General features: G+C 52.8%; 53 protein-coding genes, 1 tRNA gene, 2 pseudogenes and 1 other annotated feature (2 of these 57 only partly in view). Of the genes and pseudogenes, 18 read left to right on the forward strand and 38 right to left on the reverse strand.

Annotated elements, in window-relative coordinates; all coding sequences use genetic code 11:
* A protein-coding gene (locus tag IEX01_RS17875) for an FAD-binding oxidoreductase (protein WP_188724270.1) crosses the window boundary here: on the reverse strand, positions 1-1,301 show its 5' portion. Its footprint begins 85 nt before the window's first position; 1,301 of the gene's 1,386 nt are visible here — the first part of the coding sequence; it begins with the start codon at positions 1,299-1,301; the stop codon falls past the left edge of the window.
* A gap of 390 nt (positions 1,302-1,691) precedes the next feature.
* Between IEX01_RS17875 and yajD the strand changes: the two genes are divergently transcribed.
* Positions 1,692-2,039, forward strand: coding sequence for an HNH nuclease YajD (gene yajD, locus IEX01_RS17880; RefSeq protein ID WP_024558618.1), 348 nt, complete (start codon positions 1,692-1,694; stop codon positions 2,037-2,039).
* A 107-nt stretch (positions 2,040-2,146) separates the two neighbouring features.
* Here the strand turns inward: yajD and IEX01_RS17885 are convergent, their stop codons facing one another.
* The 3 genes from IEX01_RS17885 to IEX01_RS17895 form a co-directional block, all read right to left on the reverse strand.
* Complete coding sequence (locus IEX01_RS17885) at positions 2,147-3,172, reverse strand: LLM class flavin-dependent oxidoreductase (RefSeq protein ID WP_024558617.1); 1,026 nt, start codon at positions 3,170-3,172, stop codon at positions 2,147-2,149.
* A gap of 228 nt (positions 3,173-3,400) precedes the next feature.
* Positions 3,401-3,775, reverse strand: coding sequence for an NUDIX hydrolase (locus IEX01_RS17890; RefSeq protein WP_024558616.1), 375 nt, complete (start codon positions 3,773-3,775; stop codon positions 3,401-3,403).
* Positions 3,772-4,368: an NUDIX hydrolase gene (locus IEX01_RS17895; RefSeq protein ID WP_024558615.1), complete on the reverse strand. Its 597-nt coding sequence runs from the start codon at positions 4,366-4,368 to the stop codon at positions 3,772-3,774. The genes IEX01_RS17890 and IEX01_RS17895 overlap by 4 nt, the downstream gene beginning before the upstream one ends.
* Positions 4,369-4,448: 80 nt before the next feature.
* Here IEX01_RS17895 and IEX01_RS17900 point away from each other — a divergent pair, with 80 nt between their 5' ends.
* Together IEX01_RS17900 and IEX01_RS17905 are read left to right on the forward strand one after the other, a co-directional pair.
* Positions 4,449-5,198 carry a DeoR/GlpR family DNA-binding transcription regulator gene (locus IEX01_RS17900; protein ID WP_188724271.1) on the forward strand — a complete coding sequence of 250 codons (750 nt, stop codon included), beginning with the start codon at positions 4,449-4,451 and terminating at the stop codon, positions 5,196-5,198.
* Positions 5,199-5,801 (forward strand): LysE family translocator, encoded by a 603-nt coding sequence (locus IEX01_RS17905; RefSeq protein WP_048888080.1) that lies wholly within the window; start codon positions 5,199-5,201, stop codon positions 5,799-5,801.
* Here the strand turns inward: IEX01_RS17905 and IEX01_RS17910 are convergent.
* A complete protein-coding gene (locus IEX01_RS17910) occupies positions 5,785-7,248 on the reverse strand; it encodes an EmmdR/YeeO family multidrug/toxin efflux MATE transporter (protein WP_024558612.1) in 1,464 nt (487 codons plus the stop codon). The genes IEX01_RS17905 and IEX01_RS17910 overlap by 17 nt on opposite strands.
* A gap of 185 nt (positions 7,249-7,433) precedes the next feature.
* Between IEX01_RS17910 and IEX01_RS17915 the strand changes: the two genes are divergently transcribed.
* A tRNA-Asn gene (locus IEX01_RS17915) sits at positions 7,434-7,509 on the forward strand.
* A gap of 31 nt (positions 7,510-7,540) precedes the next feature.
* Here IEX01_RS17915 and ldtA read toward each other — a convergent pair.
* From ldtA to IEX01_RS17930, 3 genes are all read right to left on the reverse strand, one after another.
* A complete protein-coding gene (gene ldtA / locus IEX01_RS17920) occupies positions 7,541-8,479 on the reverse strand; it encodes a L,D-transpeptidase (RefSeq protein WP_188724272.1) in 939 nt (312 codons plus the stop codon).
* A gap of 254 nt (positions 8,480-8,733) precedes the next feature.
* Positions 8,734-9,069 (reverse strand): DUF496 family protein, encoded by a 336-nt coding sequence (locus IEX01_RS17925; RefSeq protein ID WP_024558610.1) that lies wholly within the window; start codon positions 9,067-9,069, stop codon positions 8,734-8,736.
* A gap of 179 nt (positions 9,070-9,248) precedes the next feature.
* Complete coding sequence (locus IEX01_RS17930; protein ID WP_188724273.1) at positions 9,249-10,307, reverse strand: FUSC family protein; 1,059 nt, start codon at positions 10,305-10,307, stop codon at positions 9,249-9,251.
* A 280-nt stretch (positions 10,308-10,587) separates the two neighbouring features.
* Between IEX01_RS17930 and IEX01_RS17935 the strand changes: the two genes are divergently transcribed.
* From IEX01_RS17935 to IEX01_RS17945, 3 genes are read left to right on the forward strand one after another with little or no spacing between them, the layout of a single operon-like run.
* Positions 10,588-11,340, forward strand: coding sequence for a gluconate 2-dehydrogenase subunit 3 family protein (locus IEX01_RS17935; protein WP_024558936.1), 753 nt, complete (start codon positions 10,588-10,590; stop codon positions 11,338-11,340).
* Positions 11,341-11,343: 3 nt separating this feature from the next.
* Positions 11,344-13,104, forward strand: a complete 1,761-nt coding sequence (locus IEX01_RS17940) for a GMC family oxidoreductase (protein WP_024558935.1) — start codon at positions 11,344-11,346, stop codon at positions 13,102-13,104.
* Positions 13,101-14,318, forward strand: a complete 1,218-nt coding sequence (locus IEX01_RS17945; protein WP_024558934.1) for a cytochrome c — start codon at positions 13,101-13,103, stop codon at positions 14,316-14,318. Before IEX01_RS17940 ends, IEX01_RS17945 begins: the two co-directional genes overlap by 4 nt.
* 64 nt (positions 14,319-14,382) lie before the next feature.
* Here the strand turns inward: IEX01_RS17945 and sbmC are convergent, their stop codons facing one another.
* Together sbmC and dacD are read right to left on the reverse strand one after the other, a co-directional pair.
* Complete coding sequence (sbmC, locus tag IEX01_RS17950; RefSeq protein WP_024558933.1) at positions 14,383-14,859, reverse strand: DNA gyrase inhibitor SbmC; 477 nt, start codon at positions 14,857-14,859, stop codon at positions 14,383-14,385.
* A gap of 77 nt (positions 14,860-14,936) precedes the next feature.
* Positions 14,937-16,109 (reverse strand): serine-type D-Ala-D-Ala carboxypeptidase DacD, encoded by a 1,173-nt coding sequence (dacD, locus tag IEX01_RS17955; protein WP_188724274.1) that lies wholly within the window; start codon positions 16,107-16,109, stop codon positions 14,937-14,939.
* A 215-nt stretch (positions 16,110-16,324) separates the two neighbouring features.
* Between dacD and IEX01_RS17960 the strand changes: the two genes are divergently transcribed.
* Both IEX01_RS17960 and sbcB read left to right on the forward strand, forming a co-directional pair.
* Entirely contained in the window at positions 16,325-17,476 is a 1,152-nt protein-coding gene (locus IEX01_RS17960) for an acyltransferase family protein (RefSeq protein ID WP_188724275.1), read from the forward strand.
* 90 nt (positions 17,477-17,566) lie between these two features.
* Positions 17,567-18,994: an exodeoxyribonuclease I gene (gene sbcB / locus IEX01_RS17965; protein WP_024561111.1), complete on the forward strand. Its 1,428-nt coding sequence runs from the start codon at positions 17,567-17,569 to the stop codon at positions 18,992-18,994.
* 172 nt (positions 18,995-19,166) lie between these two features.
* On the opposite strand, the gene IEX01_RS17970 is transcribed toward sbcB, so the two are convergent.
* From IEX01_RS17970 to IEX01_RS17985, 5 genes are all read right to left on the reverse strand, one after another.
* Positions 19,167-20,531 carry an APC family permease gene (locus IEX01_RS17970; RefSeq protein WP_024558929.1) on the reverse strand — a complete coding sequence of 455 codons (1,365 nt, stop codon included), beginning with the start codon at positions 20,529-20,531 and terminating at the stop codon, positions 19,167-19,169.
* Positions 20,521-20,583: a membrane protein YoeI gene (gene yoeI / locus IEX01_RS21960; protein WP_491008677.1), complete on the reverse strand. Its 63-nt coding sequence runs from the start codon at positions 20,581-20,583 to the stop codon at positions 20,521-20,523. Before yoeI ends, IEX01_RS17970 begins: the two co-directional genes overlap by 11 nt.
* A gap of 135 nt (positions 20,584-20,718) precedes the next feature.
* Positions 20,719-22,017 carry a 4-aminobutyrate--2-oxoglutarate transaminase gene (gene gabT / locus IEX01_RS17975; protein ID WP_188724276.1) on the reverse strand — a complete coding sequence of 433 codons (1,299 nt, stop codon included), beginning with the start codon at positions 22,015-22,017 and terminating at the stop codon, positions 20,719-20,721.
* A gap of 123 nt (positions 22,018-22,140) precedes the next feature.
* Positions 22,141-23,067, reverse strand: coding sequence for a LysR substrate-binding domain-containing protein (locus IEX01_RS17980; protein WP_024561113.1), 927 nt, complete (start codon positions 23,065-23,067; stop codon positions 22,141-22,143).
* Between the two features lie 49 nt (positions 23,068-23,116).
* A complete protein-coding gene (locus tag IEX01_RS17985) occupies positions 23,117-23,941 on the reverse strand; it encodes an SDR family oxidoreductase (protein ID WP_188724277.1) in 825 nt (274 codons plus the stop codon).
* A 188-nt stretch (positions 23,942-24,129) separates the two neighbouring features.
* Between IEX01_RS17985 and hisL the strand changes: the two genes are divergently transcribed.
* From hisL to hisIE, 9 genes and pseudogenes are all read left to right on the forward strand, one after another.
* Entirely contained in the window at positions 24,130-24,177 is a 48-nt protein-coding gene (gene hisL, locus IEX01_RS17990) for a his operon leader peptide (protein WP_110877335.1), read from the forward strand.
* Positions 24,153-24,250 (forward strand) — a sequence feature (His leader region). Its footprint overlaps the gene before it by 25 nt.
* 34 nt (positions 24,251-24,284) lie before the next feature.
* A pseudogene (gene hisG / locus IEX01_RS17995) lies at positions 24,285-25,070 on the forward strand (ATP phosphoribosyltransferase); the annotation flags it as partial.
* 5 nt (positions 25,071-25,075) lie between these two features.
* A pseudogene (locus IEX01_RS18000) lies at positions 25,076-25,899 on the forward strand (histidinol dehydrogenase).
* Complete coding sequence (hisC, locus tag IEX01_RS18005; RefSeq protein WP_188724278.1) at positions 25,896-26,978, forward strand: histidinol-phosphate transaminase; 1,083 nt, start codon at positions 25,896-25,898, stop codon at positions 26,976-26,978. Before IEX01_RS18000 ends, hisC begins: the two are co-directional and overlap by 4 nt.
* Positions 26,975-28,042 (forward strand): bifunctional histidinol-phosphatase/imidazoleglycerol-phosphate dehydratase HisB, encoded by a 1,068-nt coding sequence (gene hisB, locus IEX01_RS18010; protein WP_188724279.1) that lies wholly within the window; start codon positions 26,975-26,977, stop codon positions 28,040-28,042. Before hisC ends, hisB begins: the two co-directional genes overlap by 4 nt.
* Entirely contained in the window at positions 28,042-28,632 is a 591-nt protein-coding gene (gene hisH, locus IEX01_RS18015) for an imidazole glycerol phosphate synthase subunit HisH (RefSeq protein WP_007869104.1), read from the forward strand. Before hisB ends, hisH begins: the two co-directional genes overlap by 1 nt.
* On the forward strand, positions 28,633-29,370 hold the full coding sequence (hisA, locus tag IEX01_RS18020) for a 1-(5-phosphoribosyl)-5-[(5-phosphoribosylamino)methylideneamino]imidazole-4-carboxamide isomerase (protein WP_188724280.1): 738 nt from the start codon (positions 28,633-28,635) through the stop codon (positions 29,368-29,370).
* Positions 29,352-30,128, forward strand: a complete 777-nt coding sequence (gene hisF / locus IEX01_RS18025; RefSeq protein ID WP_007869109.1) for an imidazole glycerol phosphate synthase subunit HisF — start codon at positions 29,352-29,354, stop codon at positions 30,126-30,128. Before hisA ends, hisF begins: the two co-directional genes overlap by 19 nt.
* On the forward strand, positions 30,122-30,733 hold the full coding sequence (hisIE, locus tag IEX01_RS18030) for a bifunctional phosphoribosyl-AMP cyclohydrolase/phosphoribosyl-ATP diphosphatase HisIE (RefSeq protein WP_188724281.1): 612 nt from the start codon (positions 30,122-30,124) through the stop codon (positions 30,731-30,733). Before hisF ends, hisIE begins: the two co-directional genes overlap by 7 nt.
* Positions 30,734-30,786: 53 nt before the next feature.
* On the opposite strand, the gene wzzB is transcribed toward hisIE, so the two are convergent.
* From wzzB to wcaI, 23 genes are all read right to left on the reverse strand, one after another.
* Positions 30,787-31,776 carry an LPS O-antigen chain length determinant protein WzzB gene (gene wzzB, locus IEX01_RS18035; RefSeq protein ID WP_024561409.1) on the reverse strand — a complete coding sequence of 330 codons (990 nt, stop codon included), beginning with the start codon at positions 31,774-31,776 and terminating at the stop codon, positions 30,787-30,789.
* 235 nt (positions 31,777-32,011) lie between these two features.
* Positions 32,012-33,418 carry an NADP-dependent phosphogluconate dehydrogenase gene (gene gnd, locus IEX01_RS18040; RefSeq protein ID WP_024561408.1) on the reverse strand — a complete coding sequence of 469 codons (1,407 nt, stop codon included), beginning with the start codon at positions 33,416-33,418 and terminating at the stop codon, positions 32,012-32,014.
* Positions 33,419-33,560: 142 nt separating this feature from the next.
* The gene (gene galE / locus IEX01_RS18045) at positions 33,561-34,583 is read right to left on the reverse strand and encodes a UDP-glucose 4-epimerase GalE (protein WP_032988336.1); all 1,023 of its coding nucleotides are present in this window, start codon (positions 34,581-34,583) and stop codon (positions 33,561-33,563) included.
* Between the two features lie 51 nt (positions 34,584-34,634).
* Positions 34,635-35,756, reverse strand: a complete 1,122-nt coding sequence (locus tag IEX01_RS18050; RefSeq protein ID WP_024561406.1) for a glycosyltransferase family 4 protein — start codon at positions 35,754-35,756, stop codon at positions 34,635-34,637.
* A gap of 3 nt (positions 35,757-35,759) precedes the next feature.
* Complete coding sequence (locus tag IEX01_RS18055; RefSeq protein ID WP_188724282.1) at positions 35,760-36,857, reverse strand: glycosyltransferase; 1,098 nt, start codon at positions 36,855-36,857, stop codon at positions 35,760-35,762.
* Positions 36,854-38,008 (reverse strand): EpsG family protein, encoded by a 1,155-nt coding sequence (locus IEX01_RS18060; RefSeq protein ID WP_188724283.1) that lies wholly within the window; start codon positions 38,006-38,008, stop codon positions 36,854-36,856. Before IEX01_RS18060 ends, IEX01_RS18055 begins: the two co-directional genes overlap by 4 nt.
* Before the next feature lies 1 nt (position 38,009).
* The gene (locus IEX01_RS18065; protein WP_007869137.1) at positions 38,010-38,900 is read right to left on the reverse strand and encodes a glycosyltransferase family 2 protein; all 891 of its coding nucleotides are present in this window, start codon (positions 38,898-38,900) and stop codon (positions 38,010-38,012) included.
* Positions 38,897-39,889, reverse strand: a complete 993-nt coding sequence (locus IEX01_RS18070; RefSeq protein WP_188724284.1) for a glycosyltransferase family 2 protein — start codon at positions 39,887-39,889, stop codon at positions 38,897-38,899. Before IEX01_RS18070 ends, IEX01_RS18065 begins: the two co-directional genes overlap by 4 nt.
* Positions 39,873-41,159 carry an O-antigen translocase gene (locus tag IEX01_RS18075; protein ID WP_188724285.1) on the reverse strand — a complete coding sequence of 429 codons (1,287 nt, stop codon included), beginning with the start codon at positions 41,157-41,159 and terminating at the stop codon, positions 39,873-39,875. Before IEX01_RS18075 ends, IEX01_RS18070 begins: the two co-directional genes overlap by 17 nt.
* Positions 41,147-42,253: a DegT/DnrJ/EryC1/StrS family aminotransferase gene (locus IEX01_RS18080; RefSeq protein ID WP_032988331.1), complete on the reverse strand. Its 1,107-nt coding sequence runs from the start codon at positions 42,251-42,253 to the stop codon at positions 41,147-41,149. The genes IEX01_RS18075 and IEX01_RS18080 overlap by 13 nt, the downstream gene beginning before the upstream one ends.
* A 4-nt stretch (positions 42,254-42,257) precedes the next feature.
* Positions 42,258-42,791 (reverse strand): GNAT family N-acetyltransferase, encoded by a 534-nt coding sequence (locus tag IEX01_RS18085; protein WP_007869143.1) that lies wholly within the window; start codon positions 42,789-42,791, stop codon positions 42,258-42,260.
* Positions 42,784-43,185 carry a sugar 3,4-ketoisomerase gene (locus tag IEX01_RS18090; RefSeq protein WP_032988330.1) on the reverse strand — a complete coding sequence of 134 codons (402 nt, stop codon included), beginning with the start codon at positions 43,183-43,185 and terminating at the stop codon, positions 42,784-42,786. The genes IEX01_RS18085 and IEX01_RS18090 overlap by 8 nt, the downstream gene beginning before the upstream one ends.
* A 1-nt stretch (position 43,186) precedes the next feature.
* The gene (gene rfbA / locus IEX01_RS18095; protein ID WP_038880095.1) at positions 43,187-44,050 is read right to left on the reverse strand and encodes a glucose-1-phosphate thymidylyltransferase RfbA; all 864 of its coding nucleotides are present in this window, start codon (positions 44,048-44,050) and stop codon (positions 43,187-43,189) included.
* Position 44,051: 1 nt separating this feature from the next.
* Complete coding sequence (gene rfbB, locus IEX01_RS18100; RefSeq protein ID WP_007869148.1) at positions 44,052-45,125, reverse strand: dTDP-glucose 4,6-dehydratase; 1,074 nt, start codon at positions 45,123-45,125, stop codon at positions 44,052-44,054.
* 414 nt (positions 45,126-45,539) lie between these two features.
* Positions 45,540-46,430 (reverse strand): UTP--glucose-1-phosphate uridylyltransferase GalF, encoded by an 891-nt coding sequence (gene galF / locus IEX01_RS18105; protein ID WP_007869151.1) that lies wholly within the window; start codon positions 46,428-46,430, stop codon positions 45,540-45,542.
* A gap of 172 nt (positions 46,431-46,602) precedes the next feature.
* Positions 46,603-48,018, reverse strand: coding sequence for a colanic acid biosynthesis protein WcaM (wcaM, locus tag IEX01_RS18110; protein ID WP_024555786.1), 1,416 nt, complete (start codon positions 48,016-48,018; stop codon positions 46,603-46,605).
* 13 nt (positions 48,019-48,031) lie between these two features.
* Entirely contained in the window at positions 48,032-49,252 is a 1,221-nt protein-coding gene (gene wcaL / locus IEX01_RS18115) for a colanic acid biosynthesis glycosyltransferase WcaL (protein ID WP_024555785.1), read from the reverse strand.
* Complete coding sequence (gene wcaK, locus IEX01_RS18120) at positions 49,249-50,529, reverse strand: colanic acid biosynthesis pyruvyl transferase WcaK (RefSeq protein ID WP_188724286.1); 1,281 nt, start codon at positions 50,527-50,529, stop codon at positions 49,249-49,251. The genes wcaL and wcaK overlap by 4 nt, the downstream gene beginning before the upstream one ends.
* A gap of 39 nt (positions 50,530-50,568) precedes the next feature.
* Complete coding sequence (locus IEX01_RS18125; protein ID WP_188724287.1) at positions 50,569-52,047, reverse strand: MOP flippase family protein; 1,479 nt, start codon at positions 52,045-52,047, stop codon at positions 50,569-50,571.
* Positions 52,048-52,056: 9 nt separating this feature from the next.
* Positions 52,057-53,451 carry an undecaprenyl-phosphate glucose phosphotransferase gene (gene wcaJ, locus IEX01_RS18130; protein WP_188724288.1) on the reverse strand — a complete coding sequence of 465 codons (1,395 nt, stop codon included), beginning with the start codon at positions 53,449-53,451 and terminating at the stop codon, positions 52,057-52,059.
* Between the two features lie 185 nt (positions 53,452-53,636).
* Positions 53,637-55,007 carry a colanic acid biosynthesis phosphomannomutase CpsG gene (cpsG, locus tag IEX01_RS18135; RefSeq protein WP_188724289.1) on the reverse strand — a complete coding sequence of 457 codons (1,371 nt, stop codon included), beginning with the start codon at positions 55,005-55,007 and terminating at the stop codon, positions 53,637-53,639.
* Positions 55,008-55,179: 172 nt separating this feature from the next.
* Positions 55,180-56,622, reverse strand: a complete 1,443-nt coding sequence (gene cpsB, locus IEX01_RS18140) for a mannose-1-phosphate guanyltransferase (protein WP_024555780.1) — start codon at positions 56,620-56,622, stop codon at positions 55,180-55,182.
* Positions 56,623-56,625: 3 nt separating this feature from the next.
* Positions 56,626-57,310, reverse strand: the 3' portion of a protein-coding gene (wcaI, locus tag IEX01_RS18145) for a colanic acid biosynthesis fucosyltransferase WcaI (RefSeq protein WP_048888097.1). The gene runs 539 nt beyond the window's last position; 685 of the gene's 1,224 nt are visible here — the last part of the coding sequence; its start codon lies off the right edge, out of view — the gene reads right to left on this strand; the stop codon is at positions 56,626-56,628.

Below are 57,310 nucleotides of genomic sequence, written 5' to 3' on the forward strand. Positions count from 1 at the left end.
GTACCGTATGCGAAGACGATGCGGTCGGTCTCGTCGTGGGTGAGGAAGTTGATGTAGGCGCCGCCGCTGGCAAACGGCTGTGATTTAGCGAAGAATTCACGCGCCCAGGTGATGCAGCGCTCATCCTCGGCGGCGGTCTCCCAGCGCCCGTGCACATTCATCACATACCTGGCGTCCCGGCTTGAGTAAGCCATGGCCTCGGGCGCTACGCTGGTCGTCTTGCCGCCAATTGTGCCGATAAATATCTCACAATGCGGTGACGGCAATCTGGCCGCATATTCAATGATGGTATCGATAACGCCTTCGCTGATTTGTGAGAAGTTGTGCGACTTCCAGTAGTTGCGCGCCCCTTTTGTTAAGAGCGGATCGAACGCCTGCTGCCAGGCCGTATAGGGCTGCACGCCGATGTGTTCGCCGAGCACGGTGCCGAACCCGCGCAGTGGTGCGATGAGCTTCTCGCCTTCTTCCGGGTCGTCCGCATAGCATAGTGCGAGCGCAACCATCTCTTTCCCGTGAACCGCTTCCGGCAGGAAAGGCAGCGGAGGCGCCTTGCGCGTAACCATCCAGACATTGAGCGCTTCCGGCATCGTCTCGGTGAAACGGGCGAACTGCGAGATAACGGATTTTGCCTGCTCAAACGGAAAGACGATCAGCCCGCTCAGTACGTTCGGCCCGACGGGATGAAGCTGGAATTCGAAGCGAGTAATCACACCGAAGTTGCCGCCGCCGCCCCGCACCCCCCAAAAGAGATCGGCGTTTTCTGCTTCGCTGGCGTGCAGCTGCCTGCCATTTGCCGTAATAATCTCCACAGAGAGTAAGTTATCTATGGTCATGCCATACTTGCGGCTCAGCCAGCCGAATCCGCCGCCGAGCGTCAGGCCAGCCACGCCGGTGGTTGAATTGATGCCAAGGGGCGTGGCAAGGCCCCAGGCCTGCGCCGCCGCATCGAAGTCGCCAAGGGTGCAGCCTGGCTCAACGTTTGCCCTGCGGGTGGTTGGGTCCACTTCCACGCCCTTCATCAACGACAGGTCTATCATCAGACCATCGTCGCACACGGCATTGCCCGCGATGTTATGTCCACCCCCGCGGATAGAAATGAGGAGATTTTGCGTGCGCCCAAATTCGATGGCCTGGATGATATCTTCAGGCGTCGTGCAGCGGACGATCAGCGCAGGTTTACGGTCGATCATAGCGTTCCAGATCTGGCGCACCTCGTCATAGTTTGCATCTTCAGGAACAATCACCTCTCCCGTGAACTGCTTTTTGAACTCGCCGATATTTACCTCTGATAACCCGTTCATGATGCTTTCCTCTTTTGGCTTAACCCTACTAATTATGGTAGGTGGGTTAAGCCATGATAACTTTAAGGGTATTTTTGAGGCGTTTATCAACTTTGCCCGCCATCAGGCGCAACACGGGAGCACTCGTCTGCCTGAGGCTGCGCTTCGCTCAATGATTTTTAAGCGCGCATGCTGGCGACACGGCGTGAAGAAAACAGAGGCGCGAGCAGCGAGTGAGTAAAATAGACGTGTTCCAGCAACTGAGGAGCCCAGGAGAGCGCTAATCTTAAAAGTAGCCCTCGCTTTGCAGAGCGAGGAGCGGACGGTAAATGACGCTTGCGGTGGCCTGCCAGGCAGGCTAGCCTGCTCAAACCACATGTAAATTATCTCCTTGTAACAGGTAACACCGGCATGGCTCTGATCCCAAAAAACTACTCACGGCTGGAAAGCGGCTACCGTGAGAAAGCATTAAAACTCTACCCGTGGGTATGTGGGCGCTGCTCGCGTGAGTTTGTTTACTCTAACCTGCGCGAATTAACGGTCCACCATATCGATCATGACCATACCAATAACCCGGAAGATGGCAGTAACTGGGAGTTACTGTGTCTTTATTGCCATGACCACGAACACTCGAAGTACACGGAAGCGGACCAGTACGGCACAACCGTTGTAGCGGGCGAAGACGCGCAAAAAGATGTGGCTGCGGCAACCTATAACCCCTTTGCCGATTTAAAGTCGATGCTTAATAAGAAGAAATAAAGGCAGGCGTATTTACTTGCCGTAGCCGCTTCGTGACTCGCCCAAAATTAAAAGCCCCGCATCTTTTACAATGCGGGGCTTTTTTATTTCAGGCTGGCCTTATCAGGCTATTCACGCCAGCCCATCGCCGGAGCGACGTGCTTCAGAATGGACTCAATCACGTGTACGTTGTAATCCACGCCCAGCTGGTTCGGCACGGTCAGCAACAGCGTATCGGCTTCGGCTATCGCTTCGTCCTGCTTCAGCTGTTCGATTAATTTATCCGGCTCAGCCGCGTAGCTGCGCCCGAAGATAGCGCGGGTTTTCTCATCCAGGTAGCCAACTTTATCGCTTTCGTCACGGCTGGCGCCGAAATAAGCACGGTCACGGCCATCCATCAGGGCGAAAATGCTGCGGCTGACGGAGACGCGCGGCGTGCGGGTATGCCCCGCCTGCGCCCAGGCTTCGCGGTAAGCGCGGATCTGCTTCGCCTGCTGAATGTGGAACGGCTCGCCGGTTTCATCATCTTTCAGAGTGGAGCTTTGCAGGTTCATGCCGAGTTTTGCTGCCCAGACCGCCGTCGCATTCGAGCCCGCCCCCCACCAGATGCGCTCGCGCAGGCCTTCCGAGTAAGGTTCCGGGCGCAAAAGCCCCGGCGGGTTCGGGAACATTGGCTGCGGGTTGGGTTTCGCAAAGCCTTCGCCGCGCAGCACATCCAGCAGCACCTCCGTGTGGCGGCGCGCCATGTCAGACTCGTTTTCCCCTTCCGCGGGCTGATAGCCAAAGTAGCGCCAGCCGTCGATCACCTGCTCCGGCGAACCGCGGCTGATGCCAAGCTGCAACCGCCCGCCGGAGATTAAATCCGCAGCGCTTGCGCTCTCCGCCATATAGAGCGGGTTTTCATAGCGCATGTCGATAACGCCGGTGCCAATCTCGATAGTGCGGGTTTTCGCGCCAATCGCCGCCAGCAGCGGGAAAGGAGACGCGAGTTGACGAGCAAAATGGTGAACCCTGAAATAAGCGCCGTCCGCGCCCAGCTCTTCAGCCGCGACGGCCAGATCGATGGATTGCAACAGCGCGTCAGCGGCCGTACGCGTTCCGGACTGCGGCGAAGGCGTCCAGTGACCAAATGACAAAAATCCGATCTTTTTCATGACCTATTACCTTATCTTCAGGGAAATAATCGGCAGGCGGCGCGTTTCTCATCACACGTAATGAAATTCGCCTGAAGGACTGCCTTGCGTGGGGTCTACTTTACGCGTTCCCTGATACGAATAAATGCCATTTGTTTAACATAAAGCTTCAAATTAATTGACCGAGCAAGGCGTTCGCCCGATTCAAAAAGCCCGCCGGATGCAGGCTTCGCTTTGTGTATCAAACGTTTATTGCTGAACACCACTCTGCGGCAGTTGGTCGAGGCTTGTGTAGATCGTGAGCCCCAGCGACTGGCCGATGCGCACGTCGTTGTCGGCGCCGCGGGAAGCGCCATCCAGCCGCAAAATCGCGTCGCAGCGGCCAATGAGCCGGTGCGCCACCGGGTATAAATACGCTTCGCTGATTTCATCGCCAATGCGGGTTGAACCCGCGGCCTGCGCCAGCGGTAAGGCCAGCCACTCGCCGATAACCGGTACGTGGCCCTTCTGCCAGACCTCCAGCGCAGCCTGTTGCATCCGCTTCAGGTTGGCGTCGATAAGTTCGGGGCGATCGTCTGTGCCGCTTCTTACCGGGCCGGCAATCAGGATCTGCATGATTTTCATATCGTCTCCTCAAAGATGGCGCTTAAGGCAAGATGCTGGAGCAGCATGATCGTTTTCCCATCCTCAATTTCCCCGGTTCTGATAGCGTCCAGGGCGCGGGCGAAGGGCCATTCCAGCACTTCGATATCTTCCCCTTCTTCTTCCACCCCGCCGCCGTTGCTGCTGCGGTCCCGCTCCGAGTATTCGGCGATGAAAAAATAGAGTTTTTCTGTGACCGAACCCGGGCTCATATAAGCCTCAAAGACCTTTTCGACATGACTCACGCGAAAGCCAGTCTCTTCCTGCGCTTCCGCTTTGATGCGCTCTTGCGGCGAAAGGTTGTCGAGCAGGCCGGCAGCGGCCTCAATCAGCATGCCCTGGCGATCGTTAAGATAAACAGGGAAGCGAAACTGGCGCGTCAATACCACCGTTTTTTTGGCTTTGTTGTAAAGCAGGATCGCCGCGCCGTTGCCGCGGTCATAGGCTTCGCGCTCTTGCTGCTGCCAGTTGCCGTCACGGCGCAGCAGTTCGAAGCGATATTTCTTTAGCGTGTACCAGTTATCCGAGAGCAACGTCTCGTGAACATTGCGTACTTTTTGCGATTCCAGAAGCATTTTTTGCCCTCCCGTCGTGACAAAAACGACTCTGGCATGGATAATCGTGCACAGTCAAGCAAAAACAGGAAAAAAAACGCATGCTCGCCAGCCAGCGAAAAAAACGTATTCTGGATATTTTAGGCGCCGAGAAGCAGGTGCTTTCCGGGGAATTAAGCCAGCGCTTCGGCGTTTCGGAAGACTCCATCCGCCGGGATCTACGAGAGTTAGCGGCAGAAGGCTTATTGCAGCGGGTGCATGGCGGCGCGCTGCCGGTTTCCGCCGCCCTCGCCCCGTTCGAAACAAGAAAAAACGTGCAAACAGATTCAAAGCGTGCAGTTTCACGCAAAGCCGCCGCGCTGATTCAGCCAGGCCAGGTGGTGATTATCGACGGCGGCACCACAACCACAGAGATGATCAAACAGCTGCCCACCGATCTCCCTTTTACGGCAGTGACTCACAGTCCCGGCATCGCGGTCGGGCTGGTCGATTTTCCCCGGATCGACGTCATTCTTATCGGCGGCAGGCTTTACAAGCATTCCGTTGTTACCGTGGGCGCTTCGATGCTGGAATCCATTAACCGCATCAATGCCGATCTCTTTTTTATGGGGGTGACCGGCGTACACAAAAACGCGGGCTTTACGACGGGCGATTATGAAGAGGCCTCCGTTAAGCGGGCGCTGTCAGCGCGCGCGGCGGAAACAGTCGTGATGGCCTCGCAGGAAAAACTCAATTCCGCCTCCGCCTTCGCCATTGGCCCGCTCTCGCTTGCCAGCACGCTGGTAGTGGACGGGGAACTGGATGCCGAACTGAGCGCACTGCTGAAAAAACAGCGGGTTACGGTTATCTGAATGGATATCAACATCGTGGGTTTTATTCCGGCGCTGCTGCCGGTGGCGCTCTCGCCGGGGGCGAGCTTTACGCTTGCGATGAACAGCGCGCTGGCGCAGGGCCGAAAAGGTCTTCTGGTCACGCTAACGGGAACGGCGCTTGGCATTTACACCCATGCGCTGCTGATTGGCCTTGGCGTGACTTCGCTGCTGGTGGCCTCCCCCGCCCTGTTCGGCCTGCTGAAAATAGCAGGGATATTCTACCTGCTCTGGCTGGGCGCACAGCTTATCCGCAGCGGCCTGGGCGCACAGGAGCTGGCTTTCAGTAAAAACGAGAAGGTAATCACGCTAAAGGATGCCTGGCTTGCCAACGTGCTTAACCCGAAGGCGATACTCTTTTACCTGACTGTGGTGTCGCAGTTTGCTGGCCGTCAGGGCGAGGTGAGCCATTACTTAGCCCTCGCCTCGGTACATGTAGCGGTCATGGCCGTGTGGCTTATCGCGCTCAGCCTGCTGCTGATAACCTCCGCGCGCAAAATCAATACGCGAGCGCTTAAGCGAGCCATTAACATGGGCGGCGGCGCGCTGTTAATCCTGTTCGCGCTGCTTAACCTGCTTCACTAGCTTTACTTTCAGCGCTGAGGGCGGTTTCCGAGCGCACGCGCGGGTACTTCTGTAGCCATTTGCCGCTGGCCATGCGCCAGTAGAAGAGCGCGCCGCGCACCGCCCAGTCGAGGAACATACCCAGCCAGACGCCGACCACGCCCCAGCCGAGCATTATCCCCAGCACATAGCCCGCGATAACGCGACAGCCCCACATGCCGAGCATCGAAACCCACATGGCGAAACGGGCGTCGCGCGCGCCCTTGAGCCCGGCAGGCAGCACCCAGGAGGCCGCCCAGATGGGCATGAAGGCGGCGTTCAGCCAGATAAGCACCTTCACCACCTCTTTTACATCTTCCTCATGGGTGTAAAACGACGCGAGCAGCCCGGCGAACGGAGCGCTAAGCCAGGCGATGGCGGTCAGCATAATGGTGGAAAGCCAGAATACGTGGCGCAGTTGCCGCTCGGCCTGGCCTATCTGCCCTTTCCCCAGCCGCTTGCCAGTGATGATGGTGGAAGCAGAGCCAAGCGCGTTGCCCGGCAGGTTGATGAGCGACGCGATGGAGAACGCGATAAAGTTCCCTGCAATCACATCGGTGCCCATGCCGGCCACAAACATCTGCGTCAGCAGCTTGCCGCCGTTAAACAGCACCGATTCAATACTGGCGGGCAGACCAATGCCCAGCACTTCCCAGAGAATATTGAGCTTCAGCGGCGAAAAGTAGCTTTTCAGCGTGATGCGCAGCGCCGGGTTAAAGCCAATCATCAGCACATAAATAATACCGATGGCGCCGATATAGCGCGAAATGGTCAGCCCCAGCCCCGCGCCGACAAACCCCATCCCGTCCCAGGAGAAAAGCCCGTAGATGAGAAAGCTGCTGATGACGATATTGAGGATATTCATCCCGCCATTAATGAGCAGCGGAATTTTGGTATTGCCGGCGCCGCGCAGCGCGCCGCTGCCGATAAGGGCAATGGCGGCGGCAGGGTAGCTCCAGGCGGTAAGTTCAAGGTAGGTCAGCGCCAGCTCTTTCACCTGCTGCGTGGCCTCGCCCGCCACGAAATCGATGATGTATTTCCCGGAAAGATGAATCAGCGCCGCGAGCAGTATCGACACAATGGTCATTAGCACCAGCGACTGCCGGGCGGCGGCGCGGGCGCGTCGTCGGTCGCGCTTGCCGAGGCTAAAAGCGACCACTACCGTAGTGCCGAGGTCAACCGCAGCAAAGAACGAGAGCACGACCATGTTGAAGCTATCCGCCAGCCCCACGCCCGCCATCGCCTCTTTGCCAAGCCAGCTGACGAGGAAGGTGCTCAGCACGCCCATCAGCAGTACGCAGGTATTTTCCAGAAAAATAGGTACGGCGAGCGGCGTGATTTCGCGCCAGAACAGTACCCGATAACTTTTTCTTCTGACATACCAGGGGGTGCCTTTCACCGCCTGGTTCAACCTGGTCGCTAAGCTCAAGATAACCTTCACTTAAAGTTGAAACCCCATTTCAAATAATGGGTTAGTTCGTAAACAACTGCAAAGTTTTTCCGGTAAATTGCTAAAAAACAGGGGGCGCTGTGTGGTTTTAGAGCAACTGAACGCGAAGCGATGAAATCGTGTTTGACAAATTCCGCGGCGACGCTAAGATTAGCCTCCACAATTCCTCTGTAGTTCAGTCGGTAGAACGGCGGACTGTTAATCCGTATGTCACTGGTTCGAGTCCAGTCAGAGGAGCCAAATTCGAAAGCCCGCTAAACAGCGGGCTTTTTTATAGCCCGTTTGCCCCGGTAGAGGCAAAGCCAATCTGCACCGGCATTCCCGATCTTCGCTCCATCGCTTCGGTTACCGCCGCCGCGTTCACGCTTCCCTCCTGCATCGCTTTTCGCAATACCGGCTGCATCGACAGCGGTACCCGCTTGTTCGATTCAAACTCCACCCGGTTACGCGACAACGGTTCATGCACTTCCAGCCAGCGTGAGCCGTCAGGCTCGGTGGTGAACTTCACCGGCCGGTCGATAATCTGTACGCGAGTGCCAACCGGCACATTATCAAACAGGTATTTAATATCGGCGTCGCGCAGACGGATGCAGCCCTGGCTCACCCGCAGGCCAATGCCAAAACGCGCATTCGTGCCGTGGATGGCATACAGCCTGCCGATATAAATCGCATAGCGTCCCATGGGGTTTTCCGGGCCTGGCGGCACCATCGCCGGCAGCGTCTCACCGCGGCTTTCATACTCACGTCGGGTATTGGCCGTTGGCACCCAGGCGGGGGCCTCCTGCTTGCGCTCCACGCGGGTCACCCAGTTTCGCGGCGTCTCACGGCCCGCCTGGCCGATGCCGATGGGCAGCACTTCCACCGTATTGGTGTCGGGCGGATAGTAGTAAAGCCGCATCTCCGCCACGTTAATAACAATGCCTTCCCGCTTTGTATCAGGCAGGATCAGCTGCTGCGGAATGACCAGCGTTGTGCCTGCGGCAGGCAGGAAAGGATCGACGCCCGGATTCGCTTCCAGCATATTGCTCAGCCCCTGGCTGTAAGTCGCGGCGAAAGATTCTAACGACTCGGTATTGCCCTCCGGTACCACCACGCTAAACGTGTTGCCGACCAGGCGGCTGCCTTCCGGCGGCAGCAACCAGGTGACAGCAAGCCCGGCGCGCATGGCGGCGACCATCAGCAAAACGGCAAGCAACAACACTCTGGCCATAGGTTTTCCTGTATTCGGGGGATGAATTAAGTCATTACCCGCGCCGTCTGTTAAAGCCATCATGCCACGGTATGTTTTTGTTAACGTCAGGAAACCAAAAGACGGCTTTTGGCGAGGACAGGATAAATTTTAGCACAGGCACGGGGCAGCCTGTTTCGGGCAGCGGCAAGCGGAAAGCGCGAGGAACGCGCACTGACTGAACGCCCTTTTGCGGAATGCGGCCGTAAAAAAACCGCCCGGAGGCGGTTTATCGCTTATTCGCTTTTCGGCTCGTGGGCTTTCAGTTCGCCCATCGCTTTAAGCTTTTTGGAGATCTCACGGCGCTCTTTGGAGATTTCCGCATTCTTGATGATGTAATCATCCACGCGGTCTTCATAGTCGCTTTTCATGCTGGCGATGATGCCCTGAATGGCCTCTACGCTCATACCAGGCTTAATGTAGTCGCTCAGGTTGTCGAGCAGCAGCACGCGCTTCTGGTTGTCACGGATCTTTTTCTCAACGTCCTGAATTTCGCGCTGAAGTTTGTTTTTACGACGGAACAAGCGGACAAACTCAAGCACGTCCTGGAATGAAGGTTTGCTGTTTTCCATTTTTACACCCCTGCTAATTTTGAGACTCGGATTCGTTAAACAACCGCGACCTGGTTAAACATAGCCTTTCAGGGCTGCGGATGACAATGGCTTACGCCGGATAAATACCCTGCCGGTATCATAACCTTAAACGCGGCTGAATCGAAACAACCTGCCTGCGCGCCCGCGTCGTCTGATTCTTATTTGCGCAACGCCCGGCAGATAAGCTGCGAGAGCCGCTCAAGCTGGCGCGCCAGCTCCATGCTCAACCAGACATAGCCGTGTATGGAGGTTTCCACCAGCTCGCCGTACTGTTCGTCACGCATCAGCGTACGCAGCTCCTGCACAATTTCCGCCAGCTTTTCGTTATTGGCCAGCGCGGGCGAAGGGTTGCCTTCGTGCAGCGCCTGCGACAAGGCCTCGAAGGTGCGCTGCGTCATCAACTGCACGTCGCGCAGCGTCCGGGCGTTAATCATCAGGAAATGGCTTTCGCGCGAGGCCCAGTAGGCGTTGATTTGCATCTCCAGCGTGCAGACCATATTGCGGCTGGTAGTCTGGATCGCCTCGTAAATCCCTTTCTGAATGTGCGTCTCTTTGCTGGCGGGCGTGATAAGCGCACGCATCTTTACCACGTCGCTAAGCACTTTCTGCAATGGTTTATCGAGCCGCGGCCGCTCCACCAGGTTAGGCGAAAAGCCCGCCTGGTAGATGCGGTTAAAGTCGCCTATCAGCTTCGCCATCTGGATGCGCCAGTGGATAAAGGCGCGTTGCGGCAGTACGCTTGTAAAAAGCATCGCCAGCAGCGAGCCGAAAATTACGTCGCCGCTTCGCCATAGCGCCACTTCCATATCGCCGCTCGGCGAACCCACCACCACAGAAAGCGTAATGCCTATTAGCAGCGCCTGGTAGGGGCGCTTACCAAGGGTCAGATAGCCGCACAGAAACATCGCCAGCGCGCACCAGATAAGCATCAGCGGCAATGAAAACAGTTCCAGCCGGAGGGCCACCAGCCCAAGCGCGGCGCCTAAAATGGTGCCGCCGATGCGCTCAAAGGCGCGGGGCACGACGTTGCCCCAGAAGGAAATAGGCCCCATCACCACCACCAGCGTGATAAGCGGCCAGGTGCCTTCCGGCACCTGAACGAGGCGCACAATAAAAAAAGTGAGGATAAAAGCCAGCGCGATGCGCACGCCATGCACAATGCGATAGTGACGATAAATGCGCACCTCGAAAGGCGTTAAAGTCTTGTCGGGACGCACACCCGTTCTCCACCTGCCAAAAGGCTAATTGTACCCGCTTTTCGCGCTTCCAGGCCATATAACCCTGTTTTTTACCGCGTTATTTGCCCTTTTTTCACCCCCTGTACTACTGTCTTCTTAGTCTAAAAAAACACACAAATACATATTTCTTAACATTTCTGACATTTCATTACAGGAGATAAACCTTTTCTTAACAATGCAAAGCGAGCTACCCTTTAAATACTTCGCTGCGTAATCATTTCACGCGGTGGTTTTTTTATGCACATCTAAGGAAGCAATAATGCGCAAGCCACAAAAAACGCTGCCTGGGGTCACCCGACGGCAGGTTCTGAAATGGTCTGGCGCGGCGCTAACCCTGGGTGCCGGTTCCGCAAAAGCAATCACGTTAACTGGTACACCCGGCTGGCAGCCGTTCGCCGATAATCCTCCCGAAACGTTCGACGCGCAGGGTTGGCTTTTCCTCACCGCTGATGAAGCGGCCACGCTTGAAGCGATAGTTGACCGCCTGATCCCGGCGGACGATCTCAGCCCCGGCGGCAAAGAGATGGGCTGCGCGGTGTTTATCGACCGTCAGCTTCACGGTTTTTATGGCAACTTCGAACGCCTGTACATGGAAGGCCCGTTTCAGGAAGGCACGCCGGAGCAAGGCGACCAGTCTGAGCTGACGCCTCGTCAGCGCTACCGCATCGGCCTCGCCGCGCTGAACAAATACACTCAGCAGCAATTTCAAAAACCCTTCCGCGAGCTTTCCGGCGACGACCAGGACAAGGTGCTGGCGGGCCTTGAGAAAGGCGATATTGAACTGGAAGGCATTGCAGGCACCCTTTTCTTCGCTCAGGTGCTCAGCAACACCACCGAAGGTTTCTTCGCCGACCCGGTCTATGGCGGCAACCGCGACATGGCGGCCTGGAAAATGCTCGGTTTTCCCGGCGCGCGCTACGACTACCGCGATTTCATTGAGAAACACAACGTAGAACTGAAATTCCCGCCGGTCAGCATTCAGGGCGGACCTCAATGGAACAAAAAGGCATAAAACATGGCGAAGAAATTACCTAAAACCGACGTGGTCGTGGTGGGCCTCGGTTGGGCGGGCTCTATCATCGCAAAAGAGCTTGCCGACGAAGGTCTTAACGTGGTCGGCATTGAACGCGGCCCGTGGCGCGACACCGCGCGCGACTTCAATATCAACACCGTCCCGGACGAATTACGCTACGTGCAGCGCCAGGAGCTGATGCTGCGCACCCGGCAAAACACCTGCACCATGCGCAACAATCCGTCGCAGACGGCGCTGCCGATGCGCAGTTGGGGCTCTTTCCACCCGGGCAACGGCACCGGCGGCGCGGGCAACCACTGGGCGGGCATCACCTTCCGCTTCCAGCCGGAAGAGTTTCGCTTAAAAAGCCACCTGCTTGAGCGCTACGGCAGTATTCCTGACGAGCTGGTGCTGCAGGACTGGGGCACCACCTGGGAGGAGATGGAGCCTCACTACATGGCGTTTGAGCGCGTGGCGGGCACCTCCGGCAAAGCGGGCGTGCTGAACGGCCAGCGCCAGGAAGGCGGCAACCCGTTCGAAGGCACCCGCAGCGGCGAATACCCTACGCCGCCGCTGCGCCAGCCCTACGGCCCGGTGCTGTTCGCCGACGCGGCGAAGAACATGGGGTATACCCCTTTCCCGGTGCCTTCTTCGCTGGTCTCAGAGGCTTACACCAACCAGTATGGCGTGACCATGGGCCCCTGCACCTTCTGCGGTTTCTGCACCAACTACGGCTGCGCCAACTACTCCAAAGCCAGCGCCATCGTCAACGTGCTCCCTGCGCTGCTGCGCCAGGAGAACTTTGAAGCGCGCACCTTCTGCGAAGTGTTGCAGGTCAATACCGACAACACCGGCAAGCAGGTGACGGGCGTCACCTATATCGACTCCTCCGGCGACGAGTGGGAGCAACCGGCTGACCTGGTCATCGTTGCGGCGTTTACCTTTGAAAACGTTCGCCTGATGCTGCTTTCCGGCATCGGCAAGCCTTACGATCCGGTGACCAACTCCGGCACCACCGGGCGTAACTATGCCTACCAGACCGCCAACGGCGTGACGCTCTTCTTTGATGATAAGAAGTTCAACCCGTTCATCGGTGCGGGCGCGGTGGGCATGGGCATCGACGACTTCAATAACGATAACTTCGACCACAGCGGCCTGGGTTTCTTCGGCGGTGGCAGCATCCGCGTAACGCCAATCGGCGGCGCGCCGATTAACTATCACCCGACACCGCCGGGCTCGCCGAAATGGGGCAAAGGCTGGAAAGAGGCGATGGTGAAAAACTACCAGAGCACCATGTCGATTGGCTGCGAGGCGAGCAGTTACACCACGCGCACCAACTATCTGTCGCTCGACCCGAACTACAAAGATCATCTGGGTCGTCCGCTGCTGCGCATCACCTTCGATTTCCCGGAAAACGACTTGAAAATGGCGCAGTACTGCACCGGCAAAGTGGCGGAAATCGCCAAAGCGATGGGGCCGCGCGAGATAGTCGCCAAGCCGACCACCGGTCACTGGAACAGCGTGCCGTACCAGTCTTCCCACGTGGTGGGCGGCTTTATCATGGGCGCCGATCCTTCCACCAGCTCGGTGAACAAGCATCTCCAGGTATGGGATGTGCCGAACCTGTTTGTGGTGGGCGCTTCCGCCTTCCCGCAAAACCCGGGTTACAACCCGACCGGCACCGTGGGCGCGCTGGCGTTTAAAGCGGCGCACGCCATCCGCAACTTCTACCTGAAAAACCCGGGGGAGATGATAAGCGTATGAAACGACTAGCTGCTTTATCGCTTCTCGCTCTCGGTCTCGCGTCGTTTGGCGCGCAGGCGCAGCCGGAGTTCGAGCAGGTTGAAAAAGGGCGCTATCTGGCGACCGTGGGCGACTGTACGGCCTGCCATACCAGCGATCCGCAAAAACCGTTCGCAGGCGGTGTGGAAATCAGCACCCCGTTCGGCAAGCTGGTGGGGGCCAACATCACACCGGACAGCGAAACCGGCATCGGCAACTGGACTTACGATGACTTTAAGCGCGCCATGTCCGAAGGGATCGGCCACGGCGGCAAGCGGCTCTACGGCGCGATGCCGTTTACCGCTTACACCAAAGTCACCGATGAGGATAACCGCGCTATCTGGGCGTACCTGCAAACGCTGGAGCCCATCCATAACCCGGTGGAAACCAACCAATTGCCCTTCCCGTTCAACATCCGCACCAGCCTGATTGGCTGGAACTGGCTGAACTTCGACAGGGGCGTTTACCAGCCGGATATGTCGAAATCCGCTGAGTGGAACCGCGGCGCCTATCTGGTGCAGGGCCTTGGTCACTGCGGCACCTGCCATACGCCGAAAAACATGATAGGCGGCGATAAGAACGACAACTTCCTGCAGGGAACGGAGATAGAAAACTGGTGGGCGCCGAATATTACCGCCGCCAATCACCAGGGCATTGGCCGCTGGAGCGAGCAGGATATCAAGGATTACCTGCGCACCGGCGTAAACCGCTACGACATCGCCTCCGGGCCGATGGCCGAGCAGGTGAAAAACTCTTCCCAATACTGGAAAGAGGAAGATCTGCAGGCGGTAGCGGTCTATCTGAAATCGCTCGGCGTGAAAGATGAGAAGGTGCCGGCGCCGCTTAAAGGCGACGACAAGCAGATGATTGCAGGACGCCACATCTACTTCGACCGCTGCTCCGCCTGTCATGGCTCGTCGGGCAAGGGCGAGAAGAACATCTTCCCGCAGCTGGCGAATAACGCGCTGGTCAATGCCCCTGAGCCGGTTTCGCTGGCGCACGTGGTGCTGGCGGGCAGCCGCGGCGTGGATACCGACGCGCGCCCAACCGCCCCGGCGATGCCGGCTTTCGCGAGCATCATGACCGATGAAGAGATAGCGACCGTTCTGACCTATATCCGCAATAGCTGGGGCAACTCGGCGCCGGCGGTTAGCGCAGACGATGTGAAGAAAATGCGCGAACGCTTAACGCCGTAAGGCGTGATGATGCGCAGATAAACAGAGGCCACCCCCGGGGTGGCCTTTTTACTGGCTAAACGCCTTATTCCGTGGCGTTCGGCCCGACAGGAATATACATGGCGATATCCCAGTGGCCATCGGCCTGCCCATCATTGAGGTAGATTTCAAAGCAGGGTTTATCCGCCACCCGATTTATACCGTCGTGGTGCAGCTTAACGAAAAATTCATCCCAGGCGGAGGCGAAATCCTGGTTCACCACTTTGGTTTTCGCCACCGCATACTCGCCGCCCGGCAGCTTCGTCAGGATCACGCCTTCGCTGTTCTCCGGCAGGCTGAAGCCCTCCGGCACAGAAACGACAACATCCGCCCGCAGCTTCTCCGGAGGCACTTTTTCCGGGTTATCGTAATAAACGGCGATCCATTCATTAGGCTGGATAGCTTTATTATCCACCCACATCGTTAGCTGCTCGAACCCCTGCGGCACCGTTTGCTCCCAGGGGCCAACCAGATGAAAGCCTGCGATAGCGCGCTCGGGTACGTGCTCAATGGTGTAGTTCATGCTCTCTCCTCACGGTTTAAATAACCGAGTATAGATAGTTCTCACCAACAAGCCGTGCGATAGCGCGCAAGCGCGCCTTACAGTTTTTGATGCAGGTAGTCGCTAAGACGCGAGAACATGCCGCCCTTTTCAACGTTATCCAGGGTAACCAGCGGCCAGTGCGCCACCACTTTATCGCGGTCATAAAGCTGAATTTCGCCAATGCGCGTATTGGCCGCCAGCGGCGCGTCCAGCTCCGGTTTTTCCAGCACGTAGCGCGCTTTGATATTCGCCACTTCCGCCTTCGGCAGCGTCAGCCAGAAATCCTGATCGGTGCCGACGTTCACCTGCTCTTTATCGCCGTACCAGACTCGCTCGGTTCCTACCTTTTTGCCTTTATGCAGGATCTGCACGGTGTCGAAATTCTGCTGGCCCCAGTGCAACAGCTTGCGCGCCTGATCTTCGCGTCCTTTCGGGCTTTCGGCGCCCATGACCACCGCAATCAGGCGGCGGTTGCCGTCAACGCTTGAGGCAATGAGGTTAAAACCGGCGCCGGAAGTATGGCCGGTTTTCAGCCCGTCCACGTTCAGGCTCTTATCCCACAACAGACCGTTGCGGTTCTGCTGGGTGATGCCGTTCCAGGTCAGGCTTTTCTCGCTGTACATATGGTAGAACGACGGCTCGCCGTGAATAATGGCGCGGGAAAGCACCGCCAGGTCATACGCCGAGCTGTGCTGGCCGGGGGCGTCCAGGCCGTGCACCGTTTCGAAATGCGTATCCGCCAGATGCAGCTTTTGCGCGTAATTGTTCATCATGGCGACAAACTGTTGCTCGCCGCCCGCCACATAATCCGCCAGCGCCACGCAGGCGTCGTTGCCGGAATCGACAATCAGCCCACGGCTCAGATCGCGCACCGTCACGCGATCGCCTGCTTTTAGAAACATCAGCGAAGAGCCTTCAAACACCGGGTTGTCTTTTGCCCAGGCGTCGCGCCCTACGGTCACGATGTCGTCGGCGGTAATACGGTGGCTGTCAATGGCGCGATCCACGACATAGCCGGTCATCAGCTTGGTCAGGCTGGCCGGGTTGCGCTGCTGGTGCTCGTTATTCGCCGTAAGAATTTGGCCCGTGGTGTAATCCATCAATACCCAGGCGCCCGCCTGAATGGGTGGCGGCACCGGCGAACCGCTTATTGGGGTATCCGCAAAAGCGGGGCACGCAAGAAAAACGAACAAAGAAGCGGCAAATAAAGGGCGAAGTTTCAACAGCATATCCTCAATAACATATTTTTCGCCGCCTGTTTTACGGGAGTTCTTATTTCGTTGCGCGGGCAAATTGCAAGGAAATATTTCTCAAAATCTGTACGCCGCTATTTCCATAGATTTGCGGTAATTCTGATAATCAGACATTCTCATGCTGTTCCGATTGCCCTGAATGCTTTTTTCCTGGTTTCATGCATCCTTATTTTAACCAGAGGAAAAACGTTATGGCGCAGGGCAAAAACTGGTCGCCGGAGCTGGAGGGGCTACGGGGCATCGCCTCGGTGTGGGTGCTTTTTGGGCATATTTGTCTGCTGGTGCAGTGCCGTATTCCGCTGCTTTACGACCCGGGTATGGGGGTTGATCTGTTTATTTTGCTGTCGGGCTATCTGATGGCGAAAAATTATCAGGATCGGCGTGAAAAAGCGCCGTGGAATAGCCTGACGACCATCCGGGAGTTCTGGCTACGACGCTTTTTCAGGATCGCTCCGCTCTATTATTTGTTACTTATCGTCGCGCTTATTTTCGGCGGCCTGTTTGGCGAGTGTCGTGATATTATCGCCAGCGCCTGGATTTCCACCCAGACCGACGCCAGCCGTTACGCCGATCATTCATTCCTTAATATCCTCACCCACCTGAGCTTTATTTTCGGCGCATTGCCGGACTATTCCTTCCGTACCGTGCTGCCGGACTGGAGCATTGGTCTGGAGATGCAGTTCTACGTCCTGTTTCCGTTTATCATGCTGATGGTTATGCGCTGGGGTTTTATGCTCAGCGCGTTGGTGGTCATGGTGGTTTGCCTCGCGGCGCGCTTTTTGCTGGCGGATTACTTCGACGCGTTCCCGATGCCGTCGATGATTTTAATTAAGCTGCCGCTGTTTCTGGCGGGCATGGTGATGGCGCAGGCGGTGCGCGAAAGCAACCTGCGGCTCTGGCTGGTGGCGCTCCTCGCCCCGCTTTGCGCCGCCTGGATGGGCATTGCGGTTACGCCGGTGCGGCTGGCAGCGCAGTGGGTGATGATAATCGGCATGACGGCGATGCTATGGCAGGCGGCGGAAGGCTCGCGCCTTGAGCGCGCCATGCGCCTGCCAAAGCGCCTGCTGACGCTGCGGATAAGCCAGTTTCTGGGCGATGTCTCCTATTCCGTTTACCTTTTGCATTTGATGATTGTCATCCCGACTATCGCGCTGCTGGTGAACTACAGCAATTTTGAGCATCTCCCCTCGCCCGTACGCATGCTAATGGTGGCGGCGCTCTGCACGCCTGTGGTTTACCTGTGCGCCTGGGGGCTGTTCCACCGGGTGGAAAAACCGGGCATTGCGCTCGGCAGGCGCGTTATTACTGGCAAGAATGTCCGGCCGGAGCAGGTTTTACCCTGATAAAAGGGCGCTTCGGCGCCCTTTTTCTTCTGCTTGTCGGGGGGATGGTTTACCATTAAAGACAGTGTATTACTGACTGGAAAAATCCCCGTGTCTGAGCCTTCGGCGCAACCCACTTTTCTGTTTCATGATTATGAAACCTTCGGCACCAGCCCGTCGCTGGACCGGCCTGCCCAGTTCGCCGCCCTGCGAACCGACGAAAATTTCAACGCGCTTGGCGAACCCGAGGTGTTCTACTGTAAACCGGCCGACGACTACCTGCCGCAGCCTGAAGCGGTGCTGATAACCGGCATTACGCCGCAGGAAGCGCTGGCGAAAGGCGAGAACGAAGCGGAATTCGCCCGGCGCATCCACGCCCTCTTCACCGTGCCGAAAACCTGCGTGGTGGGCTATAACAATGTCCGCTTTGATGATGAAGTGACGCGCAATATTTTCTATCGCAACTTCTACGACCCTTACGCCTGGAGCTGGCAGAACGATAACTCCCGCTGGGATTTGCTCGACGTCATGCGCGCCTGCTACGCGCTGCGCCCGGAAGGGATTGTCTGGCCGGAGAACAACGACGGCCTGCCGAGTTTCCGCCTGGAGCACCTTACCGCCGCCAATGGCATTGAGCACAGCAATGCGCATGACGCGATGGCGGACGTTCACGCCACCATCGCCATGGCGCAACTGGTGAAAACCCGCCAGCCGCGGCTGTTTGAGTATCTTTACAGCTATCGAAGCAAGCAGAAGCTGATGACGCTTATCGATATTCCGCAGATGAAACCGCTGGTGCATGTCTCCGGCATGTTCGGCGCCTGGCGTGGCAACACCAGCTGGATTGCGCCGCTTGCCTGGCACCCGGAAAACCGGAACGCGGTAATTGTGGCGGATCTGGCGGGCGATATTAGTCCGTTGCTGGAGCTCGACCACGACGCGCTGCGCGAGCGGCTCTATACGCCAAAAGCCAGCCTTGGCGACGACCCGGCGGCGCCCATTAAGCTGATTCATCTGAATAAATGCCCGGTGCTGGCCCAGGCGAACACGCTGCGCCCGGAAGACGCGGAGCGTTTAGGCATCGACCGCCAGCACTGTCTGGCGAACCTGAAGCTGCTGCGCGAAGCGCCGCAGGTGCGGGAAAAAGTGGTCGCGCTGTTTGCCGAAGCGCCGCCTTTTCCGCCGAGCGATAACGTCGATGCGAAGCTTTATGACGGCTTTTTCAGCGACGCCGACCGCGCGGGCATGCGCATCATCCTGCAAACGCCGCCGCAGAATCTACCGGCGCTGGATATCACGTTTGCCGACAAGCGCATTGAGAAATTGCTGTTTAACTTCCGCGCCCGTAATTTCCCGGGCACGCTGGATGAAGCTGAGCAGCAACGCTGGCTGCAGTACCGCCGCGACCGCTTCACACCTGAATTCCTGCAGGCCTATGCCCAGGAGCTGGAGATGCTCTACAACCAGTACGAAGGGGATAAAGAGAAAATCGCGCTGATTAAGGCGCTGTATCAGTACGCGCAGGAAATCGTGGGCTGAGGTGACGCGCGTTGCGCTTCGCTTGCCTGCGTTACGCGGTTTGGTATTTGCCCGGGTGAGTACAGCGCCGCCCGCCCGGGCAAAGAAGGGCCCTCTCCCGCCGGGTTTTTCTCTCATGCTGACCCACATACAAAAAAGGCTCCCGACGGGAGCCTTTTTCTTTTCGCCTGAATTACGCGATATCTTCGTTGTATTGCGGAACCGGGTTGCGGAAGCTGCGGGTTACGCAGGCCAGGTAAACCACACCGATGCCCGCCCAGATAAGACCCAGCACCATGGAGCTTTCTTCCAGGTTCAGCCACAGCGCGCCTACCGTCAACGCGCCGCAGATCGGCAGAATCAGGTAAGTGAAGTGATCTTTCAGCGTTTTGTTGCGCTTCTCGCGGATCCAGAACTGAGAAATCACCGACAGGTTGACGAAGGTAAACGCCACCAGTGCACCGAAGTTAATCAGCGCCGTCGCCATCACCAGGTCGAAGTTAATCGCCATCAGCGCGATAGCGCCTACCAGCACCACGTTCAGCGCCGGGGTACGCCATTTCGGATGAACGTAGCCGAAGAAGCGGTTCGGGAATACGCCATCACGGCCCATAACGTACATCAGGCGCGCAACGCCCGCATGCGCCGCCATACCGGAAGCCAGCACGGTAATGGTGGAGAAAATCAGCGCTCCGACCTGGAACGCTTTGCCGGCCACGTAGAGCATGATTTCCGGCTGCGACGCATCTGGATCTTTAAAACGCGAGATATCCGGGAAATAGAGCTGGATAAAGTAAGTCGCTAAAATAAAGATAAGCCCGCCAATCAGCGCCGTCAGGAAGATAGCGCGCGGAATAACGCGGCCTGCGTCTTTCGTCTCTTCAGACAGGTTGCTGATGCCGTCAAAACCGGTGAAGGAGAAGCACAGAATCGTCGCCCCGGTAATCATCGGTATCACATGTGCGTTTTCAGACCAGAACGGACGGGAGCTCACCAGCGTACCCGCGCCTTCGCCATGAGAAACGCCGTAAATCACCATGCCCAGAATAACGGCGATAAGCGCCACCTGCAGCACCACGATAATGGTGTTGAAGTTCGCCACGCCTTTCAGGGTGCGCATGTTGAATACAGTCATGAAGGCGACCAGCACTATCACGAAGATCCATGATGGAATGCCAGGCACCAGCGCTTCAAAATAGATTTTCGCCAGCAGAATGTTGATCATCGGCGCGAACAGGTAGTCAAGCAGCGAAGACCAGCCCACCATGAAGCCCACGGTCGGGTTAATCGCTTTCTGGGCGTAAGTGTAGGCAGAACCCGCAGACGGGTAACGACGCACCAGTTTGCCGTAGCTCAGCGCGGTGAACAGAATCGCTACCAGTGCGAAGGCGTAGGCGGTCGGCACGTGACCATCCGTCAGACCAGAAACAATACCAAACGTATCGAACAGCGTCATCGGCTGCATATAGGCCAGGCCCATCATTACAACCGGAATTAACGTAAGCGTTTTACGTAATTCCACGCGAGGGGTGTTAACGTTATTGACGTTATGCGACATGGTGATTTCCCCCTACGGCGAAAGCCAGCGCAAAAGCAAGGAATTGCCCCATCTTATATTCTTCCTCAGCGACACGACTGTCGATTTTTAGTAAGTATCTATCCGGTACGAAGCCCGGCCTCTTGAATTTAATGACGTTGCTAAACTGCAAAAAAATAACCGACGCGTTTTACGTCGGTTATTTATCTCATTTTGCAGGGCGCGTATTTTGCACCATTTCGAGGCTCGATGACAAGATGTTGAGCCCTTCATCGATAATTTCTTTTTCCGCCGTGAGCGGAATAAGGAACCTGATAACGTTAGCACGCACCCCGCAGGAGAGCAAAATCAGGCCCTGTCGTCCCGCTTCCTGGACCAGCCGTTGGGTTAGCGTTTTGTCCGGGCGGTGGCTGTCTCGCCCTTCCACTAGCTCCATCGCCACCATCGCGCCAGGGCCGCGTACGTCGCCAATACAGTCATAGCGTTCGGCCAGTTCTTTGAGGCGGCTGATAAGCCGTTCGCCCTGCGCCTGCGCGCGCTCGTTAAGCCGCTCTTTTTCGATAAGCTCTGTGACCGCCAGCGCGGCGGCGATGCTGACGGGAGAGCCGGCATAGGTGCCGCCAAGCCCGCCGGGCAGCGCTTTATCAAACAGCGATTTCTTACCCACCAGCGCCGCCAGAGGAAAACCGCCCGCCAGGCTTTTGGCCATCGTGACCAGATCCGGTTCGACGCCAGAATGCTCGATAGCGAAGGTTTTGCCGGTGCGGCAAAAGCCGCTTTGGATCTCATCGACGATAAGCACTATGCCATGCTTATCGCACAGTGCGCGGAGCTGCTTCATAAACTCCGGCGACGCGGCGTAAAACCCGCCCTCTCCCTGTACCGGTTCGATGATAATCGCCGCCACCTCGTCGGGGGAGACATCGGCCGCGAAGATGCCCGCCAGCGAAGCCAGCGCCTGCGTGTCGCTTACGCCAAGGTAAGAGGCGGGATAAGGCGCATGGTAGATTCCCGCCGGAAACGGACCATAGCCCTTTTTGTAGGGCTGCACTTTACCCGTCAGCGCCATTCCCAGCAGGGTGCGGCCATGAAACGCGCCGCGAAAGGCGATAACGGCGGAGCGACCGGTGGCGATGCGCGCCACTTTAATTGCATTCTCCACCGCCTCCGCGCCCGTGGTGAGAAACAGCGTCTGGCACGGCTCGCTTATGGGCGCGAGTTTATTCAGGCGCTCAGCCAGTTCAATATAGTTGCCATAAGGGGTGACCTGAAAACAGGGGTGAGTAAAGTGGTCAAGCTGCGCTTTAACGGCTTCAATAACAGCCGGATGATTATGGCCGGTATTAAGCACCGCAATGCCCGAAGCGAAATCGATATAACGCCGCCCTTCCACATCCCAGAGTTCTGCATTTTTTGCCCGCTCAATATAAACCGGCAGCGCATTACCCACCCCTTGCGGCACGGCGTCGACGCGCCGCTGCTGCCATTGCTGGTTAGTCTGACTCATACAACCTCCTTGCGCATAAAACCCCTGCGTTAACAACACAGTGGTGAAAGAAAAACGGTTTCGGCAGGGATCTGCCTGCTTTAAACATAGACGAGGTTATAAAGTCGAAAGTATGAAATTAACTCAGCCTCCGTCATGAGGGGCGGGAGCGGAATAAAGCGCGGTAATTTCGCTGTTGCTCAGGATCTGCTCGCGCCACCAGGCGCAGGCAAGCCCCGAGGTCTGCTCATTCCAGCCAATCCATACCGGCTCGTAAGAGACGTGTGAAGCCACCTCTTTTTCCACCAGCGCGCCGCTGTCAAGATGCTGTTGGGCGAGATAGCGCGGCAGCCAGCCGCAGCCGATGCCGCGCAGTTGGAGTTCCAGTTTGGCTTTGAAATCAAAAACGGTGACGGCGTCCTGGTCCTCCAGAACGCCGGAGGCAAAAGAGAGGTGTGTACTTGCCGGGTCGGCCACCGCCACGGCGCGGTAGCGTTTGATAAGGCGTCTTGATAGCGGCTCCTGCGCCTGCGCCAGCGGATGGTGGGGAGCGACCGCAAAAACGCTGGCCAGATGGCCAAGCAGCGTGAAAGAAAACCCGCTTAGCGGCGGAGGCGTGCGCATCGCGCCGATAACCAGATCAACGCGCCCCTGCGTCAGCGACTCCCAGGAGCCACCCAGCACGCCGTTGATAAACTTCAGCCGGGTCATTTCATGAAGCTGTAAAAAAGCCTCGATATGGGGAAACAACAGCGTAAAGGGAAAAGTATCGTCAACACCGATGGCCAGTTCGTTTTCCCAGCCCAGGTGAAGCTTGACCGCCTGCTTTTCAAGATCGCGTACGGTTTGCAGCACTTCGCGCCCTTTATTCAACAACATCGTGCCGGTTGGGGTAAAACGGGCGCGATGCCCGCTGCGGTCCAGCACCTGAATATTGAGGTCGCTTTCAAGTTTATGAACGGTGTAGCTCAGAGCGGAAGGTGTTTTATAAAGCCGGGAAGCGGCAGCGGCAAAGCTGCCCTCTTTATCTAATGCATCAAGAATAATTAATACATCGAGCAATGCTCTCATTGTCGCCTCTTGCGCTGTGCAGCACGTTTACCGGCGTCAGGAACGGCAGCTACTCCATTGGCATCACTAACGGATCGGGATAAAGATATTCAAAACCAAGTTCATTACAGATACGGTTGCCATCCACCCGCTTTCCTTCACCATTGCCTGCCGCTTCGCTAAAGCGAGGCGGCTCAAGGCCGAGCAAACGCGCCATATGCGGATAAAATATGGCGCGCGCCGGATGTTGGGGGGCACAGATATTATAGATATGTCCCCCTTTCGGCGCCTGTAAAAGTAACTGTATGGCGCCAATAACATCTTCCAGATGCACCAGGTTTACACCGTGCTGGCCGTCCGGCGCGTGCTTACCGGCAAAAAAGCGGCCCGGATGTCGCCCCGGCCCTACCAGCCCCGCCAGGCGCAAAATGTCGACCGAGGTTCCCGGCAGGTTATGCAGCCAGTCTTCCAGCTCCTTCAGCACCCTTCCGCTTTCCGTGACCGGATTGCGCGGCGAGGTCTCTTTCATTACGCCTTCGCCATTGCCATAAACGGAGGTGGAGCTGGTGAAAATAATACGCTTAACGCTGTGCGCCAGCGCGCTGTCGACAATTTCCTGCACTGCCTGCATATAAAAATCCCCGTTGCCGCCGGTGCGGCGGGCGGGCAGCGTGAGCACCAGCGCGTCGACGTTCAGCAACGCGTCCAGGTCATCGCTGTCGCAGACCAGCTCAGGTTGCAACAGCAGCGGGTAACTCTCAATGCCGCACATGCGCGCCGCTTCTACGCCATCCTGAGTGGTTTTGCTGCCCGTGACTTCCCACCCTTTTGCCGAAAGCGACAGCGCGAGCGGCATACCCAGCCAACCCAACCCGACAATTGCGACCTTTTTCATCCTTCTCTCCTGGAGACTGTCATCTTGCGAACTTACTAAGTTTAGGCTACGCCAGCGGCGTCTGGCTGACAATTCACGGGCGCAATATGATGATTTTTAATGATGAAAAAAAGCGCTTGCATTCTTCGCCTCGTATGGTTTACGGTTAAAGCCAGTTAATGAATAGTCATTCACACGAGAAATTTACAATGCGCGTTCAGTTTAAAAACCACCACCATCACCATCATCCTGATTAGTCTTTCAGGCGATGTGTGCTGGAAGACGATCGGTTCTTCCAGTGGTGCATGAACGCAGAAATGGACCGTTTACAGACAGGATCACGAGGACATCAACATGACCGATTCTGATTGCGCTGGCGGAGAATATGCCGATCGATATCCTGCGCGTACGCGACGACGACATCCCGGGCCTGGTGATGGATGGCGTGGTGGATCTCGGCATCATTGGCGAAAATGTGCTGGAAGAGGAGTTGCTCACACGCCGCGCTCAGGGCGAAGACCCGCGTTATTTCACGCTGCGTCGCCTCGATTTCGGCGGTTGCCGCCTTTCCCTGGCGACCGCCGTGGACGAACCCTGGGACGGCCCGGCCTGCCTGAACGGCAAGCGCATCGCCACCTCTTATCCGCACCTGCTCAAGCGCTACCTCGACCAGAAAGGGGTGCAGTTTAAATCCTGTCTGCTTAACGGTTCGGTGGAAGTCGCCCCGCGCGCAGGCCTTGCCGACGCCATCTGCGACCTTGTCTCCACGGGCGCCACGCTTGAGGCTAACGGTCTGCGTGAAGTGGAGGTCATTTACCGCTCCAAAGCGTGTCTTATCCAGCGTGACGGCGAGATGCCGGAAATGAAGCAAAAGCTTATCGACAAACTGCTGGTGCGCATTCAGGGCGTAATTCAGGCCCGTGAGTCAAAATACATCATGATGCATGCGCCGACCGAGCGCCTGGAAGAGGTTATCGCCCTGCTGCCGGGCGCCGAGCGTCCCACCATCCTGCCGCTGGCGGGCGACCAGCAGCGTGTGGCGATGCACATGGTGAGCAGCGAAACCCTGTTCTGGGAAACCATGGAAAAACTCAAAGCCCTCGGCGCCAGCTCTATCCTCGTGCTGCCGATTGAGAAGATGATGGAGTAAACGCCATGACCTTTAGCACGATAATCGACTGGAATAACTGCGACAGCGCGCAGCAGCGCGCGTTGCTGACGCGCCCGGCCATTTCCGCATCTGAAAGTGTTACCCGCACCGTCGCCGACATTCTTGATAACGTAAAAACCCGGGGCGATGCGGCGCTACGCGACGTGACGGCGCTGAAAGTTACGGCTGAAGAGATTAACGCCGCCGAAGCGCGCCTTGGCGAGGAAATAAAAGAGGCGATGGCGGTAGCGGTCGCCAACATTGAGACGTTCCACCTCGCCCAGCGCCTGCCGACGGTAGACATCGAAACCATGCCGGGCGTACGTTGCCAGCAGGTAACGCGCCCGGTGGCTTCCGTAGGCCTCTATATTCCCGGCGGCTCTGCTCCGCTTTTTTCTACTGTGTTGATGCTGGCGACGCCTGCGCGTCTCGCGGGCTGCGCCAAAGTGGTGCTCTGCTCCCCTCCGCCGATTGCGGATGAAATTCTTTATGCGGCGAAGCTTTGCGGCGTGCAGGAGGTTTTCAACGCGGGCGGCGCGCAGGCTATCGCTGCGCTCGCTTTTGGCAGCGAGACGGTGCCTAAGGGACCGCGAGATGGCGCAGGCGGTCGCAGAGGCCGTAGAGCGCCAGCTCGCCGCTCTGCCGCGAGCCGAGACGGCGCGCCAGGCGCTTTCCGCCAGCCGCATTATCGTTGCGCGCGATCTGGCTTTCCATGCAGGGCTTTGCGAGCCTTGCGAAAACCATTGAGACGCTGGCGGCCGCTGAACAGCTTACCGCCCATAAAAACGCCGTCACGCTGCGTGTCGCCGCCCTTAAGGAGATGGAATGAGCATTGAAGAACTGGCCCGCGCCAATGTCCGCGCGCTGACGCCCTACCAGTCCGCCCGTCGTCTCGGTGGCAGCGGCGATGTCTGGCTGAACGCCAACGAATACCCGCTGCCGGTGGAGTTTCAGCTAACGCAGCAAAACCTCAACCGCTACCCGGAATGCCAGCCGAAGCAGGTGATTGAACGCTACGCCGACTACGCCGGCGTGAAACCGGAACAGGTGCTGGTGAGCCGCGGCGCCGATGAAGGCATTGAGCTTTTGATCCGCGCCTTCTGCGAGCCGGGAGAGGACGCCGTGCTTTACTGTCCGCCGACTTACGGCATGTACAGCGTCAGCGCGGAAGCGTTCGGCGTTGAGTACCGCACCGTTCAGGCGCTGGAAGACTGGCAGCTTGATTTACCCGCCATCGCCGAAAAACTCGACGGCGTGAAGGTGGTGTTTGTCTGCAGTCCCAATAACCCGACCGGACAGCTTATCAACCCGCAGGATCTGCGCACGCTACTGGAGATGACGCGCGGCAAAGCGCTGGTGGTCGCCGACGAAGCCTATATCGAATTTTGCCCGCAGGCGACCGTCGCCGGCTGGCTGGCGGAATACCCGCACCTGGTCGTGCTGCGTACGCTCTCAAAAGCGTTCGCGCTTGCAGGGCTACGCTGCGGCTTTACGCTTGCCAGTGAAGAGATAATCAACCTGCTGCTGAAAGTGATCGCCCCGTACCCGCTTTCCACGCCGGTGGCGGATATCGCCGCGCAGGCGCTGAGCCCTCAGGGCATCGTGCAGATGCGTGAGCGGGTGGCGGAAATTAAACGCAACCGCCAGTATCTGGTATCGGCGCTGCAAGAGGTGCCGTGCGTTGAGCGCGTTTTTGACAGTGAAACTAACTACGTGCTGGCGCGCATTACCGCTTCCAGCGCGGTGTTTAAATCCTTATGGGATCAGGGCATTATCTTACGCGACCAGAACAAACAGCCCTCGCTGAGCGGCTGTCTGCGTATTAGCGTCGGCACCCGCGAAGAGTGTCAGCGCGTGATTGACGCCCTGCGTGAACAACCCGGCCTTGCGGCCACGGAGCGTGTATGAGCCAGAAGACTCTCTTTATTGACCGTGACGGTACGCTGATTGCCGAGCCGCCGGAAGATTTTCAGGTGGATCGCTTTGATAAGCTGGCCTTTGAGCCAGACGTGATCCCCACTCTGCTGAAGCTGCAAAAAGCGGGCTTTAAGCTTGTGATGATCACCAACCAGGATGGGCTTGGCACCCACAGCTTTCCGCAGGCCGATTTTGACGGTCCGCACAACCTGATGATGCAGATCTTCACCTCTCAGGGGGTGATTTTTGATGACGTGCTGATCTGCCCGCACTTCCCCGATGACGCCTGCGATTGCCGCAAGCCGAAAACCACGCTGGTGCGGAGCTATCTGGAAGAGGGCGTGCTGGATACAGCCAACAGCTATGTGATTGGCGACCGCGCCACTGACATTGAACTTGCGGAAAACATGGGCATTCAGGGGCTGCGCTATAACCGCGCCGACCTGAACTGGACGATGATTGGCGAGAAGCTGACAAAGCGCGACCGTTTCGCACAGGTCTCCCGCAACACTAAAGAGACGCAGATCGATGTGAAAGTCTGGCTCGACCAGGAAGGCGGCAGCAAAATTAACACCGGCGTCGGCTTCTTTGACCATATGCTCGACCAGATTGCCACCCACGGCGGCTTCCGGATGGAGATCGCAGTGAAGGGAGACCTTTATATCGACGATCACCACACCGTGGAGGATACCGGCCTTGCGCTGGGCGAAGCGCTGAAACTGGCGCTTGGCGACAAGCGCGGCATTAACCGCTTCGGCTTCGTGCTGCCGATGGATGAGTGTCTGGCGCGCTGCGCGCTGGATATTTCCGGACGTCCGCACCTTGAGTACCGCGCCGAGTTCACTTACCAGCGCGTAGGGGATCTCAGCACGGAAATGGTGGAGCACTTTTTCCGTTCACTCTCTTACACCATGGGCGTAACGCTGCACCTGAAAACCAAGGGTAAAAACGACCACCATCGTGTGGAAAGCCTGTTTAAAGCCTTTGGCCGCACGCTGCGCCAGGCGATTCGCGTGGAAGGCGACACCCTCCCCTCCTCAAAAGGAGTGCTGTAATGAACGTGGTGATTCTGGATACCGGCTGCGCCAACCTCTCTTCCGTGAAGTGGGCGGTGCAGCGCCTGGGTTACGAACCGCTGGTCAGCCGCGAGTCGGATGTGGTGCTGCGCGCCGATAAGCTCTTTTTGCCGGGGGTGGGCACCGCTCAGGCGGCAATGGATCAGCTGCGCGAGCGCGAACTTATTGACCTGATTAAAGCCTGCACCCAGCCGGTGCTGGGGATATGTCTCGGCATGCAGCTGCTGGGGTCGCGCAGCGAAGAGAACAACGGCGTAGAGACATTGGGCATTATCGATGAACCCGTGCCGCATATGACCGACTACGGCCTGCCGCTGCCGCACATGGGCTGGAACCGCGTCTACGCGAAAGCGGGCGACCGTCTGTTCCGCGGCATTGAAGACGGCGCGTATTTTTACTTCGTGCACAGCTACGCCATGCCAGTGAACCCCTGCACTATCGCGCAGTGTAATTACGGCGAGCCGTTTACCGCCGCGGTGCAGAAAGATAACTTCTGGGGCGTGCAGTTTCACCCGGAACGCTCCGGCGCCGCGGGCGCGCAGCTGCTGAAAAATTTCCTGGAGATGTAAATGATTATCCCGGCATTAGATTTGATTGACGGAAAAGTGGTGCGTCTCCATCAGGGCGATTATGGCCAGCAGCGCGACTATGGCAGCGACCCGCTGCCGCGTCTGCAGGATTACGAAGCGCAGGGCGCGCAGGTGCTGCATCTGGTGGATTTAACCGGCGCGAAAGACCCGGCGAAGCGCCAGATCCCGTTGCTGCAAAAGCTGCTGGCGGGCGTGAGCGTGCCGGTGCAGGTCGGCGGCGGTGTGCGTATGGAAGAGGACGTGGCCGCGCTGCTTGAAGCGGGCGCCAGCCGTGTGGTGGTGGGTTCCACCGCCGTGAAATCACCTGAAACGGTGCAGCAATGGTTTAAACGCTTCGGCGCCGATGCGCTGGTGCTGGCACTGGATGTGCGTATCGATGAAGCGGGCCGCAAGCAGGTGGCGGTCAGCGGCTGGCAGGAAAACTCCGGCGTTACGCTGGAGGCGTTGGTGGAAAGTTATCTGCCGTTCGGCCTGAAGCATGTGCTCTGCACCGATATTTCTCGCGACGGCACGCTTTCCGGCTCCAACGTGGCGTTGTATGAAGAAGTATGCGCCCGCTATCCGCAGGTGGCGTTCCAGTCCTCCGGCGGCATTGGCGAACTTAATGATATTCGCGCCCTGCGCGGCACTGGCGTTCAGGGCGTAATTGTCGGGCGCGCGCTGCTGGAAGGCAAATTTACTGTGACGGAGGCGATTCAATGCTGGCAAAACGGATAATCCCCTGCCTGGACGTGCGAGACGGCCAGGTTGTCAAAGGCGTGCAGTTCCGTAATCACGAGATTATTGGCGATATCGTGCCGCTGGCAAAACGCTATGCGCAGGAAGGCGCCGATGAACTGGTCTTTTACGATATCACCGCCTCCAGCGATGGCCGCGTGGTAGACAAAAGCTGGGTTTCCCGCGTGGCGGAAGTGATAGACATCCCTTTCTGCGTAGCGGGCGGCATCAAATCCCTGGACGACGCGGCGCAGATCCTCTCTTTCGGCGCGGACAAAATCTCCATCAACTCCCCTGCCCTGGCGGACCCGGAACTCATCACCCGTCTTGCAGACCGTTTTGGTGTGCAGTGCATTGTCGTAGGCATTGATACCTGGTTTGACAGCGAGACGGGCAAGTATCACGTGAACCAGTATACCGGCGACGAAAGCCGTACTCGCGTCACCCAATGGGAAACGCTGGACTGGGTAGCGGAAGTGCAGAAGCGCGGCGCCGGCGAGATAGTCCTCAACATGATGAACCAGGATGGCGTGCGCAACGGTTATGACCTGACGCAGCTTAAAAAAGTGCGCGAGGTCTGCCGCGTTCCGCTGATCGCTTCCGGCGGTGCCGGTACCATGGAGCACTTCCTGGAAGCATTTCGCGACGCGGACGTGGATGGCGCGCTGGCGGCATCGGTATTTCACAAACAGATTATTAATATTGGCGAACTGAAAGCATTTCTGATTCAGCAAGGCGTGGAGATTCGAGCGTGTTAACAGAACAACAGCGGGCCCAACTGGACTGGGTGAAGACCGACGGGCTGCTGCCGGTCGTGGTGCAGCACGCGGTATCTGGCGAAGTGCTGATGCTGGGTTATATGAACGACGAGGCGCTGCGCCGGACAGAAGAAAGCGGCAAGGTGACATTCTTCTCCCGCACTAAACAGCGGCTGTGGACCAAAGGCGAAACTTCCGGTCACTTTCTGAATGTCGTGAGCATAACACCGGATTGCGATAACGATACGCTGCTGGTGCTGGTTAGCCCAATTGGGCCAACCTGCCACCTTGGCACCTCGAGCTGTTTTGGCGAGGCGCATCACCAGTGGCATTTTCTTTACCAACTGGAAGCGCTGCTGGCGGCGCGTAAAACCGCCTCGCCGGAAAGCTCCTATACTGCAAAGCTGTATGCCAGCGGCACCAAACGGATTGCGCAGAAAGTGGGAGAAGAAGGCGTGGAAACGGCGCTTGCCGCGACGGTACGCGACAAAGAAGAGTTGGTTAACGAGGCGTCTGACCTGGTTTATCACCTGCTGGTGCTGTTGCAGGATCAGGAACTGGATTTAAGCGCGGTGATAGAGAATCTGCGCGGCAGGCATAAGTAAGCATAAAAAAGGCCGGGTTAACCGGCCTTTTATCAAACAACCCGCCAGAGATATTACCCCGGTCGATGGTTGCGTACAGCATGACGAAGAAGTACAACGCCTGAGCCAATGATGCCACCAATCAGCACTGCCAGAATAAGCGTTAATGCTCTCTTCGGACTATCTCGATAAATCGGCAGGCTCGGCTTCATGACATAACGGAACGAATAGAGCGAATCAGGTTTTGACTTAAGCGCACTGACAGCAAGCAAAGACTGACGTGTCTGGTAGTAATAATCTGAAAGCGGCAGTGGACGCGTTCCTTCGTTCTTGATTATTGAAGAAAGCGCGTCGCTACCTAATACAAATAAGGTGTCTTCAGAAAGTGTTTCGGCCTGTTGAACTAGCGTATCTTTAATATTCGCTTGCTGCGCTACAAGCAATGCCTGATTAAGTACGGCAAGGCGTTTATCTTTTTGCTCTTGCGCCACTTTAATCTGCGTCGCCAGGGAAGCTTTCAGGTCTTCCAGCTTACTGTCGATGTTGACTTGCAAGTCAGCATCCAACTCCTGCACGACCTGTTTATTAATTTGCTGGATATATTTATCTAATGTCTTCTGCGCCTGTTCAGCACCATTCGCTGTGTAGCTGATAGTCAAAGGTACCTGCTGTCCTTTCACCGTCTGTTCAATTTTCAGGCTCTCTTTTTCAGGCTGGTTTTGCAACTCATCGGCCAAAGCAGAAATGGCTGAATTGAAACGGCCAAAAAAACGCTCCTGGACATCCACAACGGTAGGCGCGTTTGTGGGGTTTTGACCATAAAGTATGCCCATTGAGTTGTTGTAATTGGCTATCTGTCCGGAGTCAGGCAGAGTAACTATCGCTTCTGAAGTCCACTTTTCTTTCGCGACGAATAAATAAGCAACAGCAAGCAGGATCGCAACGACAATACACGCAGCGATGGTCAGCTTTCCGCGCCATAACTGAAGCAGTAGATCTAACAGGTCAATTTGCTCGTTGGCGTCCGGTTGCCTGTTATTAGCAGTAGAAGAAGTGTGCACCATACAAACCTTATAATAAATTTATTTGTTATCAAACAGATAAACAACTTTACGTGTAGCCTGCAGCGCTTAGTTTGCCAAATTCATATCTTATGTTGATAAGACAAAGATGAAACTGCACGTAGCGGCACAATTTACCTATAAAGTTTGTTGATTGTAAGGCTCTTTTTATATCTATTTATCCAGAAAAAAGCCCGGCCATGGCCGGGCTTTAACATTCAAAAAGTAAAAGATAGAGTTAATCCAGCCATTCGGTATGGAACACGCCTTCTTTATCGGTGCGCTTGTAGGTATGCGCCCCGAAGTAGTCGCGCTGCGCCTGAATAAGGTTTGCTGGCAGTACAGCAGAACGGTAGCTGTCGTAATAAGCGATAGCTGCGGAGAAGGTCGGCGTCGGGATACCGTTCTGTACCGCATAAGCCACTACATCGCGCAGCGCCTGCTGGTAATCATCAGCCGCTTTCTTAAAGTATGGCGCCAGCAGCAGGTTCGCAATAGATGGGTTTTCAGCATACGCATCGGTAATTTTCTGCAAGAACTGCGCGCGGATGATGCAGCCAGCGCGGAAGATCTTCGCAATTTCACCGTAGTTCAGGTTCCAGTTGTGCTCTTCAGAAGCCGCACGCAGCTGGGAGAAGCCCTGAGCGTAAGAGACAATTTTACCGAGGTACAGCGCGCGGCGTACTTTCTCAATAAATTCAGCTTTATCGCCTGCGAAAGGTTTGGCCTGCGGGCCGCTCAGTACTTTGGAAGCGGCAACACGTTGCTCTTTCAGGGAAGAGATATAACGCGCAAAAACAGACTCGGTGATTAGGGACAGCGGCTCCCCGAGATCGAGTGAGCTCTGGCTGGTCCATTTACCGGTGCCTTTGTTAGCCGCTTCATCCAGAATCACATCAACCAGGTAGTTGCCCTCTTCGTCCTTCTTGGTGAAGATGTCTTTAGTGATATCGATGAGATAGCTGCTCAGCTCACCTTCGTTCCATTCAGAGAAGGTTTTCGCCAGTTCTTCGTTGGAAAGATTCAGGCCGTGCTTCAGCAGAGAGTAGGCTTCTGCAATCAGTTGCATATCGCCATATTCGATGCCGTTATGCACCATTTTCACATAATGACCAGCACCATCCGGCCCAATGTAAGTAACGCACGGCTCGCCTTCCGCCACAGCAGCAATTTGCTTGAGGATAGGCGCGACCAGCTCATAAGCTTCTTTCTGACCGCCAGGCATGATAGATGGCCCTTTCAGGGCGCCTTCTTCACCGCCGGAAACACCAGTGCCAATGAAATTGAAGCCTTCTTCAGACAGTTCGCGGTTGCGACGAATCGTATCCTGGAAGAAAGTATTACCGCCATCAATGATGATGTCGCCTTTATCCAGATAAGGCTTGAGGGATTCAATGGCTTTATCAGTACCTTCGCCTGCTTTAACCATCAACAGGATACGACGGGGCGTTTCCAGGGACTCAACGAACTCCTGCACCGTATAGTAAGGAACCAGGTTTTTGCCCGGGTTTTCTGCAATCACTTCTTCGGTTTTTTCACGGGAGCGGTTGAATACGGATACGGTATAGCCACGGCTTTCAATGTTAAGCGCCAGGTTGCGCCCCATCACGGCCATACCAACAACGCCGATCTGCTGTTTGGACATTACATACTCCTGTCAGGTGTGGTCACTGCGAATCATCACGCAGGTAAATGTAGCTACGATGTTAACTCAGGATGGACAAATGTGGGAGCCTTTCGTCTGAGGATTACGTCTTCAACAATAATTGCTTACAAACAAATGCGGATCAAACTAACGGCTTATAGCCATTAGGGTTTTGCTGTTGCCAATTCCAGCTATCACGCATCATCTCATCCAGACTTCTTGTGGCGCGCCACGCCAGCGCTTTATGCGCCAGGGAAGAATCGGACCAGCACTCAGCGACATCGCCCGGACGGCGTTCGGTAAACGTGTATGGAATTCTTATATTACTTTGCGCTTCGAAAGCAGAAATCAGCTCTAAAACCGAATACCCTTTGCCAGTACCCAGGTTATATATGTTACATCCGCTATCAGCATTCATTTTTTCAATTGCTGCGACATGACCTTCAGCAAGATCCATCACATGGATATAATCCCTTACTCCCGTTCCATCATGAGTGGGATAATCATTACCGTATATAGAAAGCTTTTTAAGCTTTCCAATAGCAACTTGACTTATATACGGCAATAAATTGTTAGGGATACCATTTGGATCTTCACCAATTAAACCAGAAGGATGGGCACCAGCCGGATTAAAATACCGAAGAATGGTAATGTTTAATTGCGGTTGCGCTTTGGCTGTATCCGATAAAATCTGCTCAACCATAAGTTTTGACGTACCATAGGGATTAGTAGTACCGCCTGTTTTGCAATCTTCTGTAAGAGGGATACGCTCTGGTTCACCGTAAACGGTTGCCGATGAACTAAAAATCAGCTTATAAATACCATGCTTCATCATTTCTTCAAGGAGAATAATACTTCCCATAACATTATTCTCGTAATACTTAGTAGGGTACTTTATCGACTCGCTCACAGACTTCAAACCAGCAAAGTGGATTACCGCTTCTATTGTATTCTCTGAAAAAATTTTACCTAGGAAGATTCGATCGGTGATATCGCCTTGATAATAAACGATATCACGTTGCGTGATCGCTTGTACTCGACGTAAAGATTCATATGAAGAATTACTGAGGTTATCTAAAACCACAACATTGTAACCTCGCTCCAGAAGGCATAATACTGTATGTGATCCAATATAACCGGCACCGCCCGTCACCAGTATTGACATATCTATTCCTTAAAAATAAGTATAGCTATATTTGCCCATAGAAAGTGTTCGTTATGAAGAAAGAAGGTTTATCAATTTATCGCAGGCTTGTTCTTCATCAAATTTTTCTAACGCTATAGTACGGCTTGCCAATCCCATCTGAACAATCAGCTCGGGTTGCTTAATAAAAGATATCATCTTGTTAGCAAGCTCATCTGCATCCCAGGGCGGAATCAAAAAGCCATTGTATCCAGCGATGACGGTTTCTCTACAACCCGGCACGTCTGTAGTAATAATTGGTCTTCCTATTGCCATCGCTTCTTGTGTACTACGTGGGACCCCTTCACGGTAAGAGGGCAGAACAAAAATGCTGCTATTAATTAAGTGACTTTTAATGTCCGATACCTGACCTAAGAAATTCACATCACCTTTTTTAATCCAGGCTTCAAATTCCTCACGAGTAATGCCGCCAGGGTTATCATCAAACGTCCCTGCAATACTAAATTGCACATCAGGATATAGACGTTTTACTTTCTCAGCAGCGAGAACGTATTCTCTGACACCCTTTTCAACTAGTAGCCTGGAGACCATAGTAAAATGAATGACATCTGTACGAGCAGGCACATAACTGTATTGTTCAAGATTAACTCCAATTCCGCCTACAACTTCAGTCGACTTGACCTGAATACGATGTTCAATTAGTAAATCTTTATAATCATCACTGTTAAGAAACAATACTTTTCTTGTCAAAGGCAACGATAACTTATAGAGTAATGTTTGTATTTTTCTGACAACTCTCTTTTTGAAGTTTTCCTGAGTAGCGCCTTTGGTAAAACAATACCCTAATCCCTCTAATAACACATTAACATTTTTTACGCCAGCGAGACGTGCTGCCAATGTACCAAAAATAACAGGCTTGGGAAAAAAGCAAAAAACGACATCAGGTTTAATTTCTTTTATTGTTTTAGCGAGCCTGATAGTATTAATCGCATCCGAGACAGGATTCATACCAGAACGTGAAAATCGATAACAGCCCGGATGTGCGCCTAATTCAATTATTTTTTTGAATGCATTGACGTCACTGTCCATCGTTAAGGTATGAACAACTGCCCCCTCTTCAATAAACTTCTCTATAAGACGCTTTCTGAAAAGCAAAATGGTACTTGTCTGGTTACCAATTAATAGCACTTGCATATTTCAAACCTGCTTAAGTGAATATATATCCAGCCAATTATTAACAATGGAATCGATAGAAAAGGTATCGACAATGTGATTTCGGTTTCGCTGCATAATTTTTGTTTTAGTATTCGCATCAGAGTTCGTCACTTCAATTATTTTACTAGCCAACGCATTTGCATCCGAAATTGGTACAATAAAACGTTTATCGCCGACAACTTCAGCAACTCCGCCAGCGTTAGTAGCGACGACAAGACGTTCACAAGACATTGCTTCCGCAACAACCAGACCAAATCCTTCCCACTGCGATGAAGAAACATAGATATCACATGCTGAATAATATCGAGCAACATCCATTATTCTGCCGAGTAGCATGACAGCGCTCTGAAGTTGCAGATCGATAATATTCCGTTCAACTTGATGTCTGGCTTCTCCTTCTCCTATAATGACGAGCTTGTAATTATCAGGCAATTTTTGCATTGCGCTTAACAAATTAGGATAATCTTTCGCCTCTGTAAGTCTCCCTACAGCTAATATAAGAAAACAGTTATCATTGATATTGAGCTGCTTACGCAATTCGTTTCTTATATTTTCATCATATTTGAATAAATCCGTGTCGATGCCGTTATAAACCACTCGTGATTTATATTTTCGAAAAGCCTTTATTTTAATAAAATCAGTAAGTGCTTCATCGCTGACATTCGTAGTTATGTCACACAGGCAGTCGGTAACCCTGTAAGCCAACATACGAACCTTTCCACCTTCATTTTTGCTATGCGCGGTACAGACTAGTTTATAATTTCCCGGTGCGACCAGTCTGGCCAGCCTTGCAATAATATTTGCGTGGAACATATGCCCATGCACGATCTGCGGCTTAAAATCTTTAATAATCTTAGCGAGGCGCAGTACGGCGTTTAGCAAACCCAATGGATTCTTTTGCATTCGTAAATTGATAAGCTTAACCTCGTTACTCTTAGGGGTTACTTCTATTTCACCGTTAAGAGCAACTATAGCCACGTCGTAATTGCGTTGAACTAACTTATCAGCAAGTAGACATAGTTGCTTTTCGGCACCGCCCAGACCAAGGCCGGTGATAACAAATAATATTTTTTTTTTCATAAAATGTTATTCATATCCTGCGTGGCATCATAATACTTATCATTTGCAAGTTTCCGGACATAATCATCCTCAAAAAAGGATAGCAATCTGAAAGTCATATTACTAAATTGTACAGGCGCCTGCTCATTTCTAAAGTAAGAAATAAAGTTTAGGGTCAACATGCCTGAAAAGAATAATGCCAATATGAGTGTATTGTAGCTTCTAATAGAGAATAATCTTGTAGATTCTCCTTTTGGTACTACGCAAAATACATAAATAGCAATAAAATAGAAAAAGAAACAAACCCTTGCAAGGAAAGTAATTGAACCACTAAATAAGTGAATGGTTGCCCCTACGAAAATTAGCCGTGTTAATAATCTCACTGACGCAACACGATCAATACTTGCACGATAGATGAAATAAAACAGGACGAATATTAAGTCAAGGATATTTAACCAGCCAAAACTTAGGCTAATAGGGTTTTGCTGGAGATAATACGCAATTTTTGTAAAGGCAAGATTGGCATTCGCCAATGCTGTCACAATAGCAGCTCCGGTAAAGAAGAACCCTATAAAACCTACAATCGAAACTAGCGTCAGCAGGGTAAAAGTCGTGACATTACGTAATGATGCCAAAGCTATAGCGGGGAAAACAATCAGTGAAGATACATGAAAGCAAGCCGCGAGAAAAATCCAAAAAATCAACCAATTTATTTTTCCGTCATTATTATATTTGAGCAATGCATAAAAAATGATAATACATGCTATGAATTGACGCAGTTGCTCCAATATCAAGTTATAACCAAATATCAAAAATAAACATGCCCAAAAAAGCGGTTCGTTCGTTTTGAATCTCTTTATAATGAGGCAAAGTATGCTAAAAGTAATCAAATAAAACAGGAGTATAGCTAAACCATAGTTATTATTTGTTAAAAGTAAAATTCCTTGAAAAAAAAGAACAAAGCCGAATTCAAAAGATGAATACGGATCACCTTCATCAATGAATTTTAAATAATAAATACTCCAGTCCATTCCATTTAAATAATACGATGTAAAAAACAGACTAAATAGAATGACAAATAGAAACCGAAGAATTGTTTGCGAACTAAAAGCGAACTTATTCCAGATCAGAGATAATAATAGCAATGGCGATGTAAGAAGTAATATAAACATATTATTGCTTTAAGCTCTCATACAAACGAATAACCAGATTAAAAGGATTTATTGTTTTCAAATACCTATAAAAAGCTGTTCTTTTTAGTGAGCAATGTAAATTAAACTTGTGGTGTAAATAAGCTAAGTAATGCTTCCGCATTAAGCGAAATTCATTCAGATGTTTTAAATCATTAATCAGAACGTTATTTACTTTTGGGTTAGCTAAAGAGGTAATCTGCGAATCATGTAATCGATATAACACTGTTGTATAATCAAAAAATAATGTAACTGCATTCTTCTCAATTAATTTTAGCCATAAAGGAAGATCTTCAAGTAATCTATAGGAAGTATCAAATCCATCGAAATGACTTCTATTAATAAAAGCGCAGGGGGCGACATTATTAAAATGGAGCATGGCAAGTTGCCGTTTTAACCACGATGCTCGCATTTTGCATATGTCACGAGTCCAGGATAAAGGATAGCGACTGGATTTCTTTACGTTTGCACCAAAAGTTTCGAAATAGGTAAATACCGCTCCAATATTATCCCAGTGCGCATATAAGTTTAGGCGTTTAATGAACTCAGAAATTGCCTCGGGTAGAAGAATATCGTCTGACCCGATACACTTTATCCACTTACCTTTTATTAAGGGCAGACTATTATTCAAATTTGCAGGGATACCACTATTCCTTTCACTTTTCACTAAAGAACAAGGAATCGAAGGATGACTAATTTTCTTTTCATCGCACCATTGTTCTATTATCTGCACACTGTTATCGTTTGAACAGTCATCAACAATAATAATTTCAATGTTCTGATAGGTCTGATTAATGCATGACTCTAGCGTTTCTAAGATATATTTCTCTGCATTAAAAGACGCAACAACAATCGTTACAAGCGGTTTATTCATATTCTCACAAGTAAATAATAAATTATAAATAATTGCACAGTAGATTTTTTATTTAAACGAACACTGTGATTAATATTGTCCAACCGTAAATCGTCAACCGCTTTTTTAATAGCCTTGCGCCATTCTGCTTTAACCTCCTTGTTGAAAAGATGTCTCCATCTAATATAGCGAACCGATACACCCCAGACAGTACTGATAAGTAATTTGTACGCTTCACTTATATAGTCAAAACTTCCTGACTTTTTCTCTGCAGCCAAATAACCTTTAAGATAACAAGCGTTATTAATCACTTTGTAATAATTAATATTTACTTTCCTGGTTGTCGATTCAAGATTATGGATAAAATAATATTTTCCAGAAGATAAAAAAATCAATCGGGCCATACCAAAACAAATCCGTGAAATTATTTCGTCATTATTAATATAATTAATTCTGTCTTTATTATATTTGTAATAAGTATTATACGCTTCAGCCAGGATTTTTTTCTTATAAATCCCAAAGCCGTGTAACCCCCATGAAGATATACAGTGAGTTAATGCATCCTCGCCTTTGATCAATGTCGAATCCGTATAATATTTAAATGAAGTTCGATTAAGATCAGCGTGCGATTTAGTATGTATAAGCTCAAATAATGATATCCCTATATCATCATTTTCAAGCATCGGCTTTATTGCTTGTTCCAGCGCATCGGCGCTGAGCGCATCATCACAGTCAACGAATGCGATATAAGTACTTGTCGCCGCATTGATTGCCTTCTCTCTTGCCTGAGCCGCGCCCATATTTTGCTGCTGCACTAGAGTTAATTTGTATTTTGAAGAGGTATAATTTTTTACTATGGAGGCGGTATTATCCTGTGAGCCATCGTCTATAACCACCACTTCAAATCCACTCAGCGTTTGCTCATTCAGATTTTGCAGTATTTTAAGTATATTTTTTTCTTCATTATAGGCAGGTACAATAACACTCAAGCCATTACTGGATACAATCATTAATATGAGTCACCTTAGTTTTTAGATGCCAATAATAAATGCACGCTGTCACTATAAAATACAATGAATAAGTTATACAGTAAGCGATGCTTACACCTTCCAATGCGAAATGGCTAACGAAGATTTTAACTAAAACCGGGAACATTATTGAAAAAATAATTTCCAGAATGGCATTTATTTTGAAATAACCTTTAGCCAGGAGAATGGTGGCAAAAAGCCAACTGCATATTCTTAAAAAATCACCAATATTTTGAAATAAAAAAAGATCTCGTGCCTTTGTAAAATCTGCAGTAAACAGCACTTTAATAATAATGTCTTTTAAAATGAAAATTGAAAAAGCCATAATCAAAGCAAGAGGAACAACAACGGTAGCGCCGGTTTTTAGTATTGATATATATTCATTGTATGATTTAGCTGCGGCTGTTTTGGGGAAATAGTATACCGTTAATGCTGTTGTTAAAACTGCAAGATAAGCTTCAGAAATTTTTGCCACAGCCTGCCAGTAACCTGCATCCTCTAATGAAAAATCATTTGTTAATATCGTACGTACAGCAATCAGGGATATTGGGCCTGTCAAAGCACCTATGATTCCCATAAGGAAGTATTTACGCATTTCTGCGATATGATGTGTTGGAACCTGACCAACCCAATATTTCCATTTGAACCACGGCCTTTTCATTATAATGAATATAAGCCATGTCCCCGCTACTGCATTATTTAGAGCTGCCGATATCAACGCGCCCTTGAGGCCGAAAAAATATACCAATCCGGTCATTGACAAGAGAGATGATATGATAGCAAAAATATTAGCCAGGAAAAATTTATTATACTCATTTAACCCATTAAGCACGCCCAAAAATATATTATTAATAATATTTAATGGAAGCACGCATAACGCTACTATTATCAGCCAGTAAAGATCGGTCCGATGAAAAAGATATGCTGAGAGTTTTCCTGAAAACAAGACGCCGATGCTAATGATAAAACAGCAAGCTATCGTAGAAAGTTTTACCGAAGCACGCCAATAAGGCTGAGCTTTAGAGTAATCGTTTTTATTCTCAGCAGAATAACGATTTACTCCTTGAGAGACTTGGGAAGAAATGAATCCATTAACAAAGGTGACAAAGTTCTGTAGTTGCCCAAGGTTAGCAATTCCAGCTGGGCCTGTATAAATTGCAACAACTTTTGAAATAAGCAGTCCGCAAACTAAACGCAAACAAGTTACAATCCCGCTAAGGATTGTAACTTTTGCAAAATTCAACTTTTCCATCCATTAACCGCTTCAATAACAGCATCGACATCTTTAGAGCTCATTGTTGGATCCATAGGTAATGATAAAACTTCTTTATGGATACATTCTGTGAGCGGCAAATGGATATGATTATATTCTTTATATGCAATCTGATGGTGTGGAGCGAGCGGATAGTGGATAAGAGTTTGAATACCTTTTTCCATTAAATAAGATTGCAAATTCTCTCTTTCTGTTGTGCGGATAACATAAAGATGCCAGGCATGAGAATCCTTTCCTTGAGCGACAACAGGCAAATTTATATGGCTATTTTCAATTCCACCTGTATACTTCTGTGCGATCGCTCTTCTGATTTCATTCTCTTTATCAAGATATTTTAATTTAACATTCAATATAGCTGCCTGCATCTCATCGAGACGGCTATTCACACCTTTATATCTATTTTGATATTTTACGTGGGAACCATAGTTTCGGAGAGCTTTGAGAACATCAGCCAGATTATCATCATTAGTAGTAATAGCTCCCGCATCGCCTAACGCGCCTAGATTTTTGCCCGGATAGAAACTGAAAGCAGCCGCGTCTCCCCAACTCCCTGCTTTTTTATTCTTAAGCTCAGCTCCGTGCGATTGAGCGCAATCCTCCAACACAAGCAAATTATGCTTGTCTGCTATTTCCATAATCTCATCCATTGGAGAGATCTGGCCGTACAGATGAACCGGCAGAATAGCCTTGGTTTTTTCTGTGATAGCCTGTTTTACTGTTTTGGCTGAAAGGTTATACGTTTGGGGGTCCGGCTCAACCAAAACAGGAACAAGTTCATTTTCAGTAATTGCAAGTATGGAGGCAATGTATGTATTGGCTTGAACAATAACCTCATCACCTTTTTTGAGCTGGCCTGTTTCGATCCAAGCCCGTAATACAAGATTCAGTGCGTCAAGGCCGTTCGCAACACTGATACAATGTTTTACACCACAATATTCAGCGAATTGTTTCTCGAAGTTTTTGACTTCTTCGCCCAGAATATACCAGCCAGATTTAATTACGCGTTCGCATGCCAGCAATATTTCACTCTGATATTGCTCATTTATTTTTTTTAGATTTAAAAAAGTCACCATGTCATTATGCCTCTAAATATTTGTAATATTTATTTTTAAGCTCTATGTAGTCTTCATATTCAAAAATGAAGTTAAAATTTATATCATCTTCAGATACAATCTTAGCGCCTGTTTTTAAATGAAAAGAAATCACACCCACATTTTTTTTATCGACCTGAAAATAAGATGACTTAAACTGTTTATCTTCAAAAGCAAATTTGTAAACGAGGCAGGCACTCTCTATAGCAGCACTTTTTGTTTTATGTTCATTCAGTATCCAACTACCCCAACAAAATCGCTTATCGTTAGTCAAACCGTAGATTCTAACTGTGCCAACCTCGCAATTCCCTTCATTTTTTTCGATAATAAAGTAAAACTCTTCATTAAGAAGCTCACGCTTTTTGTATTCCTGCAGCCATTCCTTTTGCGTTTCTGCAGAGCCTGAAACCTTTGAAATATGTTGATTCAACGAATCATTTATTCTGAGTGAATAGATGAATTCGGCATCAGAAGCGTCAGCAAAACGTAAGTGAATAGTTTTTGACTTTAAATTATCCATTTGTTACTCGCTGTTTGAATTCCTCATAGTTGCGAATATAATCACTTTCATCGTAATAATCATCCGCCAATACCATGAGTACACAGTTTTCGGAATAATCAAACATTTCATGCCAGATCATAGGTTCTATCATCAGCCCTTGAGTGGGATTATCTACTAAAATTTCAATAGATTCATTACCATCATCAAGCAAAAATTTGCAATGACCTTGTACAGGTATGGCGAGCTGACGTAATTTTTTGTGAGCATGAAAACCGCGTCTGACATCCTTTTTTGTATCGAACATGTAATAAATTCGTTTTACATTAAAAGGAACACTTTTTTGTTCTTCCAGAACAACTAACGCGCCTCGCTCATCACCATGCTTAGGGAAATTGATAATTTCTATTTTCATATTAATTAATAAGTTTTAGTAGATATTTGCCGTAATGGTTTTTCTTAAGCATTTGCCCGCGCTCGCGAAGTTCGTCTACTGTTAACCATCCATTACGCCAGGCTATTTCTTCGGGACAGGCCACCATCATGCCTTGTCGCTTCTGAACTGTCTCAACAAAACTGCCAGCCTCAATTAAGCTGTCATGCGTGCCGGTGTCCAACCAGGCGAAGCCACGGCCAAGTTGCTCAACATGAAGTTTATTTCTTTTCAAGTACTCTTCATTTACGGTTGTAATTTCTAATTCGCCGCGTGCAGAAGGTTTTACATTTTTAGCAATTTCAATTACGTTGTTATCGTAGAAATATAAACCAGTCACCGCCCAGTTTGATTTGGGCGCTTTCGGTTTTTCCTCGATAGAAATTGCTTTATTGTTTTCATCGAATTCAACTACGCCGAAACGTTCAGGATCCATAACCTGATAGCCGAATACGGTAGCCCCATCATTACGCTCAACCACGCTTTTGAGTTTAGGGCTAAAACCTTGGCCGAAGAAAATATTATCGCCCAACACTAAGCAAACAGGGTCTTTGCCAATAAATGCTTCTCCAATGATAAAAGCCTGAGCAAGACCGTCCGGTTTTTCTTGTATTTCGTAGGATAATTTTATACCGAACTGACTTCCATCGGACAGGAGCCGTTTAAAGCTATCTTGATCTTCTGGAGTCGTAATAATAAGTATATCCTGTATCCCTGCCAACATTAATACTGACAGTGGATAGTAGATCATAGGCTTATCATAAATAGGGAGGAGCTGTTTTGAGACGCCCATGGTTACGGGATATAAACGAGTTCCTGAACCACCCGCCAGTATTATACCTTTCATATTATTCTAATCCTAAACGTTCGCGCTGATAGCTGCCATCCTGCACCCTTTGGCACCACTCTTGATTTTTTAAATACCATACAATCGTTTTTTTAATACCAGTCGCAAACGTCTCTTGTGGTGTCCAGCCAAGCTCGCGATTAATTTTATCGGCATCAATTGCATAACGTCGGTCGTGACCAGGACGGTCCGCTACATAGATAATCTGCTCACGATATGGCTTTGCCTTAGGCACCATTTCATCCAATAGGTCACAGATAGTCTGTACCACATCGATGTTTTTCTTCTCATTATGGCCACCGATATTATAAGTCTCGCCAACCTTGCCTTTAGTTACTACGGTATAGAGTGCGCGTGCATGGTCTTCAACATATAACCAATCGCGAATTTGATCGCCCTTACCGTAAATGGGCAGCGGTTTGCCCTCCAGGGCGTTAAGAATGACCAACGGAATCAACTTTTCTGGGAAATGGTATGGACCATAGTTATTTGAGCAATTAGTCACAATTGTCGGTAAGCCATAGGTGCGTAACCACGCGCGGACCAGATGGTCGCTTGAAGCCTTAGAAGCGGAATAAGGGCTACTAGGCGCGTAAGCCGTCTCTTCTGTAAAAAGCGGCAAAACCTTATTTTGATGCCACTCATCCGGGTGCGGCAAATCACCATAGACTTCATCTGTGGAAATATGGTGGAAACGAAAAGCTGCTTTACGCGTTGCGTCTAACTGCGTCCAATAAGTACGTGCAACTTCAAGTAGGGTATACGTACCTACGATATTCGTTTCGATAAAAGCAGCTGGACCTGTAATGGAACGATCAACATGGCTTTCCGCTGCAAGGTGCATGACCGCATCAGGTTGGTGCTCAACAAAGATTTTTTCAAGCGTTAAACGGTCGCAAATATCGGCTTGTACAAAGCTATAACGACGATGACCGGCAATCTCAGCAAGCGACTCGAGGTTTCCTGCATAGGTCAACTTGTCAACATTAATCACTTCATCCGGAGTATTATTAATAATATGGCGAACCACAGCTGAGCCAATAAAGCCAGCCCCACCGGTAACAAGTATTTTCACGTGAAATAGTCTCGCTGATTAAATAAATTTAACTTTCATTTTTAACTCTGTAGAAATATTCCTTGCTCTACTTTTACACATGACTGTTTTCGAGGAATATTTCAACAATGCTACCGCCCCTGGCTCTACAGCTACCAGTGCACTGAGGGTTGGCTTGGGTTTTGCCGTCACGAATTCCCATCAAAAAAAACCGTTTTACTGCATAATTAGCGCTAAATGGATGCTAATTTTGCGCGCTTCGGACAGTAGAAACAAGAAGAATGTTGGTTCTACAAAGCCCCTGTCCACTTTTAATCCTTTGTTTTAAAAGCTTTAATAAAAAAACGGCAACGAGTATTGAGTCTCAGACCCGAACGCTCAGATTGCCGTTTCTCACTTTAACTTCCTCGCCAGCCTCAATGCTGGCAATTGCCATTACGCCAGCAGCTTCTTGATGCTGTCGCGAAACTTCTGACCTTCTTTCAGGTTACGAAGGCCATAGTTTACAAACGCCTGCATGTAGCCCATTTTCTTGCCGCAGTCGTAGCTTTCACCCGTCATCAGCATCGCTTCTACGGGCTGCTTCTCATTGAGGCGCGCAATGGCGTCGGTTAACTGGATACGGCCCCAGGCGCCCGGTTCGGTTTTCGCCAGCTCTTCCCAGATATCCGCCGAGAGGACATAACGGCCCACGGCCATCAGATCGGAGTTCAGCGTCTGCGGTTGATCCGGTTTTTCAATGAAGTCAACGATACGGCTTACTTTACCTTCGCTGTCCAGTGCTTCCTGAGTGGTGATGACAGAGTACTCGGAAAGATCGCCCGACATCCGTTTCGCCAGTACCTGGCTGCGGCTGGTTTCATTGAAACGCGCCACCATAGCGGCAAGGTTATAGCGCAGCGGGTCGGCGGTGGCATCGTCAAGAATGATATCAGGCAGCACAACCACAAATGGGTTATCGCCAACGACCGGGCGAGCGCAGAGAATGGAATGGCCAAGGCCAAGCGGCTGCGCCTGACGTACGTTCATAATGGTCACGCCCGGCGGGCAGATAGACTGAACTTCCGCCAGCAACTGACGCTTAACGCGCTGTTCAAGCAGCGCCTCAAGCTCATAAGAGGTGTCGAAGTGGTTTTCCACTGCGTTTTTTGAAGAATGGGTCACCAGTACGATTTCTTTGATGCCTGCAGCCACAATCTCATCGACAATGTACTGAATCATTGGCTTATCGACGATTGGCAGCATTTCTTTCGGAATGGCCTTCGTGGCAGGCAGCATGTGCATACCCAAACCCGCTACCGGAATTACCGCTTTCAAATTAACCATTTACTCTGTCACCTCAAAATTGGGTTGATGAATTATAGACTGTTGGAATCTCAAAGCCAGCATGAATTGTCAAAAGTTGACGCTTAACCGAGGTGTAACTAATTTCCCTTTACATAAAATATGACGCTTTGATTAGCTGAGGACTCAGAATCCTCGCAAAGTTGATAAAGGCTCACTTCTGGGCTACCGCCAGCTTAAAATTCAACCTTTGCGCGCTAACATGCTGCTGATCCACCCGATCTATATCTACCGACTGCCGGCCTCTTTCATCGATTGCGTGAATATCCGCCAGCGAAAGCAGCGTATCTTCCTTCGCCATAAAGCGCCCCCGCACATCCTTGCGCAAATCAAAGTGCATTTTTAGCGCCGGGCCAACGGCAGAATCCTGCATGACGCTGACATTTCTGAGGAAAAGATGTTGCGGCTTGTTATGGAGCTCAAGCGTAGCGCGCTTCATCGTCAGGTTGGTGATAGCGACGAACGATGTCGCGTTGCCAGACGAGATTTGAATGCCCCGGCTTTTATAAGGCATGTGGGTATTATCGAGGTGGATATCGTTGAGCTTGAAGTTTTGCGGGATGGAAAGGTAGTTACCCTTAACGACGCCATAACCAATCAACATGCCTGCGCTGTTGGTCATATTTACTTGATCGATAATAAAGTTATCGCAGCCATAAATCGCCACCGTGGCGTTATCGATACCCGCTTTTTTACTGAAGGTGTGATTAATATTCTTCGCTTTGATATTGCGAATCACAAAATGTTTGCCGTTTTCTACATGCACCAGCTGGCGACAATTACTGCCGGTGATATTTGCCACAACGAAGTTTTTCACCGCCTGGCTTTCAGGGTAGTCGTTATCATAGGTGCTGCCGGCAAGCCCAATACCGATCCCCCAGTTGATTTTGCCGTTGGTGCAGTCGATATGGTCAATCACATGGTCTGAGATAAGGATATCGCTGTCGTTGATAGCCACGTTCCATTCAATGGCGTCGCCCTGTAAGTGCGTAAAGCGGCCATTGGTAATGCGCACGCCCTCCATTTTGTCGCGGAACCCCTGGCGGAGGATGCCGTAATTGGCATCGTGCACAGTGATGTTATCAATCAGGAGGTTACGCATCGTAGCCGGCTCCTTCTGGCCGATATAAATCTGCGCTACCGGGCCGAAACCGCTTAAGTCTATCCCCTTGATAACACAATCGGAACCGCGGACATCCAGCGTAATATTGTGCAGGCGGCCGCCCTGCTCTCCCACAACCTGACAGCCATCCTGCAACACGAAACGTCCTTTCCCGTTGCCCTTGATGCCGCCGCGCACCAGCAAAGTTTTTCCCGCCGGAATAAAGACGGCGCTGTTGAAATTATCGCACACCATATCAGCAGGCACTTCTACCGTCTGCGCCTCGGCGAAAGCCTGTTTAAACGCGGCAGGCATGTCGTTGCGGTTGTACCGGGCAATACTGACGCTGTCGGCGCGGCTTTGCGCGCGGGCGGCGAAGGGGAAGAGCGGAAGAAGCGCCAGCGCGGAGCTGGCTTGCAGAAGGGAGCGGCGGGAAAGAAGGAGTGAAGTTTTTATCTCTTTACGCATGATACCTCAGGCTCTATAGCGCTTGCAGCAGACCGGCAAGCTCACGATAAATGACCTGCTGATTGAAGTCAGTTTCCACTTTGCGGCGGGCGAGGCTTAGCATCGGACGAAGCTCCGCTTCCTGCAGGCTTGCGAAAGCCTGCAGGCGCTCAGCCAGCGCCGCAGCGTCATTCTCCGGCACCAGCCAGCCCGATTTGCCCGCGTCGATAAGTTCCGGGATGCCGCTGTGCAGGGTTGAAACGACAGGAATACCGACCGCCATCGCCTCCATCAACGCCACCGGGATACCTTCCATATCGCCATCAGCGCCAGTGACGGAAGGCAGCAGGAAGAGATCGGCCTGATCGAGCATCGCTTTCACCTCATGGCTTGGCTTAAAGCCCGGCATGAAAACGCGATCCTGCAAATCATGTTGTTGGATAAGCGCGCGCAGGCGCTGCTCCCAGGGACCGATACCCAGAATGTTGTAACGAAAGTTCACGCCGCGCGCTTTTAACAGGCGGCAAGCGTCAATCGCCACATGCAGCCCTTTTTTCTCGGTAAGCCGGGCGACAGAGATAATCTCCAGCGGCGAACCGGGCACTTTAAGCGGACGCAGGGAGAATTTCTCCATGTCGACACCCATACGCGACACCGCAATTTTCTCGTCCGGACAGCCCATCGCCTTCAGCCGGCTGGCCCACAGCTCGCTGATGGGCAACATCAGGTCGCCACGGCGAAAAAGCTGTTGATATTCGGGCGTGTAGTGCGCGAGCGCGTCGCGGTGCGAAATATCGATGCCATGGAAGACGGTAGCGATTTTGCCCTGCAAAATCCCCAGCTCGCGCAGCTTCGCGGCGGTAACGCCTGCCGGGCCGAAATGGGCGATAAACACATCGGCCACGAGCGGCTCTTTTACCCGTCCACAAATGGCGGAGAGGATCAGGTTACGCGCTTCATCGCCGTAGCGTTTTTTATCCAGCGCTTTCCAGGTGCGGGGGCGCAGTGCCCCCTTTAAGGTGTTGCCCGCCCGCGAGCGCAGCTTCGCCAGCTTGCCTTCGGGCTCATCCAGCAGCCAGGTGGTTTTTTGCGCAAGGCCGTACTGAGTGTAGGCCGCGTGCGTATTCTGCATGTCCCCTTTTTGCAGAGCGACAATCTCCACCTCATACCCCATGTCGATAAACGCGACAATCTGGTTGAGCACGAACGTTTCCGACGCCACCGGGAATTTTAGCAGGAAGAAACCAACCTTCATTTCCCCTCCCGCGCGCGTTGCAGCACAGCCTCCACCATGCGCAGGCCGTTTTCGCGCTCAGCCTGCACCGCCGTCTCCAGGCGTTGGTTAATCTCCGGCAGCTTCTCTAGCGTTTCGCTCACCTTCTGCTGGAGAGAGCCATCAAGCAGGTTGCGAATTTCCACCGCCATTTCCGGCATGCCGAGCTGCTTCATGATGCCCGCAGACTTGTGTTCATAGTTGATGGCGATGGCTGGCGTGCCGAAGTTCATAGAGATAATGGCGGAGTGCAGACGGGTGCCAACAGTGAGCTGGCAGGCGCCGAGCAGCTTGCCCATTTCCAGATCGTTAAGTTCATCCATCACGACATGATAATGTTCCGGCTGCGCAATCAGGGATTGCAGCTTAAGCGCCACCATGCGGTCATCTTTGTTATAGCTGTCGATGCCGGTACAGGTGGAGAGCGCCAGCACCTGATAACCGTCGGCGATAAGCTGATTGACCATAATGGCGAAAGCTTTTTCATAAGCCTGCTGCGTGGTGCCAAGGCGTTTGTCGAACGGCGCGAGGTCACGCAGGGTAATCGCCACGGTTTTGCGCTGGCGAATCACGTTCAGCCAGTGGTCAACGGCGTATTCCAGCGTTATATCGTTAGCCTCTCGGTCCACCAGCCAGGCGGTATCCACGCCCTGCTCTACCTTCTCCGTATTAATACCGGACTTTTCCATCAGATCGCGGCTTACCGTTTCGCGCAGCACCAGTGCATCGGCATGGCTAAACACATGGTTAGCCACTTCGTTAAACTGCGGGTCGTTGAACGGCCCAACGCTGTGGCCAATCATGTAGATAGGCTTCTTCGCCATAAAGCTGCACAGCGCATGTTCAAACTGGGAAACGCCATACAGGTCGACAAAAAACGAGCCGCCCACCTGAATAATGGCGTCATACTGCTCAAGCGTATTAACGAAATCCGTAAACGCTTTCGGTACCGAGACCTTACTGAGCTCGCCGCGCTCGGTCACTTTCGCCAGCAACACTTTATGTTGATACTTGCGACGCAGCACTTTTTTCACGCGGCCCATCACGCCCGCCGCGTTATTCGCCTTTTTCATGTGTTCATAGAGGCCATCTTTTATTACCGGGCGGCCTAACAGGCTTGCGGAGCTTACCGGGTAGCGGCTCATCACATCGATTTTTACGCTTTTATCCAGCGAATGGATGGCGTCAATCAGGCCGCGGAGAATGGCACTGTCGCCACGGTTACCGCAGGTATGGTTACCCAAAATTAAAATCTTCATTATGACCTCGTCATCTTAACAACAGCGCGTGTTTAAAATTCAGCTCACGCGCAATAAGGCTTTCAACTTGTCGCTACGGCACAGCTGTCGCTTAATCTCAAGCACCAGCGGTTCACGAGAAAAAAGCAAGGTCAGCGCAAATGCCGCGACGCCAGCAACCACCTGAAGAATTAGCAACGCCGCGAAAGGGAGTTGCCCCGGGAGGAAATACCCCAGCCCGCCGCTCACCAGAACGGTGGGCAAAGATAAGCGGAAAGGTAACCAGATGCTGTAAATGTAGTCGCGATAACTCGGTCCAAGTATCGGTTTAATAAGAACAAAATAGGTCAGTACGGTATTAATTATCTGCACCGACAAAAAGCCGATGGTCACGCCCAAAACGCCGCCCATATGACCGCCGACGACAATGGCGGGCACAAACAGCACCGTTTTAAACAGGTTGAATTTAAAGCTGATATCCATGCGCGCTTTCGCCATCAGCAGCGAGCCGATGGGGTTGCCGATGGCGCGCAGCAGCCCGACGATGCACAGCAGTTGCAGCACCGGCGTAATAAACAGCCAGCGCTCGCCGAACAGCACCCGCACGAAAGAGTCGGCAACCACCAGCAGCCCCAGCAGCGCCGGGAAGTTGATAATCCCCACCATGGAGATGAGTTTGTAATAGTTCACGCGCAGTTTCTCGGTATCGTCCTGAATCTTGGCGAAAGCCGGGAACAGCACGCGGGTAATAATCGGGTTGAGCTTGGCAGGCGGGACTACCGCCAGGTTATAGGCAAGGTTAAAGCCCCCCGCCGCACCCGCGCCAAGAATTCGCGCCAGCACCAGCGTCGAGAGGTTGGTGTTGATGTAGTTCACTACGCTGTCGGCAGTGAGCCACGCGCCAAACTTGAGGTTAGAGGCAACAGAAGGGAGCGAGAAGTGCAGCCCCGGGCGGTAGATTTTACGTCCAGCAAAACCAAACAGCGCGGTGCGCACCACGGTATTGACCAGATAACCGATAATCGCTGTCATCGCCACCGGCCAGTAATGCGCGCTAATCACCGTGAAGGTAAAGCCCGACAGCACCGCCAGCGTCTCTATCATGCCTATCTTGTTAAATTCCAGCTCCTTTTGCATCAGGGCGCGGAATTGCTGACCGTGGGGGATGACCACAAAAGCAAAGGCCAGCGTTTTGATAAGCGGCGCGAGATCCGGGTTATGCAGCAGCGCGGCGATAACGCCGCTCAGCGAGAAAACCACCACGCACACCAGCACGCCAAGCCCGACGTTTAGCCAGTAGAGGGTTGTTAACTCCAGATGGCTAATCTCTTTACGCTGGATAATCGAATTGGCGATACCGAAGTCGGAAAGGGTATCGGCAAGGGCGATTATCACAAGCGAAATGGTCAGCAACCCGAACTGGTGGTTATCCATCAGGCGGGCCAGCCACGTCATCTGCAACAAGCCGAGGGCGATGATGATGACGGTGGAAATAGCGGACCATTTGGCGCCGCTGATGGTTTTTTCTCTGAGGCTCATGACAAATCCTTAATACGCCGCTTTGTTCACAAAGCCTTTGAAGATGGTGAGAAAGACGATTTTGATATCAAGCCACAGGCTCCACTCGCGAATATACTCGAGGTCAAATTCGACACGTTTTTCCATCTTCTCCAGAGTATCCGTCTCGCCGCGCCAGCCGTTGATCTGCGCCCAGCCGGTGATGCCTGGCTTCACTTTATGGCGCAGCATGTAACCTTCAATCAGCGCGCGATACTGCTCGTTATGCGCGACCGCATGCGGGCGCGGGCCGACAATCGACATGCCGCCGGTGAGCACATTAATAAACTGCGGCAACTCATCAAGCGAAGTACGGCGCAGGAAACTGCCCACTTTGGTGACGCGCGGATCGTTCTGCGTCGCCTGCACCACGACCGCGTCGTTCTCCATCACCCGCATAGAGCGGAACTTCCAGACCTTAATAGGCTTGCCGTCCATCCCGTAGCGGGTCTGGCGGAAAATAATCGGGCCTGGCGAGCTCACTTTCACCGCCACCGCGATGCACAGCAGCACCGGCGAAATCAGCAGCAGGATTAAGGACGAGAGAATGATGTCCTCAATGCGCTTGAGTACGCGGTTAATGCCCGAAAGCGGCGTGTCAAACAGCGGTACCACCGGCACGCCGTTCACTTCATCAAGACGCGAGTGCAGGATATTGAAGGTGAACACATCCGGGATCATCATCACCGAGCAGGTGGTATCGGAGAGATCGCGCACCAGCTTTTTGATGCTCGCAGCGTCGTTCATCGACATCGCGATATAGACGTTATGAATTTTTCCCGCTTTCGCATCTTCCACCAGCTGTTCCGTGGTTCCTGCCCACTGCGACGGCACGCCGTCCGGCAGCGGGTCGTGATAAACGCCCATCACCTCAAAGCCCAGCCACGGCTCGTTGCGAAAGCTTTCCGCCAGCTCCTGGCCTACCGGCAACGGCCCGGCAATCGCCACCCGACGGGTGTTGTAGCCGTGGTTGCGCAGCCAGCCCGCGCCGATGCGAATACAGGAGCGGCATACCACCATGCCGACGCTGGAAAGCAGATACCAGGCGAGGTAAGTGCCGAAGCTGACGTTAAAATCATCGTTAAAGGCCAGCAGGCCAGCGCTGAAAACGAGCGCCAGCGTCCAGTTTTGCAACAGCAGCAACAGTTCGGTTGATATCTTCACGCCGCGCCAGGAGCGGTAGAAGTCGGTCATGCCGCCAATCATCTGAAACACCACAAGGGCTATCAGCGCCATCAGCAGATGCATATAGAAGAAAGGCAACCCACTGAGCCGGCACATCAGCCATAGCCCGGTGAACATGATGGTGATATCAGAGAACCGTTGCACCATGGAGATTAACGATGCATTCGTTTTAGCTCGTTCGCGCTTTTTTAGATTTGCCATCGTCGTACCTGTAGGGCGCCCAAAGGCGCTGTTAAGCGATCTCACCTTAATGCCCCTCCTCTTCTCCTCCCATGCACCGGGAGGAGGTTGTTCCTTTAGCCCCTTGCGGGACCGTGATTCTTTTATCCCTCGCTACAGAAGGCGCTCTCCCCTTTTGCTGCCGGGGCGAAGGTTCTACCGCCTGGTTACTGATTCAGCAGCGCCAGGATCTCCTGCGTTTTAGTCTGCATGAGTTCCGTGTCGCCGCGGGACTCCACGTTCAGGCGCACCACCGGTTCGGTGTTGGAGCTGCGCAGGTTGAAGCGCCAGCCGGTAAATTCCATGCTGATGCCGTCGGTGCGATCAATGCTGTCCGCCTGCGGGGCAAAATGCGTTTCCACACGCGCAATCGCCGCCGCCGGCTCCGCCAGTTTGCTGTTGATTTCACCGCTCGCCGGGAACGCCGCCATGCGATCGCGAACCAGTTCGCCGAGCGTCTGGCCTTTCAGGCACAGCAGTTCGGTGACCAGCAGCCACGGGATCATCCCGCTGTCGCAGTAGGCAAAATCGCGGAAGTAGTGATGCGCGCTCATCTCACCGCCGTAGATGGCGTCTTCATGGCGCATGCGCTCCTTGATAAAGGCGTGGCCGGTTTTCGACATCACCGGCGTGCCGCCAGCGGCCTTCACCACGTCCACGGTGTTCCAGGAAAGACGGGGGTCGTGAATGATTTTCGCGCCGGGGTGTTTTTCGAGGAAGGCTTCCGCCAGCAGGCCGACAATGTAGTAGCCCTCGATAAACTGCCCGGTTTCGTCGAACAGGAAGCAGCGGTCGAAGTCGCCGTCAAAGGCGATGCCCATGTCGGCGCCGTGTTCGATAACCGCGTTGCGGGTGTCGTCGCGGCATTCCGGCAGCAGCGGGTTGGGAATGCCGTTCGGGAAGTTGCCGTCCGGCGTGTTGTGCACCTTGATAAAGCTCACCGGCGCGTTCATCGCCTTCAGACGCGCTTCAATGGCGTCCACCACCGGGCCCGCCGCGCCGTTGCCAGAGTTAATGACCAGTTTCAGCGGCCTGAGGTTGTTCACGTCGATATAGGAGAACAGATGGTCGATATACGCCTCGCGCAGGTCGATGCGTTTATAGCCGCCGCGCTTCGCCTCGTTTACCGGCGGGAAGTCATTGGCCTCGGCGAGACGCTGCACGTCGCGAAGCCCGGTGTCGCCGCTGATCGGGCGTGCGCCCTCGCGCACCAGCTTCATGCCGTTATAGTCCATCGGGTTGTGGCTGGCGGTCACTTCAATGCCGCCGTCCACGCCCAGGTGGAACGTGGCGAAATAGATCTCCTCGGTGCCGGAAAGCCCGATATCCAGCACGTCGACGCCCGCATCCTGCAGCCCTTTCGCCAGCGCCAGCTTGAGCGCCTCGCTGGTCAGGCGCACGTCGCCGCCCAGCACAATGGTTTTCGGTTTCAGGAATTCGCCATAGGCGCGGCCGATGCGCCAGGCGATATCTTCGTTCAGCTCCTCGCCAAGACGGCCGCGAATGTCATAGGCTTTAAAACAGGTTAACTTTTCCATTTTTATCTCTTGGTTAATCTTTTTTCGGAAAATCCAAATCAGTAAGGCGCCTGCCTGCGGTTTTCACGTTGCGGACAGGCGGCAACCGCGTGCACTCCCGGGCGCATGGTCCGCCACGCGCCCGGCGCGCAGGGGCGGTCAGCGCGCCTGCGGCGTGAAAAACAAAGCGGGATCAGACGCGGCCATAGCGGTCTGCGAACCGCACCACGTCGTCCTCTTCCAGGTAAGCGCCGGAGCGCACCTCAATCAGGTCGAGGGGAATTTTTCCCGGGTTTTCCAGGCAGTGGGTGGCGCCAAGCGGAATGTAAATCGACTCGTTCTCGCCAAGCAGCGTCACCTCGTCGTTGATGGTGACCTTCGCGGTGCCCGCCACCACAATCCAGTGTTCAGCGCGGTGATGATGCATTTGCAGCGAGAGGCCCTCGCCCGGCTTCACGGTGATGCGTTTCACCTGATAGCGGTCGCCCTCGTCGATGGAGTCATATTTACCCCATGGACGGTAAACCTCGCGGTGGATATGGTGCTCGCGGCGGCCGTCCTGCTTTATCTGCTCCACCACTTTTTTCACATCCTGCACGTGGTTGCGATCGGCTATCAGCACCGCGTCTTTGGTCTGCACCACCACCAGGTCTTTTACGCCCACCGTGGTCACCAGACCCGATTCGGCATAGACGTAGCTGTTCTCGGTGTTGTGGCTGATGACGTCGCCGTGATGAACGTTGCCCTCCGGCGTGCGGCTGGAGATCTCCCACAGCGACGACCAGGAGCCGACATCGCTCCAGCCGGCGTCCATCGGCACCACCACCGCGTCGGCGGTTTTTTCCATCACCGCATAGTCCACCGACTCTTCCGGGCAGGCCAGGAAGGCGGCTTCATCCACACGGATAAAATCGAGATCCGGGTCAACGGCGCGCATCGCTTTTTCACACGCGTCCAGAATGTCCGGGCGGTACTTGTTAAGCTCTTCGAGATAACGCCCCGCGCGGAACAGGAACATGCCGCTGTTCCAGTAGTATTCGCCGGTATTAACGTAAGCGCGGGCGGTTTCCAGATTCGGTTTTTCCACAAACTGCGCCACGCTGAAGGCCACGGCGTCGACATTCTGCTCGGGGTTGACCACCTCGCCGCGGCGAATATAGCCATAGCCCGTTTCCGGCTGATCCGGCACGATGCCGAACGTCACCAGCTTGCCGCTCTCAGCGAACGGCATCGCCGCGCGCACCGCGTCGCGAAACGCCTCTTCGTTCTGAATGACGTGATCCGCCGCCAGCACCAGCATCAACGGGTCGCTGTCCGGGCTGTTGCGCTTCGCCGCCAGCGCCGCCAGGGCGATGGCCGGCGCGGTGTTGCGCCCGGCGGGTTCAAGAATGATGTTTTCAGTCAGCTTGTTCAGCTCGCGCAGCTGTTCGGCGACGATAAAACGGTGCTGTTCGTTGCAGATAACCACCGGGCTTTCGCACTGCACGCCGTTTAAGCGAGCAATGGTCGCCTGCAGCATGGTCAGTTCCCCTTTCAGGCAGAGGAACTGTTTTGGGTAAAGCACGCGGGAGAGCGGCCACAGACGGCTGCCGGAGCCGCCTGCCATAATGACTGGGTAGAGTGTCGACTGACTCATGGCTTAACCCCGAATATCAGCAATAAATTGACTTAACACGTTCTCTTTTTCGAGCGTGCGTTCGGCATATTCACGTGCCACCGTGTTGAATTTGGGAAGCTCCAGACAGGCTTCGATGCCCTGCGCCAGCGCGGGTGTTGATTCCGGCTCCACGCAGACGGCGATGCCCGGGTAGTTCAGGCAAAGCTGGCCGAGCTCGGTTTCGTTTTCTGCGGTAATCACCGCATTGCCGCCCACCGCCAGAATGTTGGTGAGTTTGGAAGGCAGCACCGCGTCCGCCGCGCCGCGCTTTTGAATCACCAGATGGCAGTCGGCCATCTTTAGCAGCGCCGGCAGGGCGTCATAAGGCTGAAGCGGGAAGAAACGCACGTTAGAAAGGCCTCGCTCCGCCGCCATCTTCTCAAGGCGCGCCTTGCCGCCGCCCTGACCTACTATCACAAATTCCCAGGGCTTATCTTTCAGGCGTTCCGCCGCTTCAATGGCGGTTTCCAGCCCCTGTTTCTCCCCGATGTTGCCGGAGTAAAGAATGATTTTTTTATCCGCCGGCAGGCCAAGCTGCTGGCGAAGCGTTGCAGCTTCTTCCTGCGTCACGTCGCGAAAGCGGGATACTTCCGACCAGTTGGGGAAGAAAATCACGCGCTCTTGCGGCACGCCCTTCTCTCTGGCTTTATTCATCATTGAACGAGAG

It is taken from the genome of Franconibacter daqui (genome assembly GCF_014644275.1).
In the GTDB taxonomy this organism is placed as follows: Bacteria; Pseudomonadota; Gammaproteobacteria; order Enterobacterales; family Enterobacteriaceae; genus Franconibacter; species Franconibacter pulveris.

What these genes read in the sequence shown, in the direction of transcription:
- sbmC (WP_024558933.1), bottom strand. Translation starts at nt 14,859, where the DNA reads ATGAACTACACCATTGAGCACGTACCCGAGCGCGCTATCGCAGGCTTT.
- IEX01_RS18065 (WP_007869137.1), bottom strand. Translation starts at nt 38,900, where the DNA reads ATGAATAAACCGCTTGTAACGATTGTTGTTGCGTCTTTTAATGCAGAG.
- IEX01_RS17980 (WP_024561113.1), bottom strand. Translation starts at nt 23,067, where the DNA reads ATGAGAGCATTGCTCGATGTATTAATTATTCTTGATGCATTAGATAAA.
- wzzB (WP_024561409.1), bottom strand. Translation starts at nt 31,776, where the DNA reads ATGGTGCACACTTCTTCTACTGCTAATAACAGGCAACCGGACGCCAAC.
- wcaJ (WP_188724288.1), bottom strand. Translation starts at nt 53,451, where the DNA reads ATGGCAAATCTAAAAAAGCGCGAACGAGCTAAAACGAATGCATCGTTA.
- galE (WP_032988336.1), bottom strand. Translation starts at nt 34,583, where the DNA reads ATGTCAATACTGGTGACGGGCGGTGCCGGTTATATTGGATCACATACA.
- IEX01_RS17945 (WP_024558934.1), top strand. Translation starts at nt 13,101, where the DNA reads ATGAAACGACTAGCTGCTTTATCGCTTCTCGCTCTCGGTCTCGCGTCG.
- rfbA (WP_038880095.1), bottom strand. Translation starts at nt 44,050, where the DNA reads ATGAAAGGTATAATACTGGCGGGTGGTTCAGGAACTCGTTTATATCCC.
- IEX01_RS18050 (WP_024561406.1), bottom strand. Translation starts at nt 35,756, where the DNA reads ATGCAAGTGCTATTAATTGGTAACCAGACAAGTACCATTTTGCTTTTC.
- IEX01_RS17890 (WP_024558616.1), bottom strand. Translation starts at nt 3,775, where the DNA reads ATGAAAATCATGCAGATCCTGATTGCCGGCCCGGTAAGAAGCGGCACA.
- cpsG (WP_188724289.1), bottom strand. Translation starts at nt 55,007, where the DNA reads ATGGAAAAGTTAACCTGTTTTAAAGCCTATGACATTCGCGGCCGTCTT.
- IEX01_RS17970 (WP_024558929.1), bottom strand. Translation starts at nt 20,531, where the DNA reads ATGTCGCATAACGTCAATAACGTTAACACCCCTCGCGTGGAATTACGT.
- wcaM (WP_024555786.1), bottom strand. Translation starts at nt 48,018, where the DNA reads ATGCGTAAAGAGATAAAAACTTCACTCCTTCTTTCCCGCCGCTCCCTT.
- gnd (WP_024561408.1), bottom strand. Translation starts at nt 33,418, where the DNA reads ATGTCCAAACAGCAGATCGGCGTTGTTGGTATGGCCGTGATGGGGCGC.
- IEX01_RS17960 (WP_188724275.1), top strand. Translation starts at nt 16,325, where the DNA reads ATGGCGCAGGGCAAAAACTGGTCGCCGGAGCTGGAGGGGCTACGGGGC.
- IEX01_RS18125 (WP_188724287.1), bottom strand. Translation starts at nt 52,047, where the DNA reads ATGAGCCTCAGAGAAAAAACCATCAGCGGCGCCAAATGGTCCGCTATT.
- hisC (WP_188724278.1), top strand. Translation starts at nt 25,896, where the DNA reads ATGAGCATTGAAGAACTGGCCCGCGCCAATGTCCGCGCGCTGACGCCC.
- IEX01_RS17900 (WP_188724271.1), top strand. Translation starts at nt 4,449, where the DNA reads ATGCTCGCCAGCCAGCGAAAAAAACGTATTCTGGATATTTTAGGCGCC.
- IEX01_RS17905 (WP_048888080.1), top strand. Translation starts at nt 5,199, where the DNA reads ATGGATATCAACATCGTGGGTTTTATTCCGGCGCTGCTGCCGGTGGCG.
- wcaL (WP_024555785.1), bottom strand. Translation starts at nt 49,252, where the DNA reads ATGAAGGTTGGTTTCTTCCTGCTAAAATTCCCGGTGGCGTCGGAAACG.
- IEX01_RS17985 (WP_188724277.1), bottom strand. Translation starts at nt 23,941, where the DNA reads ATGAAAAAGGTCGCAATTGTCGGGTTGGGTTGGCTGGGTATGCCGCTC.
- IEX01_RS18055 (WP_188724282.1), bottom strand. Translation starts at nt 36,857, where the DNA reads ATGAAAAAAAAAATATTATTTGTTATCACCGGCCTTGGTCTGGGCGGT.
- hisH (WP_007869104.1), top strand. Translation starts at nt 28,042, where the DNA reads ATGAACGTGGTGATTCTGGATACCGGCTGCGCCAACCTCTCTTCCGTG.
- gabT (WP_188724276.1), bottom strand. Translation starts at nt 22,017, where the DNA reads ATGAGTCAGACTAACCAGCAATGGCAGCAGCGGCGCGTCGACGCCGTG.
- IEX01_RS17885 (WP_024558617.1), bottom strand. Translation starts at nt 3,172, where the DNA reads ATGAAAAAGATCGGATTTTTGTCATTTGGTCACTGGACGCCTTCGCCG.
- IEX01_RS18090 (WP_032988330.1), bottom strand. Translation starts at nt 43,185, where the DNA reads ATGAAAATAGAAATTATCAATTTCCCTAAGCATGGTGATGAGCGAGGC.
- IEX01_RS17940 (WP_024558935.1), top strand. Translation starts at nt 11,344, where the DNA reads ATGGCGAAGAAATTACCTAAAACCGACGTGGTCGTGGTGGGCCTCGGT.
- IEX01_RS17895 (WP_024558615.1), bottom strand. Translation starts at nt 4,368, where the DNA reads ATGCTTCTGGAATCGCAAAAAGTACGCAATGTTCACGAGACGTTGCTC.
- ldtA (WP_188724272.1), bottom strand. Translation starts at nt 8,479, where the DNA reads ATGGCCAGAGTGTTGTTGCTTGCCGTTTTGCTGATGGTCGCCGCCATG.
- hisA (WP_188724280.1), top strand. Translation starts at nt 28,633, where the DNA reads ATGATTATCCCGGCATTAGATTTGATTGACGGAAAAGTGGTGCGTCTC.
- IEX01_RS18085 (WP_007869143.1), bottom strand. Translation starts at nt 42,791, where the DNA reads ATGGATAATTTAAAGTCAAAAACTATTCACTTACGTTTTGCTGACGCT.
- wcaK (WP_188724286.1), bottom strand. Translation starts at nt 50,529, where the DNA reads ATGAAGATTTTAATTTTGGGTAACCATACCTGCGGTAACCGTGGCGAC.
- yajD (WP_024558618.1), top strand. Translation starts at nt 1,692, where the DNA reads ATGGCTCTGATCCCAAAAAACTACTCACGGCTGGAAAGCGGCTACCGT.
- galF (WP_007869151.1), bottom strand. Translation starts at nt 46,430, where the DNA reads ATGGTTAATTTGAAAGCGGTAATTCCGGTAGCGGGTTTGGGTATGCAC.
- cpsB (WP_024555780.1), bottom strand. Translation starts at nt 56,622, where the DNA reads ATGAGTCAGTCGACACTCTACCCAGTCATTATGGCAGGCGGCTCCGGC.
- IEX01_RS18070 (WP_188724284.1), bottom strand. Translation starts at nt 39,889, where the DNA reads ATGATTGTATCCAGTAATGGCTTGAGTGTTATTGTACCTGCCTATAAT.
- IEX01_RS17925 (WP_024558610.1), bottom strand. Translation starts at nt 9,069, where the DNA reads ATGGAAAACAGCAAACCTTCATTCCAGGACGTGCTTGAGTTTGTCCGC.
- dacD (WP_188724274.1), bottom strand. Translation starts at nt 16,109, where the DNA reads ATGCTGTTGAAACTTCGCCCTTTATTTGCCGCTTCTTTGTTCGTTTTT.
- hisF (WP_007869109.1), top strand. Translation starts at nt 29,352, where the DNA reads ATGCTGGCAAAACGGATAATCCCCTGCCTGGACGTGCGAGACGGCCAG.
- hisB (WP_188724279.1), top strand. Translation starts at nt 26,975, where the DNA reads ATGAGCCAGAAGACTCTCTTTATTGACCGTGACGGTACGCTGATTGCC.
- IEX01_RS17935 (WP_024558936.1), top strand. Translation starts at nt 10,588, where the DNA reads ATGCGCAAGCCACAAAAAACGCTGCCTGGGGTCACCCGACGGCAGGTT.
- IEX01_RS18075 (WP_188724285.1), bottom strand. Translation starts at nt 41,159, where the DNA reads ATGGAAAAGTTGAATTTTGCAAAAGTTACAATCCTTAGCGGGATTGTA.
- IEX01_RS18060 (WP_188724283.1), bottom strand. Translation starts at nt 38,008, where the DNA reads ATGTTTATATTACTTCTTACATCGCCATTGCTATTATTATCTCTGATC.
- IEX01_RS18080 (WP_032988331.1), bottom strand. Translation starts at nt 42,253, where the DNA reads ATGGTGACTTTTTTAAATCTAAAAAAAATAAATGAGCAATATCAGAGT.